This is a genomic window from Acidovorax sp. Leaf73 (assembly GCF_916855635.1).
Taxonomy (GTDB): Bacteria; Pseudomonadota; Gammaproteobacteria; order Burkholderiales; family Burkholderiaceae_C; genus Acidovorax; species Acidovorax facilis.
Genome location: NZ_CAKASI010000001.1, coordinates 1,293,999 through 1,351,669, shown reverse-complemented (window position 1 = coordinate 1,351,669; position 57,671 = coordinate 1,293,999). Strand labels below are relative to the sequence as shown.

The window sequence follows — 57,671 nt, the reverse complement described above, 5'->3', positions numbered from 1 at the left end:
CTGGCGCGCAATGCTGACACGGTGGTCGATCACATCCCGAACAACACGCGCTACGTGGCACCCTCGCTGCGCTGGACGCCCAGTGCCGACACCTCGCTCACATTGCAGGCCCACCACGTGGAACGCCGCACCGCCTACATCTGGGGCGTGCCGGTCGTGGGTTCGCTGTTGCCCAGCCCCCACGGCAAGCTGCCGCGGGAGCGCTTCGTCGGCGAACCCGGCTTCGACCACCAGGACACCACGCAGTCCTCCTTCGGCTGGCTGCTCACGCACCAACTGGCCGAAGGGCTCAGCCTGCACCACGGGCTGCGCTGGATCGACAGCGAAAACCACATCGGCTTCACCAACCTGCGCGGCCCGGACGCGGCGGACCCGCGCGTATACCAGCGGCGCGCGTTCGATGAGCTGGAAACCACGCGTGGCGTCAGTGCCGACACGCGCGTCCAGGCCGATTTCGACACCGCCGGTGTGCGCCACAAGGCCGTGGCTGGGTTCGATTTGTCCAATCACCGCATTGGCAGCAAATGGCAACTCGCGACCCTGGGGGCGCTCAATCTTTTCGACCCCATTTATGGCGCCACGCCCGGAAGCTTCGCTCTGGCATTTGATGACCGCGAGCATCAGCGCCGTGTGGGCTTCTACCTGCAAGACCAGATCAAGTTCGGCGCATTGACGGCACTGGCCGGGCTGCGCCGCGACGAGGTGAACAGCACCCTCAACGGCGAATCGGAGAAAACAGGTGCAACCACGGGCCGCGTCGGACTGGTGTGGGAGGTGGCGCCCGGCCTGGCCCCCTTCGCCAGCTGGAGCCAGAGCTTCGAGCCGGTCAGTGGCACCGACAACGAAGGCCAGCGCTACAAGCCCACCCGTGGAGAGCAGGCCGAACTCGGCATTCGCTGGATGCGAGGCGAATTCATGGCATCGGCCGCGCTGTTTGACCTGACCCAGACCAACGTGCTCAAGAATCGCCCGGGCCTGGACAAGTCGGTACAGACCGGCGAGGTGCGCTCACGCGGCCTGGAACTCGAAGCCAAGGGGCCCATTGCACGCAACGTGCACCTGATCGCTTCGTATGCCTATACCGACGCCAAGACGACCCAGAGCGAAAGGCCTAGCGAGATCGGCCAGCCGGTAAGTTATCAGCCGCGCCACCAGGCGGCGCTGTGGACGCGCTTTGACCACGTGTTGACGCCCGGGCTGCAGCTGGGCGTGGGCGCGCGGTATGTGGGTAGCACCTCCGACTGGGGCGGCACCGGCGCCGGCGTGCCGTCCTTCACCACGCTGGATCTGCTCATCGGCTACACCACCGGGCCGTGGACCATGCGCCTGAACATCAACAACCTGGCCGACAAGACCACGCTGCTGTGCACCGGCGGCTGGTGTACCTACGGTGACGGGCGCCGCGCCACCGCCTCGGTGGCCTACCGCTGGTAAGGCCCGAGCGACAGCGCCGCACCCGATGAAGCTCGCCCTGCGCCCCTGGCTTGTCCTGGTCCATCGCTGGGCGGGCCTCACGCTTGCCGGTTTCCTGGCGCTGGCGGGGCTCACGGGAGCGCTGCTGGTGTGGTACGAGGAACTGGATGCCTGGGCCAGCCCGCACCTCTTGCGCGCTGTGCCACCTACGCCGCAGGCGCCCATGCTGGACCCCCTGGACCTGCGCCACAAGGTACAGGCCCAGTACCCCGGCGCATACGCTGCGGTGGCCCCGCTTCACCTGACGCCCGGCCACGCTGCCATGGTGCGCCTGTTCGGGTTGCCGGGCTCGGCGGGCCAACTGCAAGAGCCACCCAATGACCAGGTCTTCGTGAACCCGTACACCGGCGAGGTGCTCGGCGAGCGCAAGTGGGGCGACATCACCCAGGGCATGAAGAACCTCGTGCCCTTCATCTACCGCCTGCACTATTCGCTGGCGCTGGACAAGGCCGGGGAAACATTGCTGGGCATCGTGGCCCTGCTCTGGACGGTGGACTGCTTCGCGGGAGCGTGGCTCACCCTACCAGCGCCGAAGCGCAATCGCTTGTCACGCCATGCCACTCCGTGGCTGCTGCGCTGGCGGCCGTCGTGGCAGCTGCGCGTGGGCCAGGGCACCTACAAGCTCAATTTCGACCTGCACCGGGCCGGTGGCTTGTGGACCTGGGCCATGTTGTTCGTGCTGGCTTGGAGCAGCGTGGCCTTCAACCTGCACCAAGAGGTCTATGACCCGCTGATGAGCACCTTGTTCGACCATCAGCGCGACGAGCAGGGCCAGGCGAAGGCCTCAAGGCCGAATCTCGCGCCGGCGCTGGACTGGGCCGCTGCTCGCGAGGTCGGACAGCAGCTCATGGCTGAGCAGGCCGGTCTGCATGGATTCAGCGTCATGGGAGAGACATTGATGGTGCACGACCCGCGTCGCGGCCCGCATGGTATCTGGCGCTACCAGGTGCGCAGCAGCCGCGACATCCGCGACCGATGGGGCAGCACGCAGGTGATCTTCGATGCCGACACGGGCGAGCTACTTCACGTCTGGCTGCCGACGGGCGCTGCTGCCGGCGACACCATCCGCACCTGGTTGACCAGCCTGCACATGGCGGCGCTGTGGGGCATGCCGTTCCGGCTGTTAATGACCGGGATTGGTGTCGCTGTGGTCCTGTTGAGCATTACCGGATTAGTGATATGGGTGCGTAAACGTCAGGCGAGAGAAGCACGCTGACGCAAAGGTTGTTGTCGCGCCCATCTCCGCTCGTAGATACTGGCGATTTGAAGGCTAATGACCGTTGCACGCGTCGCTTGTCAGCGAGCGTCGAAGCTGCTGTTCCGCGTCAAGCTCCGTAAGCGGTTGGTCAAACCATCTTGACTGCGTTGGCGAAGTGAAGCCGGTATATTCCTGAGGCCAGCACTTGCTGGAATGCGCAAGGAGTTGGCATGCAGTCCAAGGACCATTGGGAACAGGTGTATTCGACGAAGGCCACCTCTGGTGTGAGCTGGTTTCAAAAGCATGCTCAGCAGTCCGTTCAGTTGATTCGTCAGACGGGCCTCTCTTGGGGCGCCGGAATCATCGACGTCGGAGGCGGGGCCTCCACCCTCGTTGACGACCTGCTCGATGAGGGATATACGAACGTCACGGTTCTTGACTTGTCCGAGGCGGCATTGTCTGCGTCCAAATTGCGCCTGGACCAGCGCGCTGACGGCGTCTCCTGGCTGGTGGGTGACATCACCCGTGTGGAGCTCCCGCGTCATGCCTATGACGTTTGGCACGACAGAGCGGTTTTTCATTTCCTCACTTCCAAAGCGGAACGGGAAGCCTACGTTCAGGCGGTCCTGCGCGCAGTCAAGCCTGGGGGGTACGTCATCGTGGCGACGTTTGCAGAGGACGGGCCTGACAAATGCAGCGGCTTGCCGGTCATGCGGTATGGCCCCGATGGGTTGCATGCAGAGTTCGGTGCCCCGTTCACGCTTTTGCAGCAGGAGCGCGAGGAGCACCACACGCCGTTTGGCACGGTTCAGAAGTTCATCTACTGCCTGTGCCGCAAGGAGCCCAACTGACTTTTGCCTTCCTGCGTGGCCATCCTGACCGCCTTCTGAAACAAGCTCTTGACGGCCGCAGCTTGCCGATGAGCGCGAACAATGGGCAGGAGAACTCACGCAAGCAATGATCCTGCTATGGCCCCCAGGACGACGACGAAAAAGGCGAGACGCGGCCGTAGACCAGCAGTCCAAATGCCGCCTTTTGATTTCCACGCAGAAGTGACCCGAAAGTGGTGCGAAGACGTGAGCAAAACAGCTGCCACTGAATCGCCCCGGTTTTGCGGAGGCTCAACACTCTGAGAGGATTGAGCCATGAAGAAGACAAACAAGTTCTCGCCTGAGGTGCGTGAGCGTGCAGTGAGGATGGTGCGGGAGCAGCGCGGGGAATACCCATCGCTGTGGGCCGCCATCGAATCCATCGCCCCCAAGATTGCCAGTCAAAACGATGGTGAACTGCGCCATGGTTCGGTTTGCATTTGCCGCGAACTCGACGGTGCCACATCGCAATGCCTATGGAAGCGCATGCGCTGGTTGCCTGGGTGCAGCGTCATATGGAGCTAAGGGCCTCCATCCCAAAAGCGGCTAACGATCCTCGTTCGACGTCCTTGAGCAACACTGCGGTCGTATATCGGGCATCTGAGGTGGACTCTGGGGTGTTCCGTGCCAGCATGGAATCAGCGGGACTGTCGCTCCAATCAGTTTGTGGACAAGGAAAGAAAAGGGAGTCCGCCCGCTAGGGTCTGAAAACGAGCGCAGTCTTAGCTCAGGCACTACAGTGGCCTGGTTTAAAGGTATTCGTGCAGAGCATCCTTAGTTTTCCGCGCGGCGGCGCAGTCCCGCAACCGACATCACCAAGGCCAGCGATAGCAAGCCCCACAGGGACAGTGTGGGCACGGGATGTACGTCGCCGGGGCCAGGGCCTGCACCGGCCCGGGGCGTAACCCCGGCCGTTGGCGGCGCAGAGCTGCTGCCGCCCTGCGCGTTAGCTGTCACGGTGAAGGTGTAGGCCCTGCCATTGGTGAGCCCCGTGACGGTGCAGCTTGTGGCGGGGTGCAGTACGGTACAGCTTGCCCCGCCCGGCTGCGCGGTGACGGTGTAGCTCGCGGGCGTGGCTCCGCCGGCTGGGTGCTGCCAGGCGATGGTGACCTGCGCACTGCCCGGCGTGGCCGTCACTCCGGTGGGCGCGCCAGGTGCTGCCGTCATTGCGCGCAGTTCGAATGTGTAGGCGGTGGAACCTATTGCGTTGCTGAATACACGTGCCTGGTACAGGCCTGGGAGCAAGTTGGTGGGCAGCGGCCGCGACGTGTAGCCGTTGTCGTTGGACAGCAGCGCATCCAGCCACACAGCCGAGCCCCCTTCCATGCGCTGCAGGCGAACCTGAGGCAGGTTGCTGGCGGCCTGCTGTGAGCCTCCGCTCGCAGCTTCCCCATCGCCGGTGAACCTGGTGCCGATGAGTTGCAGCGGCGCGCCGGGGTCTTGCAGGGTGAAGTTGTTGGTGATGATGGGGCGCGGGCGCGCGGTGGGCTGGATGTCGATCAACAGCGGCTGGTCTGGGTTTCCAGCGCCGGGCGCATACCCGCCAACCAGTAGCACCCTGCCATCTGCCAGCAGCAGAGCCTCGTGGCCATTTCGGCCCTGTGCGAGGGTTTGAACGATGCTCCACCTGCTGAGGACAGGGTCGAAAACCTCGATGCGTCGCACCTCAGAAAAGCCGCCCCAACCTCCCACCATCATCACCCGGCCGTCCGGCAGCAGGGTGGCCGTCGCGCTGGAGCGCGCTTCAGCCATGGTGGAGACGCTGTTCCAGGCTCCACTATCTGGGTCGTAAATTTCCGCGCTGGTCAAGATCTGGGTGCTGTTGCTATTCCACCCACCCGCGACGAGCACCCGCCCGCCCGGCAGCAGGGTGGCGGTATGTCTGCCGCGCGCCTGGTTCAGGCTTGGGCCGTTGGTCCAGGTATTGGTGGCCGGGTTGTAGAAGGTGGTGCTGGCAACATGGTTGCCACCAGCGCTGCCGCCCACCACCATCACGCGCCCGTCTGGCATGAGCGTGGCGGTATGGCTGCTGCGCGGCTGAGGCAGGGGTGCTGCCGCCAGCCACAGGCCCCCAACCGGGTGGTAGATCTCCGCGTGGGCCAGCGGTGCGCCGTTGATCTGCGCGGTGCCGCCCACCACCAGCACGCTGCCACCGGGCAGCTGCGTGGCCGTGTGCATGAGGCGGGCCTGCGCCATCGGTAGCGTGGCGCTCCAGGTGTTGGCGACAGGGTCGAAGACTTCGGCGCTGGCGTGAGCCTCTGTGTTGCCCGCGCCTCCCGCCATCAGCACTCTGCCATCGTTCAGCAGAGTCTGTGTCTGATGACGCCTGAAGGCCACGGAGGGAGTCCCTGCACTCACCCAGTCGTCTGTTGTTGGGCGGTAGCGCATAGGCAGTGCGTGTCCGCCGCCATAGACACTCCCGCCCGCCACAAGTACCGAGCCATCGGCCAGCACGGTGGCGGTGAACTCGGCGGTTGCGGTGCGCGGCGCAGTCGGCACGGTGGATATGGCGGCCGTGGGGGTGAAGATCTGGGGGCTGGTGAGTGTACCCCCGGCACCGCGGCCGCCCACGGTCAGCACCTGGCCGGTGGGTAGCAGCGTGGCCGTGTGCCACTCGCGCGCAGGGATCAGGTTGCCCCCGGGCGCCACGGTGCCGTCGGCGGGGTTGAAGAAAGCGCTGCTTGCGACCAGCACGCCGGCGCTGGCGCGGCCACCACCTAGCAGAACGCGCCCGTCAGTCTGCAGCGTGGCACTGTGCCGGGTGCGCTGGCCGATGCTGGCGGCGGCGGTCCAGCTATTGGTCGTGGGGTCATAAAGCCAGGTCGGGCCGTTGAACACCGTACCGTCTTCCTGCTCGCCTCCCGCCACATACACCCGGCCATCGGGCAAAAGGGTTGCGGTGTGGAACATGCGCCGCTCAGCCAGGGGCAGGGCGGCAGCAGGCGTCCAGGTGTTAGCGGCCGGGTCATAGATGGACGCATTCGCCGTGGCAATTTCGCCGTTGTCCATGCCGGCGACGACCAGTACGCGCCCGTCTTGCAATAGCGTGGCCGTGTGGTGACGCGCACCCTGGCCCGGCATCTGGTCCGCGCTGCTCCACGTGCGGCTAGCAGGGTCATAGATCTCTGCGGAACGCAGCGCCGCCTGACCCGCACCGCCTCGGCCGCCCACGATCAGCACGCGGCCGTCGCGCAGCACCGTGGCGGTGTGATGGCGGCGGGCCACCGCCAGATCAGGCGCTGGCGTGAAGGCGTCGTCCACGGGGTCGTAGGTTGCGGCGCTGCGCAATGGAGTGCCCGTGGCACTGGTGCCGCCAGCAATCAGTACGGTGCCATTGCGCAGCAGCGTGCCGGTGTGCCCCAGGCGGGGCTGGGGCAGCGGCGCGGCGGCGGTCCATTGGCCGGTGCCGCCGTTGTGGCGCAGGGTGGTCGCCAGCGCGCCGGTGCCGTCGTCGCCACCAGCCACCAAAACGCCGCCGCCGGGTAGCGGGGTGGCTGTGTGCTGGAAGCGCGCGCCGTTGAAGTCAGGGCCTGGCAACCATTGGGCTTGCGCGGCAGAAGCTAGGAGGTACAGCGCGCTGATGCACAGCAGGTGCCGCAGGCTGGGGGCGAGGGTGAGCATGGGAGGTGATTCCCTTCAAAAATTGAAGAAAAATGAGGGCTGCAACGCTTCTGGATAGGGCGCTGGCAGCTCCTAAAAATTGAGTGATGGAGCGACAGGCAAAAAAGGAGGAGGGCGCCAGGCCCTCGCGTCACAGAACTGGGGTGCGCTTCAAGGCACCTGCACCACAACTGGGGCCGACAGCGGTCCCTCGTTGCCTGCGGCGTCCAGCATGGCCACCTGGTAGCTGTGGCTGCCGCCGCGCGGCGCGCTGGTGTCGGTGTAGGTCGTGCCCGAGGCCACGGTGCCAATGGCCACGCCGTTGCGGTACACACGGTAGCCCGCAGCGCTGGCGGCGATGAAGGACTGCTTGACGGCCTGCATCTGCGGGTTGGCGTTCTGCCGCGGCAGGTAGCCGTAGTTCACCGTCCATACCAGCGTGCCACCCAGGCCCTGCTCGTGCACCCATTGCCCCTTGGCGGCGATGGAGTGCTCGTCCTCGTAGCTCAGGTAGGTCACGGGAGTGTCGCCGGAGCGCCACCAGGGCTGGGTGTACGTGATGTAGCTCTGCTTGGCCACCTCGTCCCAATGGCGGGTGGCGCCTGGCTGGCCGAAGGCGTTGTCCTCCACGAGGCGCTGGTAGAAGTTCATCCAGTCACCGTTGTTCATCCAGCCCTGCATGCCTTGCAGGCTCTGGCGCGGGCCGGTGACGGGATTGTTGTAGTACGCGCCATACAAACCGATGCCGATGCCCAGCTTGGAGCGTGGCACGCCCGCATCCAGGTAGGCCTGCACGGTCGATTCAATCGATGTGGGGTGCAGGTCGCCCGCGCCGAACAGCGGCGAGTGGTGCCATGACAGCCAGCCCCAGTCGCCCGCCATGCTGTAGGTCATCAGGTTGAACTGGTCCACGGCGGCGGCGACTTCGGCATGCCAGGACGTGACGTCGGGTTGGTTCTTGTTTACCCAGAAGCCGGGCCAGCTCAACACCAACGGAGTGGCTTGGTAGCGGGGGCGCTGCGCGGACGCGGCGCGCAGTTCGCGCAGGAGACCCAGGGCCTGGGCGCGGCCTTCCGGGGTGTCCAGGTTCTCTTCCCAGTCGATGTCCACTCCGTCATAGTTCTTCTGCACAGCCTTGTCCAGGATGTTCTGGATGAAGCGCGCGCGCACCGTGGGGTTGGCGGTGGCGGCCAGAAAGCCGGGGCCATCGTTTTCCCCGCCGATCATCATCATTGCCTTCACGCCTGCCGTGTGGGCCTTGGCGATGAGGGCGTCTTCAACCTCGATGTGCGCGTTGCCCGCGCCTTCCAGTAGATCGCCTGCGCGCCCTCCAGGCAGCGAGCCCAGTGCGGGCGCATAGCGGCCGAAGATGAAGTGCGTCATGGTGCTCATGTCCACGGCATCGGGCGGATACATCGTCCAGTACCAGCCTGCGTAGTAGCCGGTCACCCATTTGCCGCTCTGTGTGACGGGGTTCCAGCCAAGGCGCACACCCTGGGGTGTGGCCGTGCCGTTCAGCCCGCCGACTGGGGGCAGGGGGTTGGCTGCATCCACCGCGACTTGGGTCGTGGCGGTGGCCGTCTGCCCTGTGCCGTTGCTGCAGGCAAGGGTGTACGACGTGCTGGCCGCAGGGCGCACCACTTCTTCGCCTTCGGGCGCAAACGAGCCGCTCCAGCCTCCCGAAGCCGTGCAGGATACAGCGTTGGTAGCCTGCCAGGACAGCCGGGTGCTGTCGCCCACCAATACGCGCGATGGCGTGGCGCCGAAACGGGCAATGGCTGGCGGCGCGGGTGGCGGACCGTCGCGCACGGTGACGGTGGTCGATGCGCTGACGGTGTTGCCCTCTGCGCTGCGGCAGGTCAGACCGTAGGTGGTGGAGGCCTGCGGGCGCACTGTAGCGCCACCGTTGGGGGCTTGCTCGCCGCTCCAGCCGCCCGTGGAGGTGCAGGCCACGGCATTGCCGGTGCTCCAGGTCAGGATGCTGGTGCCGCCAGCGTCCACGGTGGCAGGCTGGGCTGTGAAGGACTGGATCTGCGGGGGGGCGGGCGGCGGAGGGGTTGACGCGTCCTCCTCGACCACCAGTTGGGCCAGGCCTTCGCCACCGGCTTCAAAATACTCCATGCGCACCGTATGGCGGCCCGCACTCAGCGGAACGCGCGCCTCGTCCATAGTGATGCCGTGCACCGTCCAGTTATCGATGACCTTGCGGTCATTGACGAAGACACGTACACCGTCATCGGTGAAGGTAATGAAGTGGGCGGTGCCGCCGTTGAATGGCAGCGTGGCTGTCCAGCGGGCAGAGAAGCCGTCCACCGGCAGATGTGCAGGGTTGGGGCTGCCTTCGGGTCCTACCCAGTAGTGGTCGATGGGGCTTTTCTCGCAGCGCTGCAGCGCGGGTGCGCCTGATAGCGTGATGTTCGGAAAGTACTCGGCCAGCCATTGGCCGCGGGGGCACTCGAGCGCGTGGGCGCCCCCGCCGAGCAGTAGGAGGGATGCGGCTAGCGCGCGCAACGCCGCGCCGGCGCGGCGGGCGCTCTTGTGTGTCAGGTGCATGAGAAAAACTCCTCTTCAGTGTTGTTGTTTGGAAAGAAACATGGGCAAGAACGGGCGAATGCAGACGGAGTGCGCTACGTCCGAGGTGTGACAGCGGGCGTGGGCGGGGAGAAGAAACATGTCTCCGGGCCGTCACTTGCCGCCTCTCTTCTGGCGTGTGCGCATTACCTCGACATTGGCGCGCTGCTCGGGCGTCAGGCCTTGCGCCGGTTTGGCGCCGGGCGCTTTCTCCACGGCGAGCACCATGCCGGCGTGTAGCGCAGCCAGCGCGGCGGCGGCGTATTCGCGGCTGTTGAGTCCGTGGCGCGCCAGGGCAGCGCGAACCTGGGGGTGGGCGTCGAGCTTGCGGGCGATGTCATCCACTGATTCGGCATCCACTTCGTCTTCATTGCCCTGCTTGTCGGGTGGCTGAGGTAGCTTTCGAAGTTCTGCAGCCGCCGCTTCCATGCGATCCAGCAGCGCGGGTGTGAGGCGCAGGCGCGCTGGGTCGGCGACACCTGCGGCCCAGGCGCTAGTGGTGGTTGCGAGCAAGGCCATCGCGGCGAGCGTGAGGATCGCCAGGGTGCGGGTCAGGGGTGGGTTCATGAGGTGCCTGCAAAGTCAGTTTTGATGCGGAAAGTTCCGCTTGCGCTTGATAGGAGGCCGGCAATAGCTATCAATTTCGATAGATATCAGGTGAGCACATGAGCCTGCCGTTAAGGTCCTGGCAAGGCTAGTAGCGCATCGCCTGCGCCGCCCTATCCCGATGGGGTAGTCGTGTGGTGGCAGGGCGCGCTACATTCGCGTTTTTGTGAAATAAGTCATGCCCCCGCCCCGTCGCAACACCCAAGCCGCCGCCCGCCTGCGGCAACTCGCCTGCCTGGATGTCACTGGGGCGCAAGCCATCTCGCCCGTGCTGGCTGAGCTACACCAGCTGATCGGGTTTGACGCGGGTTGCCTCATCCATCCCGGAGCGCAAGGCGAGATGGAGGTTTTCATGGAAAACCCCGTCCTGCAGGCGGCGATGCCCGACTACTTCGACCCCCGGATCCAGTACAGCGAGGCGAGGGTGATGCACCGCGGCGCGCGTCACTTCAGCGAGGCCCTGCGCTTGGAACGAGGCGTGCAGATGCTGCCGCAGATGGCCAAGGTGTCCGTGCCCGAGCTGGTACGCAGCGACTTTTTCAATGCGGTGCTGCGCCCCGGCGACGTAGGCGACGGGCTGAAGCTCCCGTTGCGTACGTCCGCGGGCCAAGGGGTGGGCATTCTGTGGCTGTTTCGCCGTGAGGCGGACCCGCGCTTCGCGCCTGAGGAGGCCGCCGCCTTGGGGCGGCTGGAACCCGTGCTGGCGCGCGCGCTGCAACCAAGCGAGGCCGATGCTGAGGACAACGATGTCTGCGGCCAGGGGCTGCTGGTCGTATCGCCCGAGGGGCGGCTGCAATGGGTGTCGCCCGAAGCGCAAACGCTGCTGGCCCTGGGCCTGGGTACGCGCTGGCGCGTGGGCCGAGGTGACTTGCCGGATGTGGTGCAGTTGCTGGTGCAGCGCCTGTTCTGGCCCGATGCGAGCGATGACGGACCGCTGCCCGAGGTGACTTTGCGCACGGCAAACGGCGCTTTCTCCTTGCGTGCCACGCGCCTAGCAGGAGTGGCAGGCGCAGGCGAGGCCGCCGCCATCCACATCACCCACCGGGTGCCGCGCGGCATTCAGCTGCTGGCACGGCTGCGCACCGTGGGGCTGCCCCGGCGCCAGGCGGAATTGGCGTACTGGATCGCGCGCGGGGTGCAGGAATCACAGATCGCCCAGCGTATGGGTGTGAGTGTCAACACGGTGGTTTACCACCGCCGCCATCTCTACGCGGCGCTGGGTGTGCAGAGTCGGCAGGGGCTGGTCGACCGGCTGCTGCCACCCTCAACTACCCCCTAGGGGTAGGTCGTGGTGCGCGGGGGCGCACTAGATTTGGCGCCTTTGCTCATAGCACCGACCCCCGCCATGCCCAAGCACCGCCAAGCGATGAATGCCGTTGCCCACCTGCGCCACCTAGCGCGTCTGGACACCAACGGTCCGGAGTTGATCGGGTCCGTACTCGAATTGCTGCACACGCTCATCGGTTTTGACTCCAGCGGCTACTTTTACACCGGCTCCGACGGCGACCTTGGAGTCCACATGGAGCATGCCGACGTGCTGGCAGCAGTGCCCGACCATTTTGATCCGCGCATCCTGCGCAGTGAGCGCGAGGTGTTCCATAACGTGCTGCAGAACGCCAGCGACATCACGCGGCATCGACTCGGTCCGCAGACGCTCACGCAGATGCTGGCCGTGCCCTACGGGGGGCTTTTACGCAGCGATTACTACAACGTGGTGATGCGGCCTGCAGGTGTGGGGGACTGGCTGAGCCTGGCGCTGCGCACCCCTGAGAGTCGGGGCGTGGGCATCCTGTTTCTATTTCGCCCGCCAGGGGCTGCGCCGTTTCGGCCTGACGAAGCGGCCATGCTGGCACGTCTGGAGCCAAGCCTAGCGCGGGTGCTGCAGCCCTGCGATTTGGAGGAGGGCGACAGCGAGGCATGCGGCCAAGGTGTACTCGCGGTATCCTCCATCGGGAGTCTTCTTTGGACTTCCGAACAAGCCGATGTGCTGCTCGCAAAGGCCTTTGGCTGGCGCTGGCGGCAAGACCATGCGCGCGATGGCCCCTTGCCCCTGCCGCTGCAACTGTTGATGCAGCGCCTGCAGTGGCGTGCGCCGGATGCCACCAGGCACTCAGGAGTACTCTGGCCGCAGATGGAGGTGCGCAACGCCCACGGCCGGTTCGTACTGCAGGCAATCCCACTCAACAGTGCGGAGGGTGCGGGCCAGGCGGTAGCCATCCACATCACTCAACGTGTGGCGCGCAGCGCACTGCTGCTCGCCGACCTGCGTGCCAAAGGACTGCCACAGCGCCAGCACGAACTGGCCTATTGGCTGGCACGTGGCCTGCCCGAGTCGCAGGTCGCTGCCCGCATGGGCATCAGCGTCAATACGGTGGTGTACCACCGGCGCCAGCTTTACGCGCGCATGGGGGTGGCTAGCCGTGCGGATCTGATGGCGCAACTACGAATCCCCTGAGCGGTGACCCGCGCGGTATTGCGCTGGATGTGCGGCATTGTCGGCGCGGTCTCTACGCGCAACATCGTTCCCATCCTCGTCCAGGGCCGCAGCGGCTTCAATAAGCCCGGAAATTTGGCGAATAGTGTCACGGTGGAGTGACACGCTGGGCGGGGTGATAACTTGTGACGCCAAAAATAGTGCGGCGGATGTGAATACAGTTCTCTGGGGGAATTCTGCATTGTGAAATACAAGGCGCCTCATCTGAGGGACTTTTGTCGCAGGAACCCAAAGGTGTGGGCGGTGCAGTGGGCTGCTTTAGGCTGATAGCAGTCCTCGATGTTCAGCCGTTCACTGACTGCATATGTTCATACCGGACATTGGCAACTGTCGGGGAACAATTCCATGCCACTGCATCCTTGGTACCTGCGTACAGGCTATCAGGCAGCTAGATATTCCCTCTTCATGGACTGAACCAGGTCGGCAGTAGTCGGTAAGGATGTCACCCCCGACACCGAATGCCCTGCACTCCATAGATCCGACCACCGTTGAATGACTGGTCCTTCAGATCCTCCTCCGAATTTCTTGCGCGCCTCCTGAACGGACACTGTCTCGTCCAACGCTTCCGGGTCGAGCCCCACGCGGACGATGGACGGCTTCAGGAAGTTGGCGGGCAACCCGGTGAAGGCGCGCGTGGCGAGCACATCGTCCATGGAGCTTTCCAGAAGCATCTCTTTGTAGTCCGCAGTCGCCATGCTTTCCTGGGTGGCGATGAATCGCGTGCCCACGCACCCCAGGTCGCAGCCCAGCACCGTGGCTGCGCGCAGCGCCACGCCGTCCGAGAGCCCCCCCGACAGCACGATAGGGCCATCGAACATCTGGCGCACAGCGCGCACGAAGGCGAACGGGTTGGCCCAACCGGTGTGTCCGCCTGCGCCGGACGACAGCAGCACAAGGCCATCGACACCCGCCTCCAGCGCGCGCTCCGCGTGGTGGAGCGAGGCCACATCGGCAAACACGAGGCAGCCGCCGTCACGCAAGGCCGGAATCACCGAAGCGGGCGACCCCACACTGGTGATCACCAGCTCCGCGCCGTGGCGCACGATCAAGTCCACTTCGGCCTTGAGGCGTGCTGGGTCGCGCCGCATGATGAGGTTGGGGCAATAGGGCGCCCGGCCCGGTTGTTCTTCGGCCTCTCGCTGCAGCCGCTGCAGCCAAGCGGAAAAATCGTCCAGAGACGTGCAATTGGCCGTGGGAAACGCACCGATGACACCGGCCGCGCACGCGGCCGAGACCAGCTCGATGCCAGAGACACGCAGCATGGGGGCCGCGATAGCGGGCACCACCAGGCGATCCATGAAAGGCAGTCGGTTCATTCTTGTTCCATTCCGTTCTGTGAATGCGTTGCGTGAAGGGCAGCTATGGCCTGCGCCGCTTCGTCCACCATGCAGTTGACGATGGCCCGCAGCGGCTCGATGCGTTTTGCGAATGCGATGGATGGTCCCAGCGAGACCATGCCATGGCGCCATTCACCCTCGGCGTAGCAGCGGTCGCGCGCAACCGTTCCGCTGATGAGGTCGCCGAACGCAGCGTGTTCCGTGGCACCTGCCTGCTCGATGGCCTGAACCTGGCGCGCGGTGTCGTTCAGCAGCACGCGCCAAGTTGTGCCTAGCGACTGCAGTAGCCGCACCGTGGAGTGCTCGTCGCAGGTCAGCAGATGCTCCTTGTAGCGGGGGTGCGCCTGGATTTCCTCGCACACCAAAAAGCGGCTGCCGATGAGCACGCCGTCCAGCCCCTGGGCAAGCACCGCAGCCAATTGCTTGCCCCGACCGATGCCACCGCCTAGCACCACCGGCACGCTGAACTGACCAAGAGCGAGCGCGCCCATGAGCATCGTAGGCAGCTCGTTCATGCCTGGGTGTCCGCCTTCCTCCATGCCGACCAGGGCAATGGCATCTGCGCCTGCACGCTCTGCAGAAAGCGCGTGGCGGATGCTGGAGGCTTTGTGAATCACGACGGCGTTGGCCTTGTGCAGCGCTTTGATGAGTTCCGCTGGCGCATGTCCTGCTGTCTCGAAGATCTTCACGCCATGCGCCAGGGCGGCATCCATCCAGCGCGGAACCATGGCGTTGGCCTCGGGCCGGTGCGAGAGCGTGAGGTTCACGCCAAACGGTTTGCCGTGGGTCAGCTCCGCACAAAGTGCGAGGGCGACCCGGAAATCCGCTTCGCAGGCATACGACCGGGGCGTGATAAAGCCCATGCAGCCTGCATTTACCAGCGCAGCCACATACCTGGCGTCGGACAGCCACATCAGGCCACCGCCCAGGATGGGGTGATCGATCCCCAGAAGCTGCGTAACGCGCGTGCGCAGAGCGGCGCCCATGGATCAGCCCCCCGCAGAACCCAGGGCGGGCGCTCCAGCCAGGTCGGTGTCGCCCATCCCCTCCATGGCCACGGGGAAGCGTACCCACGGCATGTCATCACCAGTGGCAAACTTGCCTCGCGAGGCGAAGTGCGCTTGGGACGACAGTTCGGCGGGATGCACCACGGGCGCAGCTGGAACGTCATAGCGGCACAGCAATTCGAAGGCTTCCTGCGATTCCAGAAGCTGCATGGCCTGCTCGATACGCAGATTGATCGCATCGGCCACCGCCTTGCGTACCTTGTGCGTTGCGTACTCCGGCCCATCGAAGGGCGCGAGCGGCAGGGCTGTGCACAAGCGCTTCCAGAAATGGTCTTCCAGCGCGGCAATAGACACGTAGCGCCCATCCTTGCACTGGAACGCGCCGTAGGCAGCCTTTACCAGCGTGGCCTCGCGCTGCGCTTCCACAGTGCGCGCACCTGCCGACCGGTAGGCGCCCAGCCGTGGGTTCATCCAGTGCAAGGCGCAATCGGCCAGCGCCACGTCCAGGTACTGCCCGCGGCCAGTGGCTTCGCGCTGGAACAGTGCGGCGAGGGTGGCGGACAGCGCGTACATGGTCCCGCACAGGTCGGCCACTGGTAGCCCAAAGCTCTGCGCGGGAGCACCATTGGGCTGGCCGGAGACGGCCAGCACGCCAGCGGCGGCCAGGTAGTTGATGTCATGCCCCGGCAGATTGGCCCACGGTCCTGTCTGGCCGTAGCCACTGAGGGATACATAGATGAGGCGCGGATAGGCCCGGCAGAGTGCAGCGGCGTCCAGGCCCAGGCGCGCCATCACGCCTGGGCGGTAGGACTCGACCACGATGTCGGCCGAAGCGATCAAATCGCGAACTAGGGCGCGCTGGGTTTCGTCTTTGAGATCCACCAGCAGGCTTTGCTTGCCCCGGTTCACGGCCTCGAAAGCGCCCTGGCCCAGGTGCCTAGCGTTGTCGCCATGCGGCGGGCGTTCGATCTTCATGATGCGGGCGCCCATCTCCGCCAGGTTCTGCGTGAGGAAGGGACCTGGCAGCAGTTCACTGAAATCCACCACCGTGATGCCCTGCAGCGGTGGTCGGGCTGCTGTGCCCATCATGCGGACGCTCCTGCGGAGGTTCTTTCGATGATGACGGCGTCCAGTGGCAGCACACCTTCGCCTTCTGCACCAATCCACACAGGGTTGAGGTCCATTTCCTCAATGCGGCCTACGTTTTGCGTCACGAAGTCAGAGATGCTCAGCAACAGCGTCTGCAGCGCTGCCAGGTCCGCTGGTGGGCGGCCGCGTGCGCCTTCGAGCAGGGGAAAACACCGCATCTCACGGACCATGGCGGCAGCCTCGCTGACGCAAAGCGGCAGCATGCGGCGTGTGACGTCGCGCAGGATCTCCACGTAGATGCCTCCCAGGCCGAAAGTCATCACATGGCCGAACACGGGGTCTCGCGTGACGCCGACCATCAACTCCAGGCCACCGCGCGGCGCCATCTTCTCGATCAGCAGACCGTCGATATGTGCGTCGGGCCGGTGGTGCTTCGCCGCCGTCATGATGTCCTCCCAGGCTTGACGCAGTTCGTCGGCGTTTTGCAGCCCTACCACTACGCCGCCGATGTCGGACTTGTGCACGATCTGCTCGCTCGCAATCTTGGCCACCACGGGGTAGCCCATGGCGTTGGCCGCCGCGACGGCCTCCTCCATGGTAGGCGCCAGTGCGTTGGGCAGCAGAGGGATGCCTGCTGCCAGCAACTGGGACTTCGCTTCGGCCTCGGACAGGCTGCGCGTGGCAGTGGCGGGCGCAAGCGCCGCCACAGGGTTCAACGGCGTATGCGTACCGCGAGCGCGTTTCCAGCGGCCGTATTCAATCCAGCGTTGGATCGCCTTGATGGCCTTACCCACCGACCGTGGCGGTGCAAACCCGCCTTCGACCAGCATTCGATAGCCCTCGCCCATCCGGTCACTCATCCAGATGGGAATGATGGGGGTAGCACAACCCTTCTGCGCCGCGATGATGGTGCGCGCCAGCTGGATCGTGGTGTCACCATAGTCCAGCGCGATCGGAACGATCACGCAGCCCAGGTTGGGGTCCACCGCCACTGCGCTCAGCGATTTTTCGATCAGCGCAGCATCGCTCAGCACGGCGGCGGTGGTGTCCACCGGGTTGTCCAGCGCAGCGTAAGCGGGAAGCAGATCTGCAAGGGACTGCCGCGTGTGCGCGGCAAACTGCGCGAGGGTCAGGCCTGCGGTGCCCACGGCATCCGCCGTCAAGGCCGCGGTGCCGCCCGACGAGGTGTAGATGGCCACTCCTTCGCTGGGCGCCGGCTCGCCACGTGCGAACAGCCAGGCTGTATCGACCAGCTCGTCAATGTCATCCACCTCGATCACACCGCACTGCTTGAACACAGCGCTGTTTACCTCGGCCGATCCTGTCAGGGATGCGGTGTGGGACTGCGCCGCCTTCTGCCCGTATTCCGACTTGCCCACCTTGAGTGCGATCACGGGCTTGCCATTGGCAGCCGCACGGTTCACGGCGGCCACGAACTTCGCACCGTCCTTGATGCCCTCTAGCAAGGTCACGATCACCTTGATGTCGGGTGCATCGGCCATGTAGTGGATGAAGTCGGCCACCTGCAAGTCCACCTCGTTGCCTGTGGAGGCCCACAGGCCAATGCCGATGCCCCGGTCCATGGCCTGCATCACGTTGCGCCCCAGGCCGCCACCCTGAGTAGCCAATCCGATTGGACCCTTGACGAGGTCGTGCGGGAAGGAGGGCGAGAACGTCAGGCCCAGGCGGTGGTTGACGTTGGTGAGGCCCGGGCAGTTGGGGCCATACAGGCGCATGGCGCCCGCATCGGCAATCTCCTTGAGCCGCACCTGGGCGCGTTCGCCTTCTTCTCCGGCCTCGCCAAAGCCCGACGTCAGCACGATGGCAAACAGCACGCCCCGTGCCGCGCACTCTTCGGCCACGGCCAGTACGCCTGATGCGGGCACCACGATCACCGCCACGTCGGGCGTGGCGGGCAGCGACGCCACACTGGGCCAGCAGCGGTGCCCGCGAATCTCTGCCTTGGTCGGGTTGACGAGATAAATGTCTCCGTCGAACTCGGAATGATCCAGCAGATTGGTCAGCGTGCGCTCGCCAATGCTCTGCGGGCGGTCCGAGGCGCCCACAAGGGCAATTGAGCGCGGGCGGATCAGTCGTGAAAGGTCAGTCAATGTTGTCTCCTGGTCGTTATGGGTGCGGCGATGCCGAGGATCAGACAATCGCCGAGATACCCAGGATTTCGCGCCCGGCAATCAAGGTCTGCACTTCGGTGGTGCCTTCGGGAATCGTCCCGCCGCGCGTGTCGCGGAAGATGCGCTCGATGGGGTAGTCGGTGGCGTAGCCCAGGCCGCCGTGCACCTGCAGTGCCATGCTGGCGACTTCGTGTGCGGCCTCGGTGGCATAGAGCTTGGCAATCGAGCAAGCAGTGCGCGCATCGGCATTGGCGTCCAGTGCGGCGGCGGCGCGCAGGCTCAGTGCCCGGGCGGCTTCCACACGGATCGTCATGTCCACGATGAGCTTTTGCACCAGTTGGAAGCTGCCGATGGGCTTGCCGAACTGGGTGCGGGTTCGGGCGTAGTCAATGGACAGGTCGAGCGCCGCTTGCGCAGCGCCCACGGCACCCATGGCGATGTTGACGCGCGCGCCGTCCAGGCCCATGAGCATCTTCTTGAGCGCATTGCCTTCTTCGCCCAGCAGGTTCTCGCGTGGCACCTTGACATTGTCGAACGCCAGCTCCGCGGTGCCGGTGCTGCGCAACACCATGGTGTCAACATTGCGCACTTCATAAGGAGACACATCACGCTCCACCAGGAAGGTGGACAGCCCCCCCTGGCAATCGGGGCTGAACGTGCGGGCGACCACGATGCCGAAGTCGCCGAAGGCGCCGTTGGTGATCCACAGCTTGCGGCCGTTGAGCACGTAGTGGTCGCCCTGCAGGTCTGCGCGGGTCTGGACCTGGGCAATGTTCGAACCCGTGCCCGGCTCGCTGATGGCGTTGAACACCTTGCGTTCGGATGCCAGCAGGGGCTTCAGGAAGCGTTCGCGCTGTTCCTCGTTGGCCTCTGCGGCCAGCTTGTTGATGGCCGCGTTGGTGATGTTCACCATGGTTCGCAGCGACAGCCAGGTGTAGCCAGCTTCTTCCATGAGCATGGCCCAGGTCATCTGGTCCATGTCCATCCCGCCCAGGGCCTCGGGCAGGCGGCCACCGATGTATCCGAACTGGGACAGCTCTTTGAGGAGTTCGAAGGGGAAGGTCTTGTCGCGGTCGTGCTGGGCCACGCGGGGTGCGACCTCGCTTTTCATGAAGCGGCGCACGCTGTCGCGCAGCATTTCTTGTTCGGAACTCATCGTTGAATACATGGCTATGTCTCCTGGGTTGAATGCATGGGCCCGCCGCTAGGCGGGAGTCGTGTCCTTGGTACCCGCGCCGCGTCGGCCTGATGCCGTGGCGCGCAGCGTGGGAGCGGCGTTCAGGGGGTGGAACACGAGCGCCTGCACTTCTTGCAAGGCCTGCAGGCAGGCATCCTTGGTACGGCGCAGGCGTTCTGTAGGCCCGGCGATCGAAAGCGCGAGGGGTTCATCGCCCAGATACCCTGCCACGGCAATGGCGGCCAGGCCGTCAAAGCCTTCGTTCTCCACCCACATCCAGCCTTGCTCGCGCGCTTGCGCAATCTGCGCCTCCAGCGCTGCGAGGTCGGTGATGGACCCGGGGGCGATCTGCTTGAGCGGCTTGAGCCGCAGCTGCCGTGCAGCCTCTTCGGGGGTGCCGAGCGACAACGTGGCCTTGCCCAAAGCAGACACGTGCAGGGCGATCTTGTTGCCGACGTTCTCTACATAGCGCAGTGGGTGCGTGCCCTCTGCAAACGCCAGGACCTTGACCACGCCGGCCTCCACGCGGCCGCACATGCCGGTCTCTCCGGTCTTGTCGCGCAGCAGTTCGCAGGCCTCGGACGCCACGGCATAGAGCGAATCCCCCGCAGCGATGCCTTTGGCAACCGTGAGCAGGCGGGCCGTGGGATAGAAGCGCCGGGTGCGCGCGGTCCGCATTAGGTAACCCAACTCGTGCAGCGTGTGCAAGAGATCAGAACAGCTGCTTTCGGGCAGGTCCATCAGACGCGCGAGGTCGGAGTTGGAGAGCTCACGGCGCTCCCGGGCAAAAACCTCCAGGAGGGCCATGGTTCGAGAGGCAGCGGGGACGATGGTTGGCATAAATTCTCCGGTATTTCGTAGATATCAACGAATCATAGCTTTGAGGGCAAGGCGATTCACTGCGGAAATTGCTCTGAAATTTCGATTTTCTCTATAGGGATGATTTCGAAAACTTCTTGCATGTCTACGAAATATTGAAGTATTCTACGACCAGCCGCAATCATGTGGCAACAAAAAATGGAGACAAGCATGCTTAGAGCCTTCCGAAAACTGGTTGTTTTTGTCATTGCCTCGTTGGCCTTCGGTGTCCTGCACGCTGCAGGAGATGAGTGGCCCAACAAGCCGATCACCTTTGTGGTGCCATTCCCACCCGGAGGCATCACGGACAACACGTCCAGACTGCTGGCCAAACTGCTCAGCGCGCAGTTGGGCCAATCGGTGGTGGTGGACAACCGTCCCGGCGCTGGTGGCTCCATCGGGGTCGAGTCAGCTTCGCGCCAGCCGCCAGATGGCTACACCATCATTTACGGCACACAAGGAACGCATGGCGCCAACCTGGCGCTGTACAAGAACGTACGCTACGACCCAGTCACGGACTTTGTTCCTGTGCATGGCATGTCGGAAACGCCACTCATGCTGGTGATCAACCCAACGCGTCCTTTCAAGACCGTGCCTGAGCTGATCGCCTACGCGAAGGCCAACCCCGGCAAGCTCAATTTCGGCTCTGCCGGGCCCGGCACGGGCACCCATCTGACGGCCGAGCTGTTCCAGACGGCCGCAGGCATCAAGATGACTCACGTGCCTTATCGCGGTAGTGCGCCAGCACTCACCGACCTGATGGCCGGCAGTATTGACCTCATGTTTGACTACCCCGCGGTGGTCCTGCCCCAAGTACAAGCGCAGAAGCTCAAGGCGCTGGCAGTCACCTCCAAGAAGCGGCTGTCCAGTTCCCCCGGCGTGCCGACCGTCGGCGAGCTGGGCGTCCCCGAAGCCGAATCAACGGCCTGGGGCGCGGTTTTCGTGCCTGCCAAGACGCCACCGGACATCGTCAAGCGCCTGGGCGACGAGATCGCCAAGGCCATCGTTCACCCCGAAATGCTGCAGGCCACGGAGAAGTTCGGAAGCGTTCCGTTCGTCGGCCTGCGCGACGCCAAGTTGGGTGCTTTCGTGAAAGCGGAGCTGACCCGGTGGCGTGCGGTAGTTCAGCAGTCGGGCGCCAAGCTCGACTGATGGGTGGCGGGTGCTGCGTGCCCGCCACCCCGCACCTTTCTATTTCACCCCTTCCATCTATGACCGATTCAAAGATTTCCTTGAAGCCGTTGCAGCCGACTCTCTATGAGCTGGCTGAAGACGGCCACTCGCTCAACTTCTTCTTTGCGCAGTGCGGCGCTTGCGGGGGGCTGAGCTTTCCGGCCAACGCGCCGGGGTGCATGCACTGCGGAAGCCCGCTGAGTGAAGCACAACGCGTCACCCGCCCAGGCGGTGGAGAGCTGCTGGAATTCGTGACATTGCACGTGCCACTGCTGCCTGGCATGGCAGCACCCAGCATCGCCGGGGACATTCGCATTGCGCCCGGCATCGTCGAAGAAGGTGTGATGGCTGTGGGATACGAAACGGCGCTGAGACACGGCATGACGGTTCGCGCCATCGCCGAAATGAAGCCCGAAGAAGGTGTTTACGCCTGCCGCTTTGTGCCCGTGAATGAAGGAGCCGCGCAATGAGCAATGTCCAACAATCCACTTCGGGCAACTGGCTCGATGCTAACGGCGGTGTGTTCATCGCCGGTATCGGTCTGCACCCGTACCAGTTCCCTACCGAAACGCCCTACACCGAACTGGGCCTCACGGCCGTGCGCGCTGCCCTGGCCGACTCGGGACTGGCATGGGACCGCGTACAAAGCGCGTACGTGGGCACCACTTCCATCGGGATGGCAGCCGGCCGCGTCATGCTGCGCCACCTGGGGTCAACGGGTCTGGCGGTGACGCAGGTGGAAAACGCATCGGCCTCTGGCTCCTTCGCATTCCGCCAGGCGTGCATGGAAGTGGCCACCGGCATGAGTGATGTGGTGCTGGCAGTCGGGGTGGACAAACATGGCGATGGGCGCCGTGCGGCCAACAAGGACGGTCTGGAGAGACTGAGCGAAACCGCCACCATCCCGGCGGCCAAGTTCGCGATGATGGCGCGCACCTATCTGCGCGAGCGCGGTGCATCCGTCGAAGAAATGGCCAACGTGGCCGTAAAGAACCACGGCAATGCAGCGCGCAACCCGTTCGCGCAGTTCCGCAAACCCCGCACGCTGGAGCAGGTGCTCGCATCGCCGCGCGTGGTGGGCGACCTCACCGTGCAGCAATGCTGCCCGCGCGGTGAAGGGGCTGCGGCGGTGATGGTGGTCTCTGGCAACGCCATCCGTAAATTGGGGCTGGATGCCCGGCGCTGCGTGCGCGTCAAGGCGTCGGTCGCAGGTAGTGAGCGGCCCGAAGCGCAGTACGGCGACAGCGCTGTGGAGCTGGTCCGCACCAGCGCGCAGGCCGCGTTTGACCAAGCGGGCATTGCACCCAAGGAGCTCGACCTTCTGGAACTGCACGACGCCTTCTCGGTGGAAGAGTTGCTCTACAGCGAAGCCATCGGAGTGTGCGATTCCGGCGAGGGCGCCCGTTACCTGGCGCGTGGCGATTCGCAGATCGGCGGCCGCTGCGCCATCAACGCATCGGGCGGCCTCATCGGCATGGGGCACCCGCTCGGCCCCACGGGCATCGGCCAGTTGGCCGAAATCACCCGCCAACTGCGGGGCGAGGCGGAAGGCCGCCAGCACCGCAATGCGCGCTGGGGCATGGCCCACATGATCGGGCTCGGCTCGGTCTCCGTCGCCCACGTGCTGTCGGCGTCGGCGTGATGGCACTGCACATCTCTTACTGAAAGCAATCCAATGACTACACCTGAGATCCAGGACCTGGGCACATTGCTCTATGAGGTGCGTGACCGCGTGGCCGTGGTCACCCTCAACCGGCCCGACCGCATGAACACGCTGGGCAGCACCATGAAGCCGGACCTGGCCCGCGCCTTCTTTGAACTGGCCCGCAACGACGACCAGGTGCGCGCGGTGCTGATCACTGGCAGCGGCGACAAGGCGTTCTGCGCGGGCGCCGACATCAAGGAGCGCGCCACCGATGTGGTGCGTGGCACGGAGTATTTCGTGCGCCAGAAAGCAACCCACGAGCTGTTTCGCAACATCGAAGAATTCGAAAAGCCCGTTATCGCAGCCATCAACGGCGTGGCGCTGGGCGGCGGGCTGGAGATTGCACTGTGCTGCGACCTGCGCATCGCGGCCTCTCATGCGCGCTTCGGTCTACCCGAAATCAAGCTCGGCGTCATCCCGGCAGCCGGTGGCACGCAGCGCCTGCCACGGCTCGTGGGCGAAGCCCGGGCCAAAGAACTGATCCTGACGGCCGATCTGGTGGATGCGGAGACAGCGCTGCGCTATGGCCTAGTTAGCCGCGTGGTACCGCAGGCCGAGCTGATGACGGCTGCGCTGGAATTAAGCCAGCGCATTGCGCAACACCCGCCGCTGGCAGTCAGGTTTGCCAAGCGCGCCATCAACCGGGGCATGCAGACCGACTTGGACTCGGGCCTGGAATACGAGCGCTATGCAGCCGCAATGATCGTGGACAGCGAAGACCGCATCGAGGGCATGCGCGCCTTTGTCGAGAAACGCGAACCCCAATTCAAAGGACGCTAGGGCCTTGCCGCACTGGCGACTTCATCAGACAACACACACGAAAGGCATCCCAATGGAACTCGGATTGAACGGACAGGTCGCGCTCGTCACAGGCGGCGGGCAAGGCGTAGGCCGGCAGATTTGCATCGAACTCGCAGCCGAGGGCGCACGCGTAGTGGTGAACGATCTGTTTGCCGAGCGCGCCCAGGCGGTGGCGGATGAAATCAACGCCGCAGGCGGGCAGGCCTATGCAGCGCCGGCGGACATCACCCAACTGGAGGCGGTCGATGCCATGGTGGCCAGTGCCGCCGAGCATTTCGGCGCGCCCATTACCGTGCTGGTAAACAACGCCGGCATCATTCCCGAGCGCCGCGAAAAAGGTGGCCGCACACCCGCCTTTGTGGATACCCCCGTGGTGGACTGGGCCAAGATCGTGAACCTCAACGTTTACGGCACCATGCACTGCTGCCGCGCCGTGTTGCCAGGCATGGTCGGGCGCAAGACGGGCCGCATCATCAACATCATCTCGGAAGCGGGCCGCATCGGCGAGGCCAACATGGCGGTGTATTCGGGTGCGAAGGCTGCCATTGCCGGGTTCGCCAAGGCCCTCGCGCGCGAGCACGGCCGCCACGCGGTCACCGTCAATTCCATCGCTCTGGGCGCCGTGTCCCATGAGGGCATCAAGGACGGTCCGTTGAACATCCACGCCACGGTAGAGAACAACGAGCTGCTGGGCAAGATGCTCAATGCGTATCCCATCTCCAAAGGCGTGGGTCGCCTGTCCCGGCCCACCGACGTGTCGGGCATCGTGGCGTTCCTGGCGTCAGACCGCGCGCTGTTCATCACGGGGCAGACCATCGGCGCATCGGGCGGCTTCGCGATGGTTTGATGCAGGAAGGGGCGGCCGGGCAAACCGCCTCTGCGCCGCTCAGTTGCTGACCGTACTGCGTTCTCATGCAGCACGACCGAATACATAAAAAGGAGACAAGACCATGATGAATCGCCGCCATTTCTCGGCATCCATGGGGGCTATGGCACTCTCGCCCTCGGTATTTGCACAGAGCGCTTATCCGCAGCGCCCCATTACGCTCGTCGTGCCCTTCTCGGCGGGCAGCGTGGTGGATGTCCAGGCCCGCTTGATCGCGAAGGCGATGAGCGACAACCTCGGCCAGCCCATCGTCATTGAAAACCGGGTTGGAGTGAGCGGGTCCATCGGCGCCGAGTTTGTGGCGCGTGCTGCGCCCGACGGTTACACCATCCTGCTCGGCACCCAGGGCACACAGGGGACCAATACCGTTCTCTTCAAGAACATTCGCTACGACCCGGTCAAGGACTTCGTGGCCATCCATGGGCTGACAGGTAACGCCAACGTCATGGTCTGCAATCCCAATACGAAGTTCAAAACCGTCGCCGACGTGATCGAGTTCGGCAAGCAACAGCCTGGCAAGCTCAACTTTGGATCAGGTGGAAATGGCACGTCTGCCCACCTGTGTCTGGAGTTGCTGCAAACCCAAACCGGCGCGCGCTTCAATCACATCCCCTACAAGGCCACCACTGCGGCCCTGGTTGATCTGATTGCGGGCAATGTGGATGTGCTGTTCGACTATGTACAGACATCTCGGGCGCACATCCGGGACGGAAAAATCAACGCGCTCGCAGTGACCAGCACCAGCCGCCTTGCCGCGCTGCCCAACGTACCCACCATGACCGAGGCCGGAATCCCCAGCGTGGTGGCGATGAACTGGGGCGGTATCTTTGCACCGGCCAATACGCCTGAGCCCATCGTCAAACGTTTGTCCGATGCAGTGGGGCAGGCACTGAATTCGCCCGAGGTCACGGCGGCGCTGGACGCGGTCTCGAGCGTCAAGATCGGCATGCCACACGAGCAGTTCACGCCTTTCGTGGCCACCGAGGCCGCCAAGTGGGCCGAGGTGATTCGCAAGTCCGGAGCGAGCCTCTGATGTCTGCGCCCAAAGTGGCCGTGGTCACCGGCGCGGGCAGCGGCATCGGCCGTGCACTGGCGTTGGCCTGCGCCAGCGAAGGCATGGTGGTGGTGGCGGCGGATATCGATGCAGAGGCCCTGGCCGCCACGCAGGCGCTGGTGGAGGCGACGGGCGCCGCTTGCCTGGCTCAGCGCTGCGATGTGTCCAACGCCGCAGACGTGGAGCGGCTGGCCGAGGCCAGCTGGAGCCAGTGTGGCGGTGTGGACTGGCTTTTCAACAACGCAGGCGTGGCGGTGCTTGGGGCAGCCTGGGATGCCACTGACGACGACTGGCAGTGGGTGCTGGGCGTGAACCTGATGGGGGTGGTGCATGGCGTGCGCAGTTTTGTGCCGCGCATGCGGGCCCGGGGAATGGCAGCCCACATCGTCAACACCTCATCGGCCGCTGGCCTCGCCACTATCGGCGGTTCATCCGTGTACTGCGCCAGCAAACACGCGGTCGTCGCCTTCTCGGAATGCTTGGCCAAGGACCTGGCGCAGGTGGGCGCTCCCATTGGCGTGTCCGTGCTGTGCCCCTCCTTGGTGGCCACGCGCATCGACCAGTCACAACGCAATCGGCCTGCCGCATTGCCAGCGGCCGGCCCTACGGCTGCCGCCTATGGAGAGCGCGTGCGTGCCGGTATGGCTGCTTCTGACATCAGTGCCGAGGATGTCGCACGCGCTGCGGTCGACGCGATTCATGCGCGCCGCTTCTACATCATTCCCCATGCCCACACTGGCGCGTCCGTGAGAGACCGCAGCCAAAAAATCATGGGCGATTTCCACCATATTCACCAGGAGAGTCTTCAGTGACCGCTGCCCACCCATCCACCGACCTTGCCGCCTTGCATGACCATGTGAGGGCCCTCACAGAACGCGTTGAATGCATGGAGAGCATCGAAGCCATCCGCGCGCTGCGTGCCCGCTATCACGAATTGGTGAATGAGGATGCGGGCAACCGCCTCTACGAACTGTTTGCACACGACGCGCATGTGGCCTACGGTGGGCGCCCCGAAGTGCGGGGCCGCGACAACATCCGTGCGTTCTTCGCATCGTTTCCGGTGCAAACGGCCCGGCAGTTCATCCACAGCCATGTCGTCCAGGTTCAGGGCGACCGAGGCACAGGGTCCAGCTACCTGGACGGCCGGCCCGTGCGGGACGGAAAGAGCTTTTATGTGGTGGGCCGCTTTGACGACGAGTACATCCGCCTGGACGGGCAATGGTTCTTTCAACGCGTCACCTTGAGCGTGCACTACATGATCGAAGCCGCTGAGCGCTGGGACCACCTCATTCCGCTGCAAGGGGCTCACTGATGCCCAGCACAGCCACCATGGCCTCGTTGCCGTCCTTGTTTGATCTGACCGGCCAGCGAGCGCTGGTGACGGGCGCTGCGAGCGGTCTCGGGCTGGCCATTGCAGAAGCCATGCTGGAGGCGGGTGCGGAAGTCGTGCTGTCCGACAGCGATGCCAAGGCACTCGACCACGAGGTACACCGCCTGCGCAAGGCTCACGCGAAGGTACAGCACCGGGTGATTGATGTCAGTGATGGCGCCGACGTGGACCGCAACATCGACGCCATCGCGGCCGAGGGTCCAATCGATTGCGTGTTTGCGAATGCTGGCATGAGCGCCGGACGCGGCTTCCTGGCCGAGCAAGGACGCCTGGAAAACGTGGACCCGGCAGCGTGGGAAAAGGTACTCCAGGTGAACCTGACGGGTGTGCTGGCTACGCTGCGTGCCGCCAGCCGCCACATGAAGCCCCGGCGGCAGGGGCGGATCATCGTGACCTCGTCCATCGCAGGGCTGCGGTCGGAGGCACATTCCGGCTACGCCTACGTGGCCTCCAAGGCTGCGGTGAACAACGTGGTGCGCCAGGCGGCCATCGAACTGGCGCCTTTCAACATCTTGGTGAACGCCATCGCTCCCGGTCCCTTCGCGACCGGCATCAACGGCGGCCGCCTGCGCCTGCCGGAGAGCGCCGAGCGCATGCGCACCTACATCCCGCTCGGCCGCATCGCCCAGCCCCACGAAATCCAGGGGCTGGCGCTGCTGCTGGCGTCACCGGCATCGAGCTACATGACCGGTGCCATCATCCCCATCGACGGCGGCGCCAGCGCGCGTTAGCTTCGGAGACCATCCGTTCAGTTCTTTCCACCCGCAAACACAGAGGAAGTCGCACCATGATCATCGTCACAGGCCATGTGATCGCACGCCAAGAGACGGAGGCGGCCGTCGAACGGCTGGCCGTAGAGCATGTCCTGCGCTCCCGGGTAGAGCCAGGGTGCATGTCCCACGAAGTGAGCCGCGATGTGCAGCAGCCGCTGCGCTTCGTGTTTGTGGAGCGCTGGGACAACATGGCCGCACTGCAAGCACATTTCCGCGTGGAAGCATCGCGCACGTTCGCACAGTCAATGGCAAGCTTGTGTCAGGAGCCGCCGCAGATCGATATCTATGAGGCGGCAGCGGTTGCGGCACGCTGAAGGCGCTAGTTCAAGCCTGGCAATCTAGCCCATGAGATGAATCACGGGACCGATTTTTCGCCGAATGACATTTGTGACCTCAAAACAGGCCACACATCCATTTTTGTTGAGCGGTGACCGATTCCAGCGCGCTCGGTATGAAAGTCCTGACTTTGGCAAGCTCGGTGCCAAAACCGTAGGTTTGACTTGTCGTCTTCAGACTGCAAGCATCTATCCGTTCCCGCAGCGCTAACGTCCGCTTTGACTCCAGAGAAACACTCCCAGCAGACTTCACAGCGCACCAACCGACGCCTCCAATCCGACGACAGAGTGAGGCGCGGATTTACAAATATCCCGGGTCAAATCTCCGTTTGTTCTGAGATTTCAAGTGCATCGTCTACTTCTATGCCGAGATACCGCACCGTTGATTCCAGCTTGGAGTGACCAAGCAGCAGTTGCACAGCGCGCAGGTTCTTTGTGCGTCGATAGATCAAAGTCGCCTTGGTCCTGCGCATCGAATGAGTTCCATACTCTGAGCGATCAAGCCCAAGTTCATCGACCCAATGTCCAAGAATCCTAGCGTACTGTCGGGTTCCCAGGTGGGGCGATCCGTGCAGTCTGCTGGGGAATAGGTAGTCATCAGATCTCAGCGCAGCCTGCTTGATCCATGCTGATAGGGCGTCCCGAGTCACTGCGGTAATCTCGAACTGGACTGGGCGCTTGGTTTTACTTTGCAAAATCGTCGCCCGTGATGCCAATTGATCGCCATGTGACACGTCGCGAACCTTCAGTGCAACAAGATCACATCCACGAAGTTTGCTGTCGATGCCTAAGTTGAAGAGCGCCAGCTCGCGAAGGCGTCGCTCCATCTGAAGTCGCACACGCAGAGCCCAGATTTCCTTGATCTTGAAGGGTGCCTTTTGCCCGACGATCTTGCCCTTGTTCCAAGGCTCATGATGCGCATTGCTGGCCGAAGTGTCCATGGCGGTCCCCCATTGATGGAGATGGCCTCGGAGCATGCGCGCATGCGGCGCGTAGATATTGCGATTCATCAAAACAAATCACCTAGACCGGAGGGGCATTTGCTGCAATCTATGCGCAGCTTGTAGGGAGCCAACCCCTGTACATGCGCCAGCTTATCCCGCAAGCTCAGCCAAGGCCACCGTCATGCGCGACGGCGCGATGCCGAGGATCTCTGGCTCCGCAACTTGATACTTCACAAATGGGTCTTCTTCCACCCGGCTTTCATCTCGGCCTTGTCGCACTAGCGTCCGTTTTCTGAGATTAAGCGGAAATTGGCCTGCTAGTAGCGGAAGGCTGCAATCGCTGCGGACCTGCCGTGGATACGGCGTGGGCAGAGCAAGGCTGAACCAAGTCGTTCGCGATAACCTAACAGCCAACGGTTGTCGCCTCTACTCTGTCAAAAACTCCCAACCTTTGCCTTAAGCCGTGCTTTCAGGGGGGGGGCCTCCACCCCTTCCCGCATGTGAGTTCTTCGATCCTAGGACGAGTCGATTTCTCTGCCTGCGTTGGGCATTTCGGGAGCTTCCGAGTTCTTCAACAGAATAGACCCGAAAGCAGATATCCCTGAGATAGGGACAGGTCGGCCGTGCACAGAGGACGCCAGACCGGCACGCCCAACCTGAAGATCCTGCCGGCCCGCTGCGCCTGCTACTATGTTGCACTGCAACATAGCTTGTGCCAATGAGATCATGGACCTCGACGACCCTTACCACGAACTTGGCTTGGCACCAGGCTCCAGCGATGCCGAGGTGAAGGTTGCGTGGCGCCGCCTGTCCGCCCGCTGGCACCCGGATCGCAACAACAGCCCGCATGCCCTGCGAAAGATTCAGCGTATCAATCGGGCGCTGGAAATGATCCGCAACGCCCGGGCCGAACCAGAGGCTGAAACCGAAGATCCCACCCCCGGTGCGGAACAATCCACCGTCGAGCACACCATCAGCCTCACACTCGAGGAGGTGGTGACCGGTTGCGTCAGGGAAGTTCGAGGCGAGGTGATCGAAGACTGCGCCGAGTGCTCCGGCAGTGGCCTGCAACTGCAGGCTACCGATTGCAGTGAATGCGGTGGCTCCGGCCACATCCGGCAGCATCTCTGGTTCGCCTGGATCTCGTCCACGGACAAATGCGCAGCCTGCCAGGGACAGGGGAAGACGCGCCACAGCTGCCCGGCCTGCGCGGCGAGCGGTAAGGCGCCGGCAAGCAAGTACCGCTGCCGGGTGCCGGTCGCGCCTGGCGCGCGCGCTGGCGACCTGCTCGATGTCGCCGCCCGTGTGAAAGGCCATCGACGCCAGCACAAGCTGGCGCTGCGCGTGCGCGTGGAGCTGCAGCCGCACGAATTCTTCACGGCTGAAGCCGATGGGACCTTGAAGTGCGAGCTGCCCGTCGATGGGTTTGCATGGATGGCCAATCGCTGGATTGAGGTTCCAACCCCCCGCGGGCTGCAACAGATGAAGCTGCGGCGGGGCCATCTGAACTACCGCATCAAAAACGCGGGCCTGCCGTGGACGAACGAGGCAGAGGCTGGGGACTGCATTGTCACCGTCGTACCGATGTTTCCACAGGAGTTCAGCCAGGAGCAGGAGGCCGTGATCGATCGGCTGGTGGTCAGCAACTCCGGGACAGCCGGCACGCCGGCAGGTGATCGCATGGCGGCATGGAGCCGGTTGGTGAACAACTGGCAGGATCGGCGCAAGTGAGATCCTCGATGACCATCAGCATGGTGGACTGATGGCGGCTCGCTTTGACCAAGATCATCGGTACCGAGCTATTGTTGGCCGCCAAGTTATGTCCGACTTGTTCAGGCTGGAAGCGGCCGGTCTGGGTCACGCCTTCAGCGGCAGCTCTCATGAAGCCTCTCAGGGACGAAGTGCCTCGATCTCGTCCAGCCATGCTGTAAATACAGCCCGTGCCACCTGCGGCAAGCGGGATTGCAGAGTTTTCGCTTGGCTGCGCAACGCACGCACGTCGATGCCAGCCTGCGCCAATTCGCAGGCATGACCAACGAGCCAGCGCTCAATTTGGCGCGGATTGGCCTCCAGATGGCATTGCAGGGCCAGCACATTGCGCCCTATGCTGAAAGCTTGGTTGGCACAGGGGTGTGTCCCCGCCAGCCTCGTTGCCCCGTCGGGAATGCCGAAGTGGTCGCCATGCCAGTGGAGCACCGGCGTTTGGCCTAGCGCCGCCAATGGTGACCCCTCGCCTTTCTGGGTCAGTGTCAGTGGCGCAAAGCCGATTTCCTTGACACCCATGCTGGCAACACTCGCGCCAAGTGCGCGGGCAATCAGCTGTGCACCCAGGCAGATGCCCAGCAGCGGGCGCCCGCTTGCCAGCCACTGCAGAACTACCGCCAGTTCGTCGCGGAGGAAAGGGTAGATGTGGTCATCGAAGGCGCCTATGGGACCACCCAGTACCACCAGCAGATCAGCCGCAGCCATGTCCACTGCATACAAGTCATTGATGGGGGCATCCAGATAGCGCACCGCATAACCGCGCGCCACCAGCAGGGGCTCGAGCGTGCCCAGGTCTTCAAAATGCAGATGTCGCAGGGCAATGGCAGTTTTCATGGGCGTAGCTCCTTGGTGCTGTGCGCGTCGGGCCAGTAGTGGCTATCCGGCATGGAGCGAGCGCCAAAAATGGCTTGGCCAACGCGCACCACCGTGGCACCTTCCTCGATGGCGATCTCGAAATCGCCGGACATGCCCATGGACAGCTCCTCCAAGGCGATGCTGGCGGGCGCACTCTGGCGCAACTGGTCGCGCAAAGTGCGCAGCAGAATGAAGCACTGGCGCACCCGCACAGCATCGGAAGAAAACAGCGCGAGCGTCATCAGCCCTCGCACGCGCAGTGCCGGGAAAGCGGGCAGGGCGCGCAGGAACGCCGGAACGTCCTCGGGCGACAGGCCGTACTTGCTGGCCTCGCCCGAGGTGTTGACCTGCACGAACACATCCAGCGCGCGGCCCTCGGCCTGCAGACGGCGCTCTAGCGCCTCGGCCACGCGCAGACTGTCCAGTGCCTGGAACTCGCTGGCGAAGCGTGCCACTAGCCTGGCCTTGTTCGTCTGCAGATGGCCGATGACCGACCAGCGCAGATCGGCCAGGTCCTGCATGGCTTCCCATTTGCCGAAGGCTTCCTGCGCCTTGTTTTCACCCAGCAGGCGGCAACCCGCCGCGTAGGCCAGGCGCAGACTGGGCTCGGGCTTGGTCTTGCTCACCGGCAGCAGTCGCACCCCAGCAGGGTCGCGCCCCGCACGGTGGCAGGCGGCATCCATGCGGGCCCGCACCGCCGCCAGGTTGTGCCGGAAATCTTCGACGGAAGCTGCCTGCGGATAGCGGCCATGCTGGCCGTGGCGGGTCTGGGTGTCCGGTGGCTCAAGCATTGGCCTGGTTCCTTTCCCTCTTGATGATCATGGGCTCGGCGGCCGGTGCCGCGGTGGTTGGGCGCCCGCGGCGCGGTAGCGTGCCATTGAGCACGGCGTGGGCCGCCAGGCCCACCACCAGGCCCCAGAACGCACCACCGATGCCCAGCAGCGTGATATTGGCCGCCGCAGCCAGGAAGGTGATCAGCGACGCTTCGCGCGTCTTCACGTCGGCCAGGGCAGTGGCCAAGCTGCCGCCGATGGTGCCCAGCAGCGCCAGGCCCGCCAGCGTGGTGATGAAGGTTGCCGGGAAAACCATGAAGACGCCCGCCAGCGTCACGCCGAACACGCCCACGAGGATGTAGCACACGCCTGCGGCGATGCCCGCGATCCAGCGTTTGGACGGATCTTCGTGCGCCTCCCGGCCCGTGGCGATGGCGGCCGTGATGGCGGCCACGTTGAAGGCATGCGAACCGAACGGCGCCATCAGCAGCGAGCCGAGCCCGGTCAGCGCCACGATGGGATTGGCGCTGGTCTTGAACCCGTCATTGCGCAGCACCAGCATGCCGGGCATGTACTGGCCGGTCAGCGTGATGAGGAACAGGGGTAAGGCGACGCTCAGCAGCGCATTGAGCGAGAACGCAGGCATGGTGAAAACCGGGGCGGCGAGCCTCAACGACAGTCCCGACAGGTCCACCCGGTCCTGCATGAGCAGAAAGAGCAGTCCCAGCACCAGGATGCCCACGATGGCATAGCGTGCACTGAGCCGCTTGAGCACCACGTAGGTCGCGATCAGCAAGCCAGCCAGTACCGGATCGATGCCCATGCCGCCGAAAGCCTGGATGCCGAACTGCAGCAGGATGCCCGCGAGCAAGCCTGCGGCCACGCCCGGAGGAATCAGCCGGATCAAGCGGTCGAACCAGCCTGACAGCCCCAGCGCCACAAAGGCCGCGGCGGAGATCAGGTACGCGCCCACCGCTTCGGCATAGGGCGTGGTGGCCAGTGCCGTCACCAGGAACGCCGCCGCCGGTGTGGACCAGGCGGTAATGATCGGCTCGCGCGTCAGCCAGCTCAGGATGATTCCCGTGGCTCCCACACCAATCGAAATCGACCACACCCACGATGCTGTCAACTCCGGGCTCAGACCTGCCACCTTGGCCGCCTGGAACACCAAAATGAAGGTCCCACCATAGTTGACGATGACCGAAATGAGACCCGCGACGATGGGATGGGTGAGGTCGAGCAAGCGGGAGGATGGGGAGGGCGAGGCGGATGACATGGTTTGTATCGAGCTCTTGAAAGTGATCTGTTGGGCTGAAGCTGGTAAGGATTTATAGATCCTGAATGGCATACTGCGCCCCACCAATTTTTTGATGTGATACCAGCCAATTGTTCAAGCATGCGCAACTCGAATCCGTAAAAGCCTGGATCCTTGATCCGGCAAATGGCGCGTTGCCCCTGCACGCGCGCATCCAACGCGCGATCCGGCAACTGATACTCGACGGCGCACTCGATGTCGCCACACCGTTGCCTGCTTCCCGCGCCCTGGCGAAGTCGCTGGATGTGTCACGCGACACAGTGGAGTCGGCATACAGCCAGTTGCATGCAGAGGGTTTTATCGAGCGACGCGTGGGTAGCGGGAGCTTCGTTTCGGAGCGGGCTTTGCGTTTGCCTGGACGTGGCAGGGCGCGGCGCCTTGAACCACAGCGGGCACCTCTTCGGCTGAGCCAGCGCGGTACGGCCATGTACCGTGCTGGCGGGGTGCGAGACTTTCTGACTCCTCGCCCGTTTGCTCCTGGCGTGCCGGAAACGCGCACTTTCCCACTGGCCACCTGGGAGCGGCTGGAGCGGCAGGTGTTGAAGGACTGGGGCACCACAGCGCTGCTGCACAGCCCCCCGCAAGGGATGGAACCGCTACGGCGCGCGATTGCGAACTACGTCAATCTTGAACGCGGCGCACATGCCACGGCCGAGCGTGTGCTGGTTGTCACCAGTTCCCAGCAAGCCTTGACCCTGTGCGCAACCGTGCTGCTGGACGCTGGCGATCGCATCTTCATTGAAGACCCCGTGTACCACGGCGCACGCAAGGCGTTCGACGCCGCGGGGCTGGAATGCGTGCCCGTCCCGCTGGATGCCGAGGGCATGCAGATGGGGCACCTGCGCAAGGTGCGACAACCGGGCAAGGCGGTGTTTCTTACGCCTTCGCACCAGTTTCCGACCGGAGTCACGTTGGCGCTGGACCGGAGGCTGGACGTCATCGAATGGGCCCGGCAGCACCAAGCCTGGATCATCGAGGATGACTATGACAGCGAGTTCCATTACGCGGGAAAACCCACGGCCTGCGTACAGGGACTGGACCCGAACCAGCGAACGATCTACATCGGCACATTCACCAAGTCGATGTTTCCGGGCTTGCGTATTGCCTTCATGGTGCTTCCGCCTGAGCTTGTGGCGCCGATGACCGCCGCACGCACCTTACTGGATGGACACAGCGCGCCAATTGCGCAACTGACCCTGGCGCGCTTCATGGAGGGTGGGCATTTCGGGGCGCATGTGCGAACCATGCGTGCCGTTTATTGTGAGCGACGCGATGTTCTAGAGCAGCTCGTGCGCGAGCACTTGGCCGACTTCGTGGAGCCAGAAGTACCGGACGGCGGCATGCAAATGCCTTGTCGGCTCATTCGCGATATTCCCGAACTGGAAGTCATCGGCGCAGCGCAGCGTGTCGGTATCGATTTGCTGGGGCTTACGCCATTGCATGCATCGGGCGTGTGCCGGCCCGGGTTTCTCATGGGCTTTGCCGCGTATGCGCCGAAGGAACTGGAGATCGCGGTGAAAAACCTCGCGGTTGTACTGCGTGCGCTAGAGCGCTGAATCTGGAGGTCAGGCGATGGCGAATCCATCCACCACTTCTTCGCCATTTACGCTTGACATTTCACCATCGTCACCCGAGCGAGACAGCAGCCTGATTCAGCACTCCGACAGGGGATCGCAATACTTCAGCATTCGGTAAACCGAACGCTTGGCCGAGGCGGGCATAGAGCCTTCGGTGGGCAGGGGGCTGGGTGTAGCCGCTCGCGATCACTTGCCCGTTCTTCAGGAGCACACAGCCCGCTGGTGGGTTGGGCAGGCACTCGGGCAGCGCACGCCTCCCTTCTTTCAACGCGAGTTGCATACAGTCTTGATCAGACCAGTCGTTGTGTGGGGTGAGCGTCGGCATGGGTTAACGAAGGTAGCAGATTTGCCCCGCTTGCAAGCAGCCATCTAGTCAAGATGGGATGCCCAGCCGCTTACGATTCTCTGTCAACGTCGAGTCTGGTCCGAGCTACATGCTTACCGGATACGTGTTGTAACTTTGGCTACAAACAATCCACTTATCATCCCGGCAACAAATTTGAAGCGGGCTCAGCACAAAAGCACTGGGAGGTGCGGCTGAAAGACCCCAGATAAAAGCAATAAGCACGGGAGGGCACGCATGCGCGTGAGAGGGCTATGGGGAAATCATCATCACAACCCACGGCACAACCAATTCAATTGGTTGTGGATGGTCGTTGCTGTGTTGGTGAGCATTGCAGGTCTGTACGCACGTCTTGCCAATGCGCAAGACGCTGAATGCGCCGAAGTAAAAATCGTCATCGAGCAGAAGCTCTCCCTAGAGAGGCAGGCTTTCGATGCAAGGATGGTCATTCGCAACGGTTTGGACGCGAGTGCACTGTCCAACGTCAAGATTGAACTGCTTTTTAAGGATCGGGATCAGCGTGAGGTCGTAGCCACCACCGACCCAACGGCTACCGGAGCCACGTTCTTCATGCGCGTGGACAACCTCAGTGGGCTGTCCGCATTGGATGGCAGTGCCAGTCTCGCGCCCAAGACCACGGCAGATATCCGCTGGCTGCTCATTCCCGCACAAGGGGCGGGTGGAACTACGGCAGAAGGCAAGCTGTATTACATCGGTGCGCGCGTCACCTACACAATCAGCGGCGAAACCACCACGGTCGAAGTCACGCCCGACTATGTCGTCGTGCGACCCCAGCCGCTCCTGCGGCTGGACTACTTTCTGCCCACGGATGTGTACGCAGACGATCCGTTCACACCTGCAGTGGAGTTGCCTGAGCCATTCACGCTGGGCGTGCGCGTGCTCAACAAAGGCGCCGGTTCTGCCCCCAAGACGCAGATAGAGTCTGCCCAGCCCAAAATCGTCGAGAACCGTCAGGGCTTGCTGATCGACTTCACCATCTTGGGTGGGTTTGTAGGCAATGAGCCAGCAGGCAAGAGTTTGCTGCTGGACTTTGGCGACATTGGCCCTGAAAGCGCAAAGATGGGCCGTTGGCTCATGCAAACCTCTTTGGCAGGGCGTTTCACCGAGTTCAATGCCAGCTTCGTTCATGCGGATTCGCTGGGCGGTGCTGTCACTTCGTTGGTTCAGGATGTGGTTACCCACAAACTGGTCCACGATGTTCGTATCGACCTGCCTGCGCATGACGATATCGATGACTTCCTCGCTGAACAAGGCGATGGATACCGCGTCTATGACTCGCAGGGAAGCGATGCCCCTGTCTTCAATCTCTCAGGTTCAGCCGCGTTGACGGCGGAGCCGGGGGGCAACATGTCTCTGCAGTTTCCTCCAACGCAGGGCCTGGTCCATGTGAAGCTGCCCGATCCTGGACAAGGTGCACGCAAGCTGGTGCAGGTGTTGCGCAGCGATGGCAAGCAACTGGTCTCGCAAAACTTCTGGCTCTCCCGTGCGCGCAATGCGGATCTGAGCTGGAGCCACTACGTTCATATTTTCGACCACGACACTCCGGGTCAGTACAGCCTAATCTTTACCAACGGAACCAATGCGTCATTGGATGGTTTGGCGTACCGTGATACCAATGGCAACAGCGTGCGTGATGCGGGCGAGCCGGCTGAAGGCAACCTGGGGGTGACGCTCAAGGGCGTAGACGACCTCGGACGCAACGTGACCGTTCAGGCATACACCGACACCGAGGGCCTGTTTGCGTTCCAGGGGCTTGCGCCTGGTCGTTACCAGGTTGAGGCTGCTTCGCGGGACGGATGGATCGACGGAACCTGGCTTGCTGGCAGCGCGGGCGGCAAGGCCGTGCCTGGCCTGATCAGTGACATCGTGTTGAGAGCGGGCACGCAAGCAACTGGCTACGTGGTCACTAAACGCAAGACAACCTTGAGCAATGGGGGTAAGGCGGACGTGTCCATCGGTTTGAAGGCTGACGTGAGCGAACTCAAGCCCACTCAAATCGCCACAGTGACACTCACCGTCCGCAATGCGGGTCCTGACGCCGCCTCTGCCGTAGTGGTGCAGTCGCCCGTACCATCGGGGCTAGTGCATCAGGCGGCGAATGCTTCGCTCGGCTCTTATGCACAGGGTGCTTGGACCGTGGGAGACCTTGCCAAAGACCAGTCCGCAACTTTGACGCTGCAGGTTCGAGCCGATGCCCTTCCAGATGGCAGTAACAGCCGTGTCGTCACATGGACTGTCAACGCTGGTGCGCAGACGACCGATACCGCCACTGACAACAACCAGGCAAACCTGGGTTTGATCGTGCGAAAGGATGGACAGGGCGGTGCAGATCTCACCCATGCCTTGCTTGCCAAAGCTCGTGTGCTGGTGTGGGCAACATGCCTGCCCACTGGCACACCCGCTGATCCTCAAGCGTGCGCCCTCGACAAAGCTGAAGCGGCCCGCACCTGGCTCGCTTCGCGTGCCGCCCACGTGCGTGCATCCACGGAATTGAACGATTGGCGCATTGCGCTGCGCGGCGGCAGCTATAACGTGCTGTGGTTCGTGGGAGGCACGCAGGGGCTTGATGCCACTGCGCTGGCCGAAGTGCGTGCAGCAGTACGCCGCGGAGACTCTCTTGTCGTGGAAGGTGCCAGCGAAGCCCAGTTGCCCGGCATGGTCGGCATGCTGGGAGCCATGCCTGCAAATTCACCGGCAGGAGACAACCTGTCGGTGGCCTTGCAAGGCGGCGCTGCGCAACCAACGCGGGGGACTGCTTACGCATTGCAGCTGACCTCTGCGCTACAAATGGCTGCTTATGCGGGTACAGGACAACCAGCCATCGCGGGCCATACCTTCGGCCATGGCCAGACGCTGCTGGTCGGCTTTGAATTGCTGGGCACTGCGATGGACTCTGCTCACCCAAGTTGGTCGGCTTTTGCAGAGCAGCAGCTGAGTGCGTTGACTCCTGCCGTGCGCACGCAACCCGCTCTTTCGGGCAGCGCCTTTGGAGTGCAGCTCAAAGCGCGCAGCTTGGCTGCACAAGGGGCACCAGCTGAGGCAATGACTTTGGAGCTGGAGTTGCCAGCTGCGCTGCAGTACCGCGATGCTGTCCCTCCAGCACTTGGCACCTCCACAGCCACTCAGCCAAAGTGGGACATGACTTTGGCAGCTGGGCAGGAGCAGAAGGTGGAGCTCGCGCTGCTCATGCCGGCGGAATCGGCGGTGGGCGATGTGGTGGCTCGGCTGCTTGCCAAGTCCAATCAGACCGCGCTGGCAACCAGCACGTTAGCGGTGCAGGTGTTGGGATTGAATACGCTGGTACCGCGGATTCAACAGGCTCTGTTGTCCCTGGATGGCACTTCCGCAGACGTGCAGGCGGCCATCGCTGAATCTCGCACGAGCGCTGAGCAAGTTGCGCAGGCACAGACCGCTGGGCAATGGGGCTCCGCTCTAGACCGACTTGCTATCCTGCAAGCTCAGTTAGAACAGCTTGCGGCCCTGCCTGGCGCACCGTCAGTTGCGGAGTTGCAATTGGATGTCGCGCGCTGGTTCTTCCTGGTGCAGACACGCTGGACGCCGGATGTCACATCACCAGTTCCGCAGATCAGCGCTGAATCCGGAGGAGGGCAATTCACCTCTGTGGGCCAGCCCTTTGCTCAAGTTTTGTCTGCGCGAGTTCGCGATGCCGGTGGGCAGCCTGTCGCGGGAGCAGCAGTACGCTTCGACTTGCCATCAACGGGTGCCAGCGCTACGTTTGTGGGTGGTGCGCGGACTGCAACGGCAGCTACAGACGCCCAGGGCGTAGCTCGCTCGCCCGTACTGACTGCGAGCACAACTGTCGGTGTGTATGAGGCCAGGGCTAGCGTAGCGGGTGCAGTGACCGATGCAGTCTTTGCTTTGGAAAACCGGGCGCAGTCCACGCCTACTCTGGCACTTGCGGTTCTTGATGGCAATCGGCAGTCCGCCCGCGTGGGCAGCTTGTTCGCAAAACCGCTGAGCGTTCGGGTTGTGGATTCACAAAATCGTCCGCAGGCCGGTGTGGCAGTGCGCTTTGAAGTTCCGACAACGGGTGCGTCGGCGCAATTTGAGACCCCTGGTGTTGGAAATTCGCGGGCAGAAGAGGTGACAACCGATGCCAACGGCGTAGCTGTTTCTCCGGTGCTGCGCGCCACCGCTACTGTTGGCACCTTCCAAGCGCGAGTCACACTCACGGCCAGCCAAGTTGCACCCGTGCTGTTCGATTTGACCAATCAGGCTGGTCCAGTGCCAACGCCCCAGTTCGGTGGCACTACAGCTACGGGTTCAGGTGCATTCACCGCCCGTGTTTCTGGTGGCGGTGCTGGCTGCGGATTCAACCCAGAAGCTACGCAACTACTACCGCCTTCCGGCATGGGCGCCGTGTTGGGACGCATCTTGTTGCCACATGGCGTGTTCGACTTTGAACTGATTGGCTGCACCCCTGGCAGTGAAGTCACGATTACCACCACCTGGCCTGACCTGCGCGGCATCACGGGTTACCTCAAATACGGGGTGACGCCTCTGTCGGGTGGTCGCAAGGTCTGGTACCCGCCCGCAGGATTGCATATCAGTGGCAACACGGTTCGCTACACGATCCGAGATGGAGCTTGGGGTGATGACGATCTGAGTGTGAACGGTGTGATTCGCGACCCGGGTGGCCCAGTGATTGAAGCAGCGGTTCCTGCGGCCATTCCGAGTCTGGACTACAGGGCACTGGTGCTGCTCGGCCTGATGCTGATCGCCGTGGGCGGGCTGGCGCTGCGCCACCGCACCTGGAGGACATGATGGACGAAAAATTGTTTCGCCCCAGGCGCGTCGGGGCGGCAATGCTCTGCGCGCTGTCTCTGGTCACCCATTGGGTAGCTGCACAGGAGTCCGATGCGCGGGCTTGCCTGCGTGAGGACTATTCGCAGCCTGCGATTCCTGTGTTTGGCCGTGCAACGCCGAAGCCCTACTCGGCGCAAGAGCAAGCCTGTTGGATCGGCGCGCAGGAAGCACGCGACGAGGGTTGGATGCGGTTGGATGTCCGGGATCTGCCGATGCCAGCACGTGTGTTGTTGCCAGGCACTGTCGCCTTGTCCCTCTCAGCGGTGGCAGACCGGAAATACTTGCGAGATCAACCGCTGGTCCTGATCGGATCCGGAGTGGATCTGCGTGCTTTGACCCTTAGCTGCGTGGCATTGCGCGCACAGGGGTTTACGCGTGTCCGCACGTTGCTCGGCGGGGCTCGGAGTTGGAGTCAGAAACCGGGTGAGGATTTGCTGACGCCGCAGGAGTTCTGGCTGGGCGCCACAGATGGTCAATGGCGCATCGTCGGTGTCGGGTTGAGGGCTGATCAGGTCGCCGATCTGCCCCTCCCTCCGGAGGTGGCGCTGCCCTTATCAGCCGACGGTATGGCGCTTCAAAAAGCGGTTGTCGACGCGGAGCGCGCCAGACCCTCGGAAGCCCACCATCAGTGGCTTGTGGTCGCTCCCGATGGGCCGGGACAGCAGATGGCGATTGCGCGCGCGCAACAGCTTCCTCGCGAACGGGGAATGCAGCCTTTGGCGTGGCTGAACGGCGGATGGACCGCCTATCGCGCATATCTGACCCAACAACAACAGTCTGCAGCCCACGCAGGGCGTGCATTGCCGCGCATCTGTGGCTCTTGAGAAGAAGGCATTCATTTCATGCGATTCATTGATTCTTTGGTGCGAACAATGGCAAGGAAAGTGGAGGGCGGCAATCGTTTCACCTCTATCCAAAATGTGACTTTTGCGGTCTTCCTGGCCTTGTGGCTGGCAACTCCCTTTGCAGCCCGAGCACTGACAGTCAGTGGCACTCTGACAGTCGACACCGTATGGGCGATTTCTCAGTCTCCTGTCACTCTTCAGGGCAATGTCACCCTGGACCAAGATGCAACGCTGACCATTGAACCCGGCGTACAGGTGCGCATGGAACCGGCTGCCAGCTTCACGCTGCGCCAAGGGGCCGTCCACGCGGTGGGAACGGTGGCCCAGCCAATCGTGGTCACTTCTGCCAGTGCGAATCCGGCGGCGGGCGATTGGGGCGAGTGGCGATTCCTTGCGGGAACTCGGGGCCCACAAACACGCCTTGAGCACATGCGCATCGAATATGGAAGCGGTCTTGTGGTGGAGAAGTCTTCGCCTCGGTTGAGCCACCTCGCAATCCATCGTCATAGTGGTCCCGCCATCCGCATGGATCTCGAGTCTTCCCCATCGGGACAGGGGTTGAGCGCCGAGGGCAATCTCTACAACGCGATTGTGGTCACGCCAGGCACCGTGCGCACTCAGGTTTCGTGGGGGCTGACGGGTATCCCGTATCTTGTACGGCAAGGATTGGTGGAGATAGGCCAGGCACCGTTGGCCATAGAGCCGTCGCGCATTGAGGTTGGCGGTGGCACAACCGCGCCGATGCGGGTGGTTTTGGCAAATCCCGCGCCAGCGGGGGGGAGGGTGGTGGGCCTGAGCAGTAATTCGTCCGGTGTGGCGGCAGCCACCACGGCAAATGTGACGGTACCTGAAGGCGCTGCAAGTGCGGACTTCGAGGTGCGAGGGCTGTCTGTCGGTAATGCGGTGTTGACGGCCAACAGTCCTGAACTTGGCTCGGCCCAAGCGCGCGTTAGTGTCGTGCAACTCCCCTCGATTGGATTTGCGTCCCCATTCTTCCGGATCGGCAGGGGCCTTCCCTATGCAATCAAATTGAACCTGTCCTTGCCAGCGCCAGCGGGAGGAGTCGCGGTCCGACTGGGTGTAGAGCCATCCAACGCTTTCGATGTTCCTGCAACGGTTCTCGTACCGGAGGGATCTACAGAAGGCATCTTCACGGCACGCAGTTTGATCGTCGGTTCCGTGCGCCTGACGGCCCAAGCACCGGGCCACCAAGGCGCTTCTCGCGGGTTTGAGTCCGAGGTCACGAAGCTGCGGCTTGAGTTACCGGGCCTTCAGTCACCCATGGTCGCAGGGTTTGACTATGCAGGAGCCGTGCATCTTGAGCATGCTGCGCCATTGGGAGGCCTAGTCGTCAAGCTGACGTCTTCCAATACTTCCGTGCTGAGCCTTGCTTCCTCCGAGGTCACCGTGCCGGAGGGGCAGACATTTGTGCAGCAATCTGGGCTCCTGCGAGCGCTTGCCAAGGGGCAGTCCGAGGTCACGTTGAGCGCGGCCAGTGTGGATGATGCCAAGTTCGGCCCCTTTGATGTGCGCAGTCCGACGACCCTGAAATGGGCTGTATACGGTCAGGATCCCGCCAAGGCCTGGGTGGGACGGCAGCTACTCATGACCAGTGGCATCACGATCACGCGGCAGAGGGACGGCGTCGACCTTCAGGAAGGTGCGCCGCTACAAGTGCAGTTGCGCTGCCAAAACGAAGCCGTATGCAGTGTGCAATCCTCCATCTCCATCCCAGCTTGGGCAACGTCTGTCACCGTGCCCATCAGAGGCTTGGCAGTGGGCGAAACGATGGTTGAAGCGCAGGCAGTTGGATCCACGAGTACGTTCCTGCCGGTGCAAGTGGTGGAGCCTGTTGTGGACTGGGGTCTCAGTGACCGTCACTATGTCAGCCTGCGTCGATACCTCTCCATTTGCCTGTCCGTACCCCAGGCAGGGTGGGGTGGTAGCCAGGAAGTTGTAGAGGATTGGCCCGTGACGCTGCTCCTGGAGGAGCAAAATCCGGCTGGAACCATCGCGGCCATCTATGACAGTGGAGAGAACGGCGCCGTTGCCCACCAGACCCGTATCCCGCAAGGGGCAAACTGCAGTGAGTCCCGGTACATCGCTGCTGCCCAGCGGGGCAAATACCGTATCAGAGCTCAGAGCCCCGACCGCTTGAACGCGATTTCTGGGGTGCAGACAGTCTTCGGTGACCGTGGCCTGATTTTCAAGAACTGGAACACTGAAGGGAGTTCGCTCTCCGTGGTCCAGGGATTCTCTGCGGACATGGGCATCCTGCCCGACTATCAAGGGTCGTGGGAAAGCATTCCGCAGCCGCTGACGGTCCGTTTGCGCTGTGTCGATGGAACGGTCTGTTCTACGCCTTCAGAAATCATTGTTCCTGCAGGCAGCGAGTGGGGCAGCTTGGCAGTTCCGGTGACGGGGATTCGCCCCGGCGCGACAGAAATCGAAGCTACGGTGGTCGGGGATGTCGCGAACTACCCTGATGCTTACACGGCACCCGTGGTGGTGGACGAGCGAAAGCTGGGCTTCCAGTTCTACACAGAAACAGTCCGTATTGGCGAGGTCGGGCAGGCACAGGTGTGCATCGGCGGGGCCGGGCACACCAGCTATTCGCCAACGCCCATGACTGTGTCGATCACCAGCAGTGCACCTTCAATGCTGAGGCTGGAAGATGACGTGAGTGAATGGCCAACAAGAGAGAGTTGCATTGCTATGTCATACAGGGGCATAGCCTCCGGTACCGCAGCGCTCACCATCACCGTACCCGGGCTTTCACCGCTCACACAAACCGTCGAGGTGCGCCCATGAGGACACGTGTCATGTACCTGATGGCATGTTGCATTGCCTCTGGCCTCCTGTGGGTGCGAAACACGAAGCACTTTGTGTGCATCGTGTTGGCATTGTGGCTTTTCATTCATGTCTCTCTCGCTCCCGTACATGCGGCGGACCCGGCACAACTCACCATAGGTAACGGAGTTGTCGTCAAATTTGGCCAGGCACAAGGAGACGAAGGCGATGGTTCTGGCATTGTGGTGCGAGGCCGTTTGGCGACCGGTGCTGACGTGGTGCTCACCAGCGAGCGCGACGACCAGACCGGTGGACAGACAGGTGCCAGTCCAGCGACTGCACAGCGCGGAGACTGGCTAGGGTTGTTCTTGGCGCCGGGGTTGGCTCCGAGTGATGTAGCCATTGACGGGCTCACGTTGCGTTATGCGGGCGGTGACCAGGGGCTACCCGCCCACTTTGCCTACACAGGCGCTGCCTTGGTGGTCCCTGGGGGGACTTACACGTTCTCAGGGTTGCGCATTTCTCACAGCACCATCGGTTTGCGGGTCGTAGGCCCAGGATCAGCACAGATTCTGCGAAGCCGGATTGAAAACAACCGTATCGGTGTTCAGGCAGAGCAGGGCGCGACTCCCACCATCCAGCAGAGCAGTTTGGCCCAGAGTTCCTTCTACGGTGTATCCAATGAGAATCCCTCCACCCCTGTACAGGCCTCGGGCAACTGGTGGGGACACGTCACCGGCCCTCGCGATACTGAGGGCAATCCCGCTGGGCAGGGCAGCCGCGTCAGTCCTGGCGTCATCTACCAGCCCTACTTGACGGCTGATCCCGCGCTGGGACAGGGTCCTGCATTGGCCGTGCAATTCAACGGTCAGGTGCTGTCCACGAATACAACGTTGCAACGTACTGGTGTGCTTTCGCTCAGTGCTCACAGTGCATTGGGGGTATCGGCCTTGGAGGCATATATAGATGGCGTGGCTGTTCTGCAGCAAGGCTATCCCAGCCCTGGCCCTACCAGCGAATCAAATCCGGTGTTGGCGAGCCAGTTGCTGGGATTCACCGGCCTTGCGAACGCCAGCCACGTGTTGGTGGCCACAGCCCGTGATCCACAAGGCGGCACCACTACGGTGACGTTGCCGTTTGTTCTGGATCTCCGACCGCCGGAGGCTCCGGTCATCACGCGACCCACGGCGGGTGCGACTTTCACGATGTCATCCATCGGCGTGGCAGGTACTGCGGAGCCTGCAGCACTGGTGCAGATGTTTGCCAACAACCAGCCTGTAGGTCAGCCGATCCAAGCCGGGGAGAGTGGTGCCTTCAGCGGCAGTATTGTCTTGCCAGGGGATGGCATCTATTCGCTGCAAGCCCAGGCCAGCAATCCGCGCGGCGCAGGCCCGACGAGTGCTGCGGTCAGCGTGACCGTTGCGGCGCCCGCACCCACCGTGGTGTTTATCAGCCCGTCGGATCAGGCAACCGTGCGCGGCCTGGTGCCTGTGCAGATCAGTGCGATTGATGCCAATGGCATTGCCCAGGTAGTGGTTGAAGCGCGCGATGCATCGTCAAGAGCCTATTCACTGGGCAACCTTACCCAGGCCCCGTGGGCGTTGGAGTGGGACTCCACTGCATTGCCCAATGGTAGTTACACACTGGTGGCCACCGCCACCAGCATGAGCGGTAAATCGTCGCAGGCCAGCCGTGTGGTGCTTGTGGAGCAGTTGCCACCCCCCCCGCCCCCGCCGCCGCTGCCCTACGGAACCCGCAACCTGAGCGTCACCCCGGCTTTGTCGTTTGGCGACCAGCCGATCCAGATCACCGGCCAAGTGGCCACGCTTGGAACTGACGCCCTGCCTGTGCCCAACGCCACCTTGAGGCTCGCGCTGCGCGTGCAGGGGTTCGAGCGGCGCATTACCCTGGTGAGCGATAGCGCAGGCCAGTTCAGCTACACCTTTGTGCCGCAGTCCAACGATGCGGGCACCTATGCCGTGTATGTGGTGCACCCTGACGACACCCAATACGCTAGCCAGGCCGCACCTGCGCAGTTCACCATCAACCGCCTGAGCTTCAACTACAGCCACTTCAAGCTCAATGCCATCCGGGGCCAAGCCACATCGGTCGAACTGATGGCCCGCGCCAGTGCAGGCACGGGTGCTACGGGTGTCCGCTGGCAGGCGCTGCCAGCAGATCAGCCCTCGGGGAGCCTACCGCCAGGCATCACACTGGACATGGGGCAGCCGGTAGATGTGCCAGCAGGCGCTGGTGTTCCAATCAGCCTGAAGCTGACGGGCAGTGCCTCGGCAGGTGCTACAGGCACTGTCATTCTCAAGGCCTTTGCCAACGAAAGCGGAAGCCGCCCTCGCGCCGAGCTGCGTGTGGATTACCAATTGCACGAGGCCATGCCAGGTCTCAGCCCAAGCCCCAGCTTCGTAGAGATTGGTGTCCAGCAAGGGGGCAGCGCCAGTGCCGCCGTCACCGTGACCAACCGGGGCTTGGCGCTGGCGCGCAAAGTGCGTGCGAAACTGGTCACTCCCCAGGGCGGAACACCTCCCGCGTGGGTGCGCCTCGTCAGTAGCGGCGAAGTGGGTGACCTCGATGTGGGGCAATCCGTGCCACTGCAAGTCACAGCGCAACCCGGTGCTGATGTGGCGGATGGCTACTACCAGTACCAATTGAACGTGAGCGCGGACAACGATGCGGGCGGCTCTGTGCCCGTGACCGTTGCGGTCGCCCAAAGCGGCCAGGGTGGTGTGCGCTTTAAGTTGGTCGATATCTATACCAACACACTCAATGCCTCAGGCCAGCCTATTCCCGGAGTGTCTGGCGCCACCATCAAGCTGCAGAATGAGGCGCTGACAGCAGAAATCCGCACCCTCACCACCAACGACCAAGGCCTGGCCGAGCTCACCGATTTGCCGCCCGGCAACTATCGTTGGCGTGCCAGCGCAGCCCAGCATACCGACGCCAGCGGTCGCATCCAGGTGCGTGCCGGGCTCACGGCCAATGAACGCGTTTTCCTGGACAACCAGCTCGTGAGCATTGAATTCAGCGTGACTGAGACCACCATCCGTGACGAATACCACATCACACTGGAAGCCACTTTCCAGACCCAGGTGCCTGCGCCCGTGGTGCTGCTGGAGCCTTTGAGCGTCAACCTGCCTGACATGCAGGTGGGCGAAGAGATCACAGGCGAGCTGGCGCTGAGCAACTATGGCTTGGTGCGCGCGGATGAGCTGGAGTTTGCACTGCCTCAAAGCGACGCCAGCTATCGGTACGAGTTCTTCGGCGACATGCCTACCGAGCTGGCCGCCAAGAGCCGTGTGGTCATCCCCTACCGCATTACGGCAGTGGCACCCGTCAAACGCCAGGCTCTGGCAATGACCACGGGGCGCGCAGCTCCCGCTGTGCTCCCTCTTTTCAAGGGCTACAGCCCCAGCCTGCAGATACAGCACGCCATCCGCCACCTGGTGAGCACCGGCAGTAGTCCAGCCGTGCCCAAAGAAAAAGCGGAGGCCGTGGCCAAGGCTACCGGCTGCAACAGCTATGTGACCAGCACTTGCGTCGGCTACGCCTACACCTGTGCGGCGGGCGACAAGCGCCAAAGTTCCACCTGCACCAGCATCAGCCGGATATCGGGGGCGAGTTGCGGCAGTGGCGACAGCACAAGCATTTACATCCCCGGGCCAAGCTCTATCGGTGGCGATGGTTGGGGGCGCGGCGGCTACGGCGGCGGCTCCGGTGCGCCCATCGGTCTCGTGCCCGCCTGCGTGCCCACTTGCCCAGACTGCTCGGGTGGTACGGGGCCCGGCGGTGGCGGTGGCGGAGGAGGGGGCGGTAGCGGGCCTGGTCCCGGTGGATCCGGGCCTGGCCCGGGTGGCCCTGGCCCGAGCAGCTTTGGCTCCTCGTAGTTTTAGAACTTCGCCATCAGCCCTGCAGGCGTTGAGCAACCCGCAGAGCGCTGGCCTCACTCCAAGCGCAGCCTTGTATTGCCGTTGATTTCTATTTCCTTCACTGTGATTCCCATGAAACGCCCCATCCTCGCCGCCCTTGCGGCATTGACCCTGGCCGCAGGCCTGTGCGTTCCCCTTTCAGCCCTGGCGCAGCCTGTCAGCCAGAGCGTTCGCTTGCCCAACCAGGAGTACACAGAAACCCGCCAGGACATCGCCGTCAAAGTGCTGGGGGGGCAGGTCGCCATCCAGCGCACCTGGGCGGCGGGGCGGTGGTACCTCAACCCCGCGTGGTCCAATCTGCGGTTGATTGCCGACCCTTTGGGCGGGGTGCTGGCCGTGCAGCGCGCAGGCAGCCTTTACGAACGCACCGGCAGCCAGACCACGCAGGGCGGACAAGGCAGCGCAGGCAGCATCTACCGCTTTGACGCCAACAACCTCATCGCCCAGACCCCCACAGGCTGGCGCTGGTACGACCGCCTGGGTAACAGCGTGCACTACGACACTGCGGGCGCTATCCAGCGCTACGAAGACCCCAACGGCGTCCAAGTGAGCTTCGGGCGCGACGCACACGGCCAGATCAACGCCGTGAACGACCACAACGCCCGCACCGTGCTCACCCTGGACAGCGACAGCGAAGGCCGCATCACCCGCGTGAGCGACAGCACGGGCCGCAAAGTCAGCTACCAATGGAGCGGCAGCGGCGCAGACAGCCAACTCACCCAAGTCACCGACCTCTTGGGCCAGCTCTGGAAATACGACTACAACAGCCAAGGCCAGCTCACGCAGCGCACCAACCCCCAGGGCGCCAAGCTGAACATCACCTACCTCACCAGCCCCACCCCCATCCCTGCAAGCCCCGGCTTTGCAGGTACGGGCGCAGGCAACGGCGCAGGCAGCGGAGGCAACGCCAACACCAGTACCGCCTCCAGCGGCCAGACAAAAGCCCCGCTGGCCCCCGTAGCCCGCGTTGGCAGCATCCAGGAAGAAACCGGCGCCACCACCCTGTACCGCGTGGAATACGACCGTGTGCGCCAGCTGTACACCATCCACAGCCAGGACGCCACCGGCGCCACCCGTAGGCGCATCTACAACAAAGTGGGCCTGCTGCTGCAAGACAGCACCAACGACCAACTACAAAGCCAGCGCATCGTCGACAGCGCCAGCCAAGAGCGCAGCATCGACCCCCGCGGCCAAACCACCACCACCCAATACGACAGCGCGCGCCGCCCCCTGCAGATCATCCACCCCGACGGCAGCCGAGAAACCTACCAATACGACAGCCAGGGCCGCACCCTGCGGCACACCAACACCCTGGGCATCGTCAGCACCTGGGCCTACGACGCCAAAGGCAACGAAGTCGAACACACCGAAGCTCTGGGTCAGCCCGAACAACGCACCACCCGCAGCACCTACGACCAGTGGGGCCAACTCACCCGCAGCACCCGGGGCGCAGGCAACGGCCTGGGCCCAGACGCCGTAGGCAACAGCTACGAATACGACAGCGCAGGGAACCTCGTCAAAACCACCAACGCCCTGGGCGCCAGCGCCAGCGCCACCTACAACACCCAAGGCCAGGTTCTCACCCAGACCAACCCCCTGGGCCACACCAGCACCCACAGCTACGACGCCGCCGGCAACCTGCTGGCCAGCACCAACGCCCTCAACCAAACCACCCGCCACAGCTACGACAGCCTGGGCAAACGCACCCAAAGCACCAGCGCAGAAGGCCACACCCAGCAAACCGTCTACGACACCGCAGGCCGTGTGATCGAACAACGCCAGCCCGGCGAAACCACCGGCACCAAAGTCGGCTACGACGCCGCAGGCCGCACCAACGCCAACACCAGCCCTAGCGGCCTGACCAGCACCACCGCCTACGACGCCCTGGGCCGCATGAGCCAGACCACTGACCCCGCTGGCAACACCACCAAATACGAATACGGTGCCGACGGCACTCCCCTGGCAGGCCTGCTCACCGCCACCATCTACCCCACCTACACAGAAACCTACCGCTACGACCAGCGCGGCCGCCAAACCCAGACCATCGAAACGCTGGACGCCAGCACAACCCCTGCGACCACGCGCACCCAACACCAGGCCTACGACGCCCAAGGCCAGCGCATCAGCAGCACCGACCCCGCAGGCAACACCACCCTGTACCGCTACGACGCCCTGGGCCGCCTGGTGGAGACCATCGATAGCCTCAACCAAAGCACAAAGCAAAGCTGGGACGCGCAAGACCAGCTCATCGCCGTCACCGACGCCAACGGCAACACCCACCGCTTTGACTACGACAAAGCAGGGCACCTCGTCAAGGAAGCCAGACCCCTGGGCGGCGTCATCCAATACAGCTACGACGCCGCAGGCCAGTTGGCCCAAAGAACCGACGCAGGCGGCAACACCCGCACCTACAGCTACGACACCGCCGGGCGCATGACCCTGGAAGAACACCGCCTGCAAGGCAGCGCGCTCGACCAACGCATCAGCCGCCAGTACGACAACGACGGCCTGCTGGTTAGCTACGAACAACAAGACGGCAGCGGCAACCTCATCAGCAGCGCCAGCTACACCAAAGACCCCCAAGGCCGCACCACGCAAAGCGCCATCAGCTACGGCAAGGTGGAAGCAGGGGGAGGAACCATCGCCTTCACCCTCGGCCAAGGCTTCAACGCCGACGGCCAACTGGCGAGCCACACCTACCCCGATGGCAGCCAGCAAAGCTACGCCTACGACAAAGGCCGCTTGGCACAGGTCACCCTGCCCAACCAAAGCCAGATCAGCTACAGCAACTACCAATGGATGGCCCCCGGGCAAATCACCACCCCCGGCGCTACCAAAACCCTGGCCTACGACCCCCTGCAGCGCCACACCCGCATCGAAGTGAGGAACAGTGCCAGCCAACTGCTGGCCCTTAAAAGCTACCAATACGACCTGGCAGGCAACATTACCCAGATCGACAGCGACCTTGGAAGCACCCAGTACGGCTACGACAAGCTAAGTCGCCTGACTCAAGCCACGCCCGACAACAGTCTTAGAAGCCTTGGCCTACCACATGAGCAATACAGCTACGACCCCGCGGGCAACCGCATTGCAAGCGCACACCAACCTGGGGCTTGGAGTTACAACGCAGACAACCAGCTCACCCAGTACCCCCGCACCACACCCTTCAGCGGTGCAGCTCCCGCAGACACCAGCGTGAGCTTCACCCCGCAGGGACACACCCAAGAAGAAAAAAGTGGAGCCTGGCACAGAAACTACCGCTACAACGCGGCAGAACGGCTGATTGAGACCAGCCAGAATGGGCAAACCACCAGCTACCGGTACGACCCGTTTGGGCGAAGGATCAGCAAAACGACGGGAAGCGGATCCGCAAGCACCGCCACGTACTTCCTGTACAGCGATACCGGCCTGCTGGCAGAGACCGACAGCCAAGGAACCCTCACCAAGGCCTACGGCTTCAACCCCAAGGCCGTGCAGCAAGGACTGTGGAGCACCGACCCGATGTGGCAAGCGAACGTCAGTGGCAACAGCTTGACCAGTGGCACCACGAGCTACCACTATCTGCATACGGATCATCTTGCAACGCCCATCCTGGGCACCGACAAGGCGGGCGCTATCACATGGAAGGGAGCGTCAGAAGCGTTTGGGGCGACAAAGGCCATCACGCAGGCGACGGAGATGAACCTGAGGTTCCCGGGGCAGTATTGGGATCGGGAGACGCAGATGCATTACAACTTTAATCGGGATTACTTGCCGGGGGTAGGGCGGTACGTTGAGAGTGATCCGATTGGAGTGGATGGCGGGTTAAATATTTTTGCCTATGCGGACGCTAACCCGGTCATTAAAGGGGACTCCAATGGACGTCATCCGGTAGTAATAATATTAATAATTTACGGAAAACTTGTTCTGCGATGCGAGCTAATACATCAAAGCTATAAACATCTTGAGAGCAACGTTTGTAGGCGTTGCGGCGGCGACTGTGATCCTACCGAAGCCGCTGCTAATTGCGCATGCTGGGCTTCCGTTGTGCAGTTGCGAAAAAATTACCTTAAAGGAAAATGCGATTATATACTTCCTGGGTCAATTGCAAAGGGATCTAAAAAAGCGGAGCAGAGTCACAACTTCGAACTCACAAAAACAATCCAGGCGCGCAATAAGTGCTGTGGAAAAGCGCTGCTGGATTCTATTGATTAATTGCGATGACATATCCGACGCTTATTGATATTAGTCCTACCAATCTTCTTAATTTGGATGAAAAGGTGGCATTCCAGCATTTTTTCGGAAAATCGCGTGCAGAGGCTCAAGCACTATTTGGTGAGGGAGATTTTTATGTGGATGATCTGGCGTGGATGGGTTGGGTCGCATTTGAGTATTATGTACTTGCGTATATCGATTTTTTAGATGAATCCGATGTACTTGATTTGGATATCAATGATCCAATGATTCTTGTTCTCCAAAGATACGAGACAGATAGTCAATATGTAAATATACACAAATTGATTGATAAAATATCGGATCTACGTGGCAAGTCTCCTGATGGAAGTCGTGATGTTGTTAAAAATTATGATCAAGTTATTGAGAAAATCAGGGCGATGGGATCGTGATGAAATACTGACGGTCGGCTTTGTTGCACAAACCTGCCCCCTGCGTGGGGCTGTGCGGCAATCCACCGAATTTATTGATCCGGCATCAATGAAGTTGAATCAAGCGGCATAGTGAACTGGATCATGCTGGAAGTACTTGCGAACCCTCTCGGGCTGACGCTGCACACTGCGTAGATGGCGAGCAGTCGCCTTGACTGTTGGCGCGCGTGTCGGATTGACCAGATCTGTGCAGATCTGCCGATCAGGATGTGACCAACCAATGACGGTTTAGACCGCCCGCCAACATTCCATTTTGACCGAACAACAGATGGTCAATGGTGGGCCGGCATTCATGATCAGTTTGGCGCTGGCACCCACAGCCTTTGGGCGTCTCAGCGGTCAATTTGGTGTGCATTGCACGTTGAATACTGGCGTTCAAATGCTGCGCTGATTCCACACTCCGACAGGGGATCGCAACACGTCAGCATTCGATACACTGAAGGCTTGGCAGAAGCCGGCGTCGAGCTCTTGATGGTCAGCAATAGCACTGCGACAACCATCTACCCGAAATTCAACCAGACTTCGCTCGCTGGGTATCCGAAAAAGGCTTTTCCAGTAGCGTGTAGACTTTTTCCAACGATTCCAGTTTCTCATCGAAGTAGTCATGCCCGTCGTAGTGACGGGCTTGGACTCCGGCAATGCCGTGTGATTGCAGACGCCCCCGGATGTCGGAATTCACCCTCGCGCTTGCAAGCAATGTTTCAATGCCGGAGCGAATGCGTTTGGTAAGAAAACCAGGAATCTCGTCACCCGCTGCGTCCACTGCCCATTTACTTAATGAGGTTGCGGCGATATGCGTTTTTCCACCATCAGTGGAGAGAGCCCACTTTCCTGAGGAAATGACCTCGAAAAGAGCCTCGCGGGCTGGTTTTATAAGGGGGACGGTGTGCGATCGCGCAGGTTGACCTGGACGGCCCTTTGAATCGAACAAGACAATATGTTCAGTTGCCGCGTCAGATGAGAGTAGGCGCACAAACTGCGCTATTCGCTGACCTCCGGTAAGCAAATGGAGGCGGAGCATAGCCCCTATGGAACCATTCATCGAACGGATCTTTTGCCAGTAAATACGAAGCTCGTGCGCTGATAGTGGTGCTTTTGACGACCTGTTTCCGGTTTCATCCGGGAGAGTATCGGCAACTGGATTTATTGAAATGCCGAAATCTTTGAACGCAACGGGAATGGAGGGCTTAGATTTCGCTGCTTTTGCAACCTGGTAGGCTGACCGAGCATACGCACGGAGCTTGTTGGCCGTGCGCTTCTTCCCAGCTTCAATGAGATTGCGCATCATGTCAGCGAACTGCTCAGTGGATACCTCTTTGGCTGGCAGTCCCGCAACGTCGGGCCATGCTCGCATCACATGAAGGTTAAAGATCGAACGGGCGTCCTTATGCGATTCCCTTCCTAAATCTTGAAGGTAGTCGCAGTAAAGGCTCAGAAGCCTTTCCAAGGTATTCAGTTCGGCGTTTCTCCGCGCTTCGTCCTCTGCGGCTTGAGCGCTGCGGCTAGCGGCCACTAAGGCGGGATGGCCGCCATTTTCCCGATTCGTGTAGTGCCTTAGTGCGAGGGCTTCGGCCGCTCGTGTAGCCGCTGTGACGGAGAAGCCTTTTGAGGTTGGGGTCAAGCTCTTTGGTGATGCTGCCGAGTCGTAGACGCCCACGAGCACTCGCTCACTCTTGGTGCCGATACTGAATCTCCAGTAGAACCTCGTAGACCCGGCACTGTCCTTCCTGGCTTGCAGCGAGCCGCTCGGCATCACCTTCGCCATCGTCACGAACTTGCCGGCAGGCATCTCTTGAATGACTTGCCCCGGAGTTTTGGTTGCCATCTGATCCTTTGCAATGAGATCCGTTGCCAGATCGTTGCCAGAATTCTAGTGGATGGGGTTGGATGTGGTTAGACGAGGCTGGATAAAAAATCGATAAAAATCAACAGCTTGTGAGGATTTGGTTGTCTAAGGGAGTCCAAAGAAATCCAGCTATTTCGGACTTTTAATCCGTTGGTCACAAGTTCGAATCTTGTACGTCCTACCACCCGAATCCAGGCGCCAGTCTTTTGGCGTAAACAAAGGCCTCCTTGCGGAGGCCTTTGTTTTTTTGTGATCCGCACGTTCGATGCAGTGCCATGTTATTCATGGCCCCGATTGTTGTATCACTCCATTTTGCTACGCGGATTCAGTGCTGGCGCTGGGTGAAAACAGGTCCCAGCTCGCAATGAAAAGCGCCGCAATAACTGGTCCTATCACGAAGCCCGTCAACCCAAAGAGCGCCATGCCTCCCAGGGTGGATATCAGCACAACGTAGTCTGGCATCTTGGTGTCCTTGCCCACCAAAATCGGACGAAGGACGTTGTCAACGAGTCCTATAACGCCAACGCCAAACGCAGTCAGCACCACGCCTTGCCAGACCGCACCCGTGGCCAGGAAGTAAATTGCCACCGGCACCCAGATCAGCCCCGCTCCCACGGCGGGAAGCAGCGACAGGAAGGCCATGGAAACTCCCCACAGCACGGGGCCCTGGATGCCCAGGATCCAGAAAATCAAACCGCCCAGCGCTCCTTGGGAGGCCGCCACGACAATGTTGCCTTTGACCGTGGCGCGAATGACGGTGGTGAACTTGCTGACCAGTTGCCGCTTGTGTGTTTCGTCCAGCGGGGTGGCCTGGCCAATGCGCAAGGCCAGACTCGATCCGTCACGCAACAGGAAGAACAGCAGATAGAGCATGATGCCGAAGCTCACGATGAACTGCAGCGTGTTCTGTCCAATACTTAATGCCTGTGTGGCAACAAACTGACTGGCCTGGACAGCGACGGAAGAGAACTTTTGTTGTAGCTCGCCAACGGTCGTGAGATTCAACCGGTCCAACAAATTGGCGGCCCAGGTGGGCAGGGCGGCGATCACCTGCTGTAGGTAGAGCCCAAAATTTAGCTGGCCCGACCGCATCCGTTCATAGATTATCGTGGCTTCCTGGGCCAGGGATACCGTGATCGCTGTCATGGGAAGGATGACCACAATAAGGCACAGTCCCAGGGTACACAGCGCTGCAAGATTGCGCCGCCGGGGCATGCGCCGCAACAGTTTGCGGTGCAGGGGGGCAAACAAGATGGCCAGGATGACGCCCCAGAAGACCGCGCCGTGGAACTGCCAAAGGATGGCTCCAAAGGCGATGGTGACAAGGGCCAGCAGCAGCAAAAAGACTTTGTTCTGAAGGGTGGGTGGCGTCATGAGGATAGGTGGCAATGAGATACCCGGAATGTACGCGAGCCAGGTTTGTAGACGCTTGTTGCGCCAGTGTGTCAGCACCGGCCCCACCATTTCCGTAGGGCGGTCGGCCATTCGGTGGCACAATGGCGCCCGTACCAAGGCCCTTCCCCAGCCACAGTCGCATCCGCCAATCGGTTCAGCCGTGTCGCGGAAGGTTTCTCAACCAGCTAATGCTTTCCCAAGGAAAGCGGAGGTCAGCGGAATATGAGCGATACGACGTCCGTCTATCAAGCCTACCAAGGCAACACTTACCTCTTCGGCGGCAATGCGCCCTATGTCGAAGAGATGTACGAGAACTACCTCGCCAACCCAGGTAGCGTGCCAGACAATTGGCGCGAGTACTTTGATGCACTTCAACATGTGCCTGCGGTGGATGGCAGCAATGCCAAAGACGTCCCCCACCTCCCCGTCATCAACGCTTTCGCCGAACGCGCCAAACAGGGCGGCACCAAGGTTGTTGTGGCAACGGGTGCGGACTCTGAGTTGGGCCGCAAGCGCACTGCCGTTCAGCAGCTGATCGCTGCCTACCGCAACGTGGGCCAACGCTGGGCTGATCTGGATCCCCTCAAGCGCACCGAGCGCCCCGCCATTCCTGAACTCGAACCCTCTTTCTATGGTTTCAGCGACGCTGACCAGGAAACGGTGTTCAACACCAGCAACACGTTCTTCGGCAAAGAGTCGATGCCGCTGCGCGAGTTGATCAACGCGCTGCGCGAAACATACTGCGGCTCTATTGGCGCCGAGTACATGTATGCCACTGACCAGAACCAGAAGCGCTGGTGGCAGGAAAAACTGGAAAAGATCCGCAGCAAGCCCAGCTTTGGTGTGGACAAGAAAAAGCAGATCCTGGACCGCCTGACGGCCGCCGAAGGTCTGGAGCGTTTCCTGCACACCAAGTACGTCGGTCAGAAGCGTTTCTCCCTGGAAGGGGGTGAAAGCTTCATCGCCGCCATGGACGAGCTGATCCAGTCTGCCGGTGCCAAGGGCGTTCAGGAAATCGTGATCGGCATGGCCCACCGGGGTCGTCTCAATGTGCTGGTCAATTCGTTGGGCAAGATGCCCAAGGACTTGTTCGCCGAGTTCGACCACACCGCTCCCGAAGACCTGCCAGCCGGTGACGTGAAGTACCACCAGGGCTTCAGCTCGGATGTGACCACCCCTGGCGGCCCGGTCCACCTGTCGCTGGCATTTAATCCTTCCCACCTGGAAATCGTGAACCCCGTGGTCGAAGGGTCCGTGCGTGCCC

At 62.4% G+C, this 57,671-nt stretch carries 41 protein-coding genes, 1 tRNA gene and 1 pseudogene (2 of these 43 cut by a window edge); 26 read left to right on the top strand and 17 right to left on the bottom strand.

Annotated features, from left to right (window positions below; genetic code table 11):
* The 4 genes from LPA35_RS06275 to LPA35_RS06260 all read left to right on the top strand — a co-directional run.
* Positions 1–1,434, top strand: the 3' portion of a protein-coding gene (locus LPA35_RS06275) for a TonB-dependent siderophore receptor (protein ID WP_228895835.1). It extends 906 nt beyond the left edge of the window; only the last 1,434 of its 2,340 coding nucleotides appear in the window; its start codon lies beyond the left edge, outside the window; the stop codon is at positions 1,432–1,434.
* A 25-nt stretch (positions 1,435–1,459) separates the two neighbouring features.
* Positions 1,460–2,689 (top strand): PepSY domain-containing protein, encoded by a 1,230-nt coding sequence (locus LPA35_RS06270; RefSeq protein ID WP_228895833.1) that lies wholly within the window; start codon positions 1,460–1,462, stop codon positions 2,687–2,689.
* 212 nt (positions 2,690–2,901) lie between these two features.
* On the top strand, positions 2,902–3,522 hold the full coding sequence (locus LPA35_RS06265) for a class I SAM-dependent methyltransferase (protein ID WP_228895831.1): 621 nt from the start codon (positions 2,902–2,904) through the stop codon (positions 3,520–3,522).
* Positions 3,523–3,816: 294 nt separating this feature from the next.
* On the top strand, positions 3,817–4,065 hold the full coding sequence (locus tag LPA35_RS06260; RefSeq protein WP_228895985.1) for a hypothetical protein: 249 nt from the start codon (positions 3,817–3,819) through the stop codon (positions 4,063–4,065).
* A gap of 249 nt (positions 4,066–4,314) precedes the next feature.
* Here LPA35_RS06260 and LPA35_RS06255 read toward each other — a convergent pair whose 3' ends face one another.
* The 3 genes from LPA35_RS06255 to LPA35_RS06245 all read right to left on the bottom strand — a co-directional run bounded on the left by LPA35_RS06255 (position 4,315) and on the right by LPA35_RS06245 (position 10,278).
* On the bottom strand, positions 4,315–7,161 hold the full coding sequence (locus LPA35_RS06255; RefSeq protein WP_228895829.1) for a kelch repeat-containing protein: 2,847 nt from the start codon (positions 7,159–7,161) through the stop codon (positions 4,315–4,317).
* A gap of 150 nt (positions 7,162–7,311) precedes the next feature.
* On the bottom strand, positions 7,312–9,693 hold the full coding sequence (locus tag LPA35_RS06250; protein WP_228895827.1) for a glycosyl hydrolase family 18 protein: 2,382 nt from the start codon (positions 9,691–9,693) through the stop codon (positions 7,312–7,314).
* Between the two features lie 132 nt (positions 9,694–9,825).
* Entirely contained in the window at positions 9,826–10,278 is a 453-nt protein-coding gene (locus LPA35_RS06245; protein WP_228895826.1) for a hypothetical protein, read from the bottom strand.
* 217 nt (positions 10,279–10,495) lie between these two features.
* Here LPA35_RS06245 and LPA35_RS06240 point away from each other — a divergent pair, with 217 nt between their 5' ends.
* Positions 10,496–11,596: a helix-turn-helix transcriptional regulator gene (locus tag LPA35_RS06240; RefSeq protein ID WP_228895824.1), complete on the top strand. Its 1,101-nt coding sequence runs from the start codon at positions 10,496–10,498 to the stop codon at positions 11,594–11,596.
* A gap of 87 nt (positions 11,597–11,683) precedes the next feature.
* Positions 11,684–12,772, top strand: coding sequence for a helix-turn-helix transcriptional regulator (locus LPA35_RS06235; RefSeq protein WP_228895822.1), 1,089 nt, complete (start codon positions 11,684–11,686; stop codon positions 12,770–12,772).
* A 419-nt stretch (positions 12,773–13,191) separates the two neighbouring features.
* On the opposite strand, the gene LPA35_RS06230 is transcribed toward LPA35_RS06235, so the two are convergent.
* The 6 genes from LPA35_RS06230 to LPA35_RS06205 are packed head-to-tail and all read right to left on the bottom strand — an operon-like array spanning position 13,192 to position 20,393.
* Positions 13,192–14,127: a nitronate monooxygenase family protein gene (locus LPA35_RS06230; protein WP_228895820.1), complete on the bottom strand. Its 936-nt coding sequence runs from the start codon at positions 14,125–14,127 to the stop codon at positions 13,192–13,194.
* On the bottom strand, positions 14,124–15,134 hold the full coding sequence (locus tag LPA35_RS06225; protein ID WP_228895818.1) for a nitronate monooxygenase family protein: 1,011 nt from the start codon (positions 15,132–15,134) through the stop codon (positions 14,124–14,126). Before LPA35_RS06225 ends, LPA35_RS06230 begins: the two co-directional genes overlap by 4 nt.
* 3 nt (positions 15,135–15,137) lie before the next feature.
* The gene (locus LPA35_RS06220) at positions 15,138–16,244 is read right to left on the bottom strand and encodes a CaiB/BaiF CoA-transferase family protein (RefSeq protein ID WP_228895816.1); all 1,107 of its coding nucleotides are present in this window, start codon (positions 16,242–16,244) and stop codon (positions 15,138–15,140) included.
* The gene (locus LPA35_RS06215) at positions 16,241–18,355 is read right to left on the bottom strand and encodes an acetate--CoA ligase family protein (protein ID WP_228895814.1); all 2,115 of its coding nucleotides are present in this window, start codon (positions 18,353–18,355) and stop codon (positions 16,241–16,243) included. The genes LPA35_RS06220 and LPA35_RS06215 overlap by 4 nt, the downstream gene beginning before the upstream one ends.
* 40 nt (positions 18,356–18,395) lie before the next feature.
* The gene (locus LPA35_RS06210) at positions 18,396–19,544 is read right to left on the bottom strand and encodes an acyl-CoA dehydrogenase family protein (protein WP_228895812.1); all 1,149 of its coding nucleotides are present in this window, start codon (positions 19,542–19,544) and stop codon (positions 18,396–18,398) included.
* A 36-nt stretch (positions 19,545–19,580) separates the two neighbouring features.
* Positions 19,581–20,393 (bottom strand): IclR family transcriptional regulator, encoded by an 813-nt coding sequence (locus LPA35_RS06205; protein WP_228895810.1) that lies wholly within the window; start codon positions 20,391–20,393, stop codon positions 19,581–19,583.
* A gap of 189 nt (positions 20,394–20,582) precedes the next feature.
* On the opposite strand from LPA35_RS06205, the gene LPA35_RS06200 reads away from it, so the two are divergent.
* The 10 genes from LPA35_RS06200 to LPA35_RS06155 all read left to right on the top strand — a co-directional run bounded on the left by LPA35_RS06200 (position 20,583) and on the right by LPA35_RS06155 (position 28,507).
* Entirely contained in the window at positions 20,583–21,563 is a 981-nt protein-coding gene (locus LPA35_RS06200; protein WP_228895807.1) for a tripartite tricarboxylate transporter substrate binding protein, read from the top strand.
* Positions 21,564–21,622: 59 nt separating this feature from the next.
* Positions 21,623–22,054: a zinc ribbon domain-containing protein gene (locus LPA35_RS06195; RefSeq protein ID WP_228895805.1), complete on the top strand. Its 432-nt coding sequence runs from the start codon at positions 21,623–21,625 to the stop codon at positions 22,052–22,054.
* The gene (locus LPA35_RS06190) at positions 22,051–23,226 is read left to right on the top strand and encodes a thiolase family protein (protein WP_228895803.1); all 1,176 of its coding nucleotides are present in this window, start codon (positions 22,051–22,053) and stop codon (positions 23,224–23,226) included. The genes LPA35_RS06195 and LPA35_RS06190 overlap by 4 nt, the downstream gene beginning before the upstream one ends.
* 33 nt (positions 23,227–23,259) lie before the next feature.
* Positions 23,260–24,069, top strand: a complete 810-nt coding sequence (locus LPA35_RS06185) for an enoyl-CoA hydratase/isomerase family protein (RefSeq protein WP_228895801.1) — start codon at positions 23,260–23,262, stop codon at positions 24,067–24,069.
* A gap of 52 nt (positions 24,070–24,121) precedes the next feature.
* On the top strand, positions 24,122–24,937 hold the full coding sequence (locus LPA35_RS06180) for an SDR family NAD(P)-dependent oxidoreductase (protein WP_228895799.1): 816 nt from the start codon (positions 24,122–24,124) through the stop codon (positions 24,935–24,937).
* Positions 24,938–25,040: 103 nt separating this feature from the next.
* Entirely contained in the window at positions 25,041–26,009 is a 969-nt protein-coding gene (locus tag LPA35_RS06175) for a tripartite tricarboxylate transporter substrate binding protein (protein ID WP_228895797.1), read from the top strand.
* Positions 26,009–26,842 (top strand): SDR family NAD(P)-dependent oxidoreductase, encoded by an 834-nt coding sequence (locus tag LPA35_RS06170; RefSeq protein ID WP_228895796.1) that lies wholly within the window; start codon positions 26,009–26,011, stop codon positions 26,840–26,842. Before LPA35_RS06175 ends, LPA35_RS06170 begins: the two co-directional genes overlap by 1 nt.
* Entirely contained in the window at positions 26,839–27,342 is a 504-nt protein-coding gene (locus LPA35_RS06165; protein ID WP_228895795.1) for a nuclear transport factor 2 family protein, read from the top strand. The genes LPA35_RS06170 and LPA35_RS06165 overlap by 4 nt, the downstream gene beginning before the upstream one ends.
* A complete protein-coding gene (locus LPA35_RS06160; protein WP_228895794.1) occupies positions 27,342–28,151 on the top strand; it encodes an SDR family NAD(P)-dependent oxidoreductase in 810 nt (269 codons plus the stop codon). The genes LPA35_RS06165 and LPA35_RS06160 overlap by 1 nt, the downstream gene beginning before the upstream one ends.
* 56 nt (positions 28,152–28,207) lie before the next feature.
* Positions 28,208–28,507, top strand: coding sequence for a putative quinol monooxygenase (locus LPA35_RS06155; protein ID WP_228895793.1), 300 nt, complete (start codon positions 28,208–28,210; stop codon positions 28,505–28,507).
* A 338-nt stretch (positions 28,508–28,845) separates the two neighbouring features.
* On the opposite strand, the gene LPA35_RS06150 is transcribed toward LPA35_RS06155, so the two are convergent.
* Complete coding sequence (locus tag LPA35_RS06150) at positions 28,846–29,469, bottom strand: tyrosine-type recombinase/integrase (protein ID WP_228895979.1); 624 nt, start codon at positions 29,467–29,469, stop codon at positions 28,846–28,848.
* Between the two features lie 729 nt (positions 29,470–30,198).
* Between LPA35_RS06150 and LPA35_RS06145 the strand changes: the two genes are divergently transcribed.
* A complete protein-coding gene (locus LPA35_RS06145; protein WP_228895792.1) occupies positions 30,199–31,203 on the top strand; it encodes a DnaJ C-terminal domain-containing protein in 1,005 nt (334 codons plus the stop codon).
* A 159-nt stretch (positions 31,204–31,362) separates the two neighbouring features.
* Here LPA35_RS06145 and LPA35_RS06140 read toward each other — a convergent pair whose 3' ends face one another.
* From LPA35_RS06140 to LPA35_RS06130, 3 genes are read right to left on the bottom strand one after another with little or no spacing between them, the layout of a single operon-like run.
* Positions 31,363–32,070, bottom strand: coding sequence for a glutamine amidotransferase (locus tag LPA35_RS06140; RefSeq protein WP_228895791.1), 708 nt, complete (start codon positions 32,068–32,070; stop codon positions 31,363–31,365).
* Positions 32,067–32,882 (bottom strand): YggS family pyridoxal phosphate-dependent enzyme, encoded by an 816-nt coding sequence (locus tag LPA35_RS06135; RefSeq protein ID WP_228895789.1) that lies wholly within the window; start codon positions 32,880–32,882, stop codon positions 32,067–32,069. The genes LPA35_RS06140 and LPA35_RS06135 overlap by 4 nt, the downstream gene beginning before the upstream one ends.
* Positions 32,875–34,140 (bottom strand): benzoate/H(+) symporter BenE family transporter, encoded by a 1,266-nt coding sequence (locus tag LPA35_RS06130; protein ID WP_228895788.1) that lies wholly within the window; start codon positions 34,138–34,140, stop codon positions 32,875–32,877. The genes LPA35_RS06135 and LPA35_RS06130 overlap by 8 nt, the downstream gene beginning before the upstream one ends.
* Positions 34,141–34,250: 110 nt before the next feature.
* Here LPA35_RS06130 and LPA35_RS06125 point away from each other — a divergent pair, with 110 nt between their 5' ends.
* Complete coding sequence (locus tag LPA35_RS06125; RefSeq protein ID WP_228895786.1) at positions 34,251–35,735, top strand: PLP-dependent aminotransferase family protein; 1,485 nt, start codon at positions 34,251–34,253, stop codon at positions 35,733–35,735.
* A gap of 70 nt (positions 35,736–35,805) precedes the next feature.
* On the opposite strand, the gene LPA35_RS26150 is transcribed toward LPA35_RS06125, so the two are convergent.
* Complete coding sequence (locus LPA35_RS26150; RefSeq protein ID WP_370641369.1) at positions 35,806–36,081, bottom strand: hypothetical protein; 276 nt, start codon at positions 36,079–36,081, stop codon at positions 35,806–35,808.
* 324 nt (positions 36,082–36,405) lie between these two features.
* Between LPA35_RS26150 and LPA35_RS06115 the strand changes: the two genes are divergently transcribed.
* The 6 genes from LPA35_RS06115 (at position 36,406) to LPA35_RS06090 (ending at position 53,127) form a co-directional block, all read left to right on the top strand.
* A complete protein-coding gene (locus tag LPA35_RS06115) occupies positions 36,406–40,905 on the top strand; it encodes a choice-of-anchor U domain-containing protein (RefSeq protein ID WP_228895784.1) in 4,500 nt (1,499 codons plus the stop codon).
* A complete protein-coding gene (locus LPA35_RS06110; protein ID WP_228895782.1) occupies positions 40,905–41,771 on the top strand; it encodes a hypothetical protein in 867 nt (288 codons plus the stop codon). Before LPA35_RS06115 ends, LPA35_RS06110 begins: the two co-directional genes overlap by 1 nt.
* An 18-nt stretch (positions 41,772–41,789) precedes the next feature.
* Positions 41,790–44,603 (top strand): hypothetical protein, encoded by a 2,814-nt coding sequence (locus LPA35_RS06105; RefSeq protein WP_228895779.1) that lies wholly within the window; start codon positions 41,790–41,792, stop codon positions 44,601–44,603.
* A 1,022-nt stretch (positions 44,604–45,625) separates the two neighbouring features.
* Complete coding sequence (locus LPA35_RS06100; RefSeq protein ID WP_228895777.1) at positions 45,626–48,481, top strand: Ig-like domain-containing protein; 2,856 nt, start codon at positions 45,626–45,628, stop codon at positions 48,479–48,481.
* Positions 48,482–48,595: 114 nt separating this feature from the next.
* Positions 48,596–52,717: an RHS repeat-associated core domain-containing protein gene (locus LPA35_RS06095; protein ID WP_228895775.1), complete on the top strand. Its 4,122-nt coding sequence runs from the start codon at positions 48,596–48,598 to the stop codon at positions 52,715–52,717.
* A gap of 5 nt (positions 52,718–52,722) precedes the next feature.
* Positions 52,723–53,127, top strand: a complete 405-nt coding sequence (locus LPA35_RS06090; RefSeq protein WP_228895773.1) for a hypothetical protein — start codon at positions 52,723–52,725, stop codon at positions 53,125–53,127.
* Positions 53,128–53,226: 99 nt separating this feature from the next.
* Here the strand turns inward: LPA35_RS06090 and LPA35_RS26145 are convergent.
* Together LPA35_RS26145 and LPA35_RS06085 are read right to left on the bottom strand one after the other, a co-directional pair.
* A pseudogene (locus tag LPA35_RS26145) lies at positions 53,227–53,337 on the bottom strand (IS630 family transposase); the annotation flags it as partial.
* Positions 53,338–53,677: 340 nt separating this feature from the next.
* Positions 53,678–54,991, bottom strand: a complete 1,314-nt coding sequence (locus tag LPA35_RS06085) for an integrase (RefSeq protein ID WP_228895772.1) — start codon at positions 54,989–54,991, stop codon at positions 53,678–53,680.
* Positions 54,992–55,104: 113 nt separating this feature from the next.
* Between LPA35_RS06085 and LPA35_RS06080 the strand changes: the two genes are divergently transcribed.
* Positions 55,105–55,196: transfer RNA gene (locus tag LPA35_RS06080), tRNA-Lys, on the top strand.
* 131 nt (positions 55,197–55,327) lie between these two features.
* Here the strand turns inward: LPA35_RS06080 and LPA35_RS06075 are convergent.
* Positions 55,328–56,386, bottom strand: coding sequence for an AI-2E family transporter (locus tag LPA35_RS06075; protein ID WP_121506183.1), 1,059 nt, complete (start codon positions 56,384–56,386; stop codon positions 55,328–55,330).
* 243 nt (positions 56,387–56,629) lie between these two features.
* Here LPA35_RS06075 and LPA35_RS06070 point away from each other — a divergent pair, with 243 nt between their 5' ends.
* A protein-coding gene (locus LPA35_RS06070) for a 2-oxoglutarate dehydrogenase E1 component (protein ID WP_055396677.1) crosses the window boundary here: on the top strand, positions 56,630–57,671 show its 5' portion. The gene runs 1,838 nt beyond the window's last position; 1,042 of the gene's 2,880 nt are visible here — the first part of the coding sequence; the start codon lies at positions 56,630–56,632; its stop codon lies off the right edge, out of view.

What these genes read in the sequence shown, in the direction of transcription:
- LPA35_RS06270 (WP_228895833.1), top strand. Translation starts at nt 1,460, where the DNA reads ATGAAGCTCGCCCTGCGCCCCTGGCTTGTCCTGGTCCATCGCTGGGCG.
- LPA35_RS06265 (WP_228895831.1), top strand. Translation starts at nt 2,902, where the DNA reads ATGCAGTCCAAGGACCATTGGGAACAGGTGTATTCGACGAAGGCCACC.
- LPA35_RS06260 (WP_228895985.1), top strand. Translation starts at nt 3,817, where the DNA reads ATGAAGAAGACAAACAAGTTCTCGCCTGAGGTGCGTGAGCGTGCAGTG.
- LPA35_RS06255 (WP_228895829.1), bottom strand. Translation starts at nt 7,161, where the DNA reads ATGCTCACCCTCGCCCCCAGCCTGCGGCACCTGCTGTGCATCAGCGCG.
- LPA35_RS06250 (WP_228895827.1), bottom strand. Translation starts at nt 9,693, where the DNA reads ATGCACCTGACACACAAGAGCGCCCGCCGCGCCGGCGCGGCGTTGCGC.
- LPA35_RS06245 (WP_228895826.1), bottom strand. Translation starts at nt 10,278, where the DNA reads ATGAACCCACCCCTGACCCGCACCCTGGCGATCCTCACGCTCGCCGCG.
- LPA35_RS06240 (WP_228895824.1), top strand. Translation starts at nt 10,496, where the DNA reads ATGCCCCCGCCCCGTCGCAACACCCAAGCCGCCGCCCGCCTGCGGCAA.
- LPA35_RS06235 (WP_228895822.1), top strand. Translation starts at nt 11,684, where the DNA reads ATGAATGCCGTTGCCCACCTGCGCCACCTAGCGCGTCTGGACACCAAC.
- LPA35_RS06230 (WP_228895820.1), bottom strand. Translation starts at nt 14,127, where the DNA reads ATGAACCGACTGCCTTTCATGGATCGCCTGGTGGTGCCCGCTATCGCG.
- LPA35_RS06225 (WP_228895818.1), bottom strand. Translation starts at nt 15,134, where the DNA reads ATGGGCGCCGCTCTGCGCACGCGCGTTACGCAGCTTCTGGGGATCGAT.
- LPA35_RS06220 (WP_228895816.1), bottom strand. Translation starts at nt 16,244, where the DNA reads ATGATGGGCACAGCAGCCCGACCACCGCTGCAGGGCATCACGGTGGTG.
- LPA35_RS06210 (WP_228895812.1), bottom strand. Translation starts at nt 19,544, where the DNA reads ATGTATTCAACGATGAGTTCCGAACAAGAAATGCTGCGCGACAGCGTG.
- LPA35_RS06205 (WP_228895810.1), bottom strand. Translation starts at nt 20,393, where the DNA reads ATGCCAACCATCGTCCCCGCTGCCTCTCGAACCATGGCCCTCCTGGAG.
- LPA35_RS06200 (WP_228895807.1), top strand. Translation starts at nt 20,583, where the DNA reads ATGCTTAGAGCCTTCCGAAAACTGGTTGTTTTTGTCATTGCCTCGTTG.
- LPA35_RS06195 (WP_228895805.1), top strand. Translation starts at nt 21,623, where the DNA reads ATGACCGATTCAAAGATTTCCTTGAAGCCGTTGCAGCCGACTCTCTAT.
- LPA35_RS06190 (WP_228895803.1), top strand. Translation starts at nt 22,051, where the DNA reads ATGAGCAATGTCCAACAATCCACTTCGGGCAACTGGCTCGATGCTAAC.
- LPA35_RS06185 (WP_228895801.1), top strand. Translation starts at nt 23,260, where the DNA reads ATGACTACACCTGAGATCCAGGACCTGGGCACATTGCTCTATGAGGTG.
- LPA35_RS06180 (WP_228895799.1), top strand. Translation starts at nt 24,122, where the DNA reads ATGGAACTCGGATTGAACGGACAGGTCGCGCTCGTCACAGGCGGCGGG.
- LPA35_RS06175 (WP_228895797.1), top strand. Translation starts at nt 25,041, where the DNA reads ATGATGAATCGCCGCCATTTCTCGGCATCCATGGGGGCTATGGCACTC.
- LPA35_RS06170 (WP_228895796.1), top strand. Translation starts at nt 26,009, where the DNA reads ATGTCTGCGCCCAAAGTGGCCGTGGTCACCGGCGCGGGCAGCGGCATC.
- LPA35_RS06160 (WP_228895794.1), top strand. Translation starts at nt 27,342, where the DNA reads ATGCCCAGCACAGCCACCATGGCCTCGTTGCCGTCCTTGTTTGATCTG.
- LPA35_RS06155 (WP_228895793.1), top strand. Translation starts at nt 28,208, where the DNA reads ATGATCATCGTCACAGGCCATGTGATCGCACGCCAAGAGACGGAGGCG.
- LPA35_RS06150 (WP_228895979.1), bottom strand. Translation starts at nt 29,469, where the DNA reads ATGGACACTTCGGCCAGCAATGCGCATCATGAGCCTTGGAACAAGGGC.
- LPA35_RS06145 (WP_228895792.1), top strand. Translation starts at nt 30,199, where the DNA reads ATGGACCTCGACGACCCTTACCACGAACTTGGCTTGGCACCAGGCTCC.
- LPA35_RS06140 (WP_228895791.1), bottom strand. Translation starts at nt 32,070, where the DNA reads ATGAAAACTGCCATTGCCCTGCGACATCTGCATTTTGAAGACCTGGGC.
- LPA35_RS06135 (WP_228895789.1), bottom strand. Translation starts at nt 32,882, where the DNA reads ATGCTTGAGCCACCGGACACCCAGACCCGCCACGGCCAGCATGGCCGC.
- LPA35_RS06130 (WP_228895788.1), bottom strand. Translation starts at nt 34,140, where the DNA reads ATGTCATCCGCCTCGCCCTCCCCATCCTCCCGCTTGCTCGACCTCACC.
- LPA35_RS26150 (WP_370641369.1), bottom strand. Translation starts at nt 36,081, where the DNA reads ATGCCGACGCTCACCCCACACAACGACTGGTCTGATCAAGACTGTATG.
- LPA35_RS06115 (WP_228895784.1), top strand. Translation starts at nt 36,406, where the DNA reads ATGGTCGTTGCTGTGTTGGTGAGCATTGCAGGTCTGTACGCACGTCTT.
- LPA35_RS06110 (WP_228895782.1), top strand. Translation starts at nt 40,905, where the DNA reads ATGGACGAAAAATTGTTTCGCCCCAGGCGCGTCGGGGCGGCAATGCTC.
- LPA35_RS06105 (WP_228895779.1), top strand. Translation starts at nt 41,790, where the DNA reads ATGCGATTCATTGATTCTTTGGTGCGAACAATGGCAAGGAAAGTGGAG.
- LPA35_RS06095 (WP_228895775.1), top strand. Translation starts at nt 48,596, where the DNA reads ATGAAACGCCCCATCCTCGCCGCCCTTGCGGCATTGACCCTGGCCGCA.
- LPA35_RS06090 (WP_228895773.1), top strand. Translation starts at nt 52,723, where the DNA reads ATGACATATCCGACGCTTATTGATATTAGTCCTACCAATCTTCTTAAT.
- LPA35_RS06085 (WP_228895772.1), bottom strand. Translation starts at nt 54,991, where the DNA reads ATGGCAACCAAAACTCCGGGGCAAGTCATTCAAGAGATGCCTGCCGGC.
- LPA35_RS06075 (WP_121506183.1), bottom strand. Translation starts at nt 56,386, where the DNA reads ATGACGCCACCCACCCTTCAGAACAAAGTCTTTTTGCTGCTGCTGGCC.